Origin of the sequence: Paenibacillus sambharensis, assembly GCF_003233845.1 — a bacterium.
In the GTDB taxonomy this organism is placed as follows: domain Bacteria; phylum Bacillota; class Bacilli; order Paenibacillales; family Paenibacillaceae; genus Paenibacillus_I; species Paenibacillus_I sambharensis.
This window is the reverse complement of the sequence record NZ_QKRB01000036.1, coordinates 173,015-230,685: the sequence shown is the minus strand read 5'-3', so window position 1 is coordinate 230,685 and position 57,671 is coordinate 173,015. Positions and strand designations below refer to the sequence as shown.

Below are 57,671 nucleotides of genomic sequence, written 5' to 3'. Positions count from 1 at the left end.
CCTGCGGGCGACGACGCTGGTCAGCAAAATGCATAAGGAGCTAGGAACTGAGTTCCCGCTACGCGACGTATTCCGCTACTCGACGGTTGAGGAAATGGCCGCGGCTGTGGAGCGGCTGGAGACCGGCTCGTTCACATCTATTCCGCCTGCGGAAGCTAGCGAGTATTATCCGCTCTCTTCCGCACAGAAACGTCTCTATATCTTGAACCAGCTGGAAGGAGCCGAGCTGAGCTACAACATACCGGGAGCTGTGCTGCTCGAAGGGGAGCTCGACCGGCAGCGGTTTGAAGAAGCGTTCCGCGTGCTCGTAGCTCGTCACGAAACGCTGCGTACCGGCTTTGAGATGGTACAAGGCGAAGCGGTTCAGCGGATTTACGAAGCCGCCGCCTTCCAGGTGGAATATATGCAGATCAGCGGGGAGCAGGCGGAAGAAACGGTACGTGAGTTCGTTCGTCCATTTGATCTCGCGAAGCCGCCGCTTCTGCGGGTAGGCCTTGCCGAACTGGCGACGGACCGGCACATTCTGATGTTCGATACGCATCATATCGTATCGGACGGCGTTTCAATTGATGTGCTGATCGAAGAGTTCGTCCGCTTGTACAGCGGGGAGCTGCTGGAGCCGCTCCGCATCCAGTACAAGGATTATGCGGTATGGCAGCAATCGGACGAGCAGAAAGCCCAGCTTGCCAAGCAGGAAGCCTACTGGCTTGACATGTTCCGCGGAGAGCTGCCGGTTTTGGAACTGCCGACGGACTATCCGCGCCCGGCTATGCAGAGCTACGAGGGACGCTCGCTGCAATTGTTTATGAATAGCGAGACAAGCGAGGGTCTGAAACGGCTTGCAGCGGAGAACGGCGCAACGCTTTACATGGTTCTGCTTGCTGGCTATACCATATTGCTGCACAAATATACAGGGCAGGATGATGTGGTCGTCGGTACGCCGATTGCGGGAAGAAATCACAGTGACGTTCAGCCGCTGATCGGGATGTTCGTCAATACTCTGGCCATCCGCAGTTATCCGGCTGCCGGCAAGACGTTCCTTGACTACTTGAAGGAAATCAAGGAAACGACGCTGGGCGCTTTTGAACATCAGAATTATCCGTTCGAGGAACTGGTGGATAAGGTGAACGTGGCACGCGATTTAAGCCGCAATCCGCTGTTTGATACGATGTTTGCTTTGCAGAATACAGAGAATTTGGAAATCCAGCTCCCGGGTCTCCATTTGTCGACGTATGCCAGCGAAGAGATTGTTTCGAAATTTGATCTCAGCCTCGACGTCACAGAGATCGAGGATGGCTTGGAATATTTGTTTGAATACGCCACGGCTCTTTATAAGACCGAAACCGTAGAGAAATTGGCCGCTCACTACTTGCAGCTGCTTGAATCCATTCTTCGCAACCCGTCGGCGACGATTGCCGAGCTGGGCATGTTAACACCGGCGGAACATGAGCAAATTCTCGGCGCGTTTAACCCGGCGCAGCCGGAGGCGGCTCCTGCGGCCGCATTCCACCAGCTGTTCGAGGAACAGGCGGAGCGCACGCCGGAAGCGGCGGCCGTCGTGTATGAGAACGACCGGCTGACGTATGCGGAGCTGAACGAGCGGGCGAATCGCTTGGCGTCTACGCTGCGCTCAAGCGGCATCGGCCGGGAAACGATCGTCGGCATTCTCGCCGAGCGTTCGGTGGACCTGCTGACGGCCGTGCTGGCCGTCTGGAAAGCGGGCGGGGCCTATGTGCCGCTCGACCCGGATTATCCGGCAGACCGCGTGCGGTTCATGCTCGAAGACAGCGGAGCGAAGGTGCTGCTGACGCAAACGCCGCTGCGGAAGCGTGCCGAAGCCTGGCTTGGCGAAGAGGAGCTGGCGCTGGCTGCAGTGCTGTACCTCGACGACGAAGCATCGTACAGCGAGGAGCGGGCGAATGCGCCGATTGGCTCGGGCCTTGTCTCCAGTAGTCTGACGGATGCTGTGAAGTGCGGCGATGAGAGCCATCAGAACGCTGGTAACTTCCATGAAGCCCGTCCAGAGGATCTGGCGTATGTGATCTATACGTCGGGAACGACGGGCAGGCCGAAGGGCGTGATGATCGAGCACCGCAGCCTGGTGAATACAGCAGCGGGTTACCGGCGGGAATACCGGCTGGATCAGTTCCCGGTGCGGCTGCTGCAGCTTGCCAGCTTCTCGTTCGATGTGTTCGTGGGAGATATCGCGCGGACGCTGTATAACGGAGGCACGATGGTGATTGTGCCGAAGGACGACCGGATCGATCCGTCTCGTCTGCACCACTGGATTGAGCGGGAGCGGATCACCATCTTCGAATCGACGCCGGCGCTGATCGTGCCGTTCATGGCGTACGTGTATGAGCAAGGGCTGGATATGAGCTCGATGGAGCTGCTCATCACGAGCTCGGACAGCTGCAGCGTGGCGGATTACCGGATCTTGCAGGAGCGTTTCGGCTCGTTGTTCCGGATTATCAACGCCTACGGCGTGACAGAAGCGGCGATCGACACCAGCTTCTACGATGAGCCGCTGGCGAAGCTGCCGCAGACGGGCCATGTGCCGATCGGCAAAGCGTGGCTGAATGCGAAATTCTACATCGTGGATGCGCACCTGAATCCGGTGCCGGTCGGGGTGCTGGGCGAGCTGGTTATCGGCGGAGCCGGCGTGGCGCGCGGATACTTGAACCGTCCGGAGCTGACGGAAGAGAAGTTCGTAGCCAGCCCGTTCACCGCGGGCGAGCGGCTGTACCGCACAGGAGACATGGCGAGGTGGATGGAGGACGGCAACGTGGACTTCATCGGCCGGATCGACAGCCAGGCGAAAATCCGGGGCTACCGGATCGAGACGGGCGAGATCGAGTCGCAGCTGCTGCGGGTGGAAGGCGTGCGTGAAGCGGTGGTGATGGTTCGAAGTGATGCGGACGGGCAGAAGTCACTGTGCGCGTACTACACAACGGAAGGCCAACTGACAGCGGCGGACTTGAAAAGGGCAATTTCCAGCGAGCTGCCGGGTTACATGATTCCTTCGTACTTCGTCGAGCTGGAGAACCTGCCTCTGACGCCGAACGGAAAGATTGACCGGAAGGCGCTGCCGGCGCCGGAAGAGGGAGCAGGCACAGGCCGCGAATACGTGGCGCCGCGCACCGAACTGGAGGCGAAATTGGCCGCCATCTGGCAGGAAGTGCTCGGGCCGGTCACGATTGGCGTGACGGACAACTTCTTTGATCTCGGCGGGCACTCCCTGCGAGCGACGGCGCTGGTGAGCAAGGTGCACAAGGAGCTGAGCGTGGACTTGCCGCTGCGCGATGTGTTCCGGCACTCGACCATCGAGGCGATGGCCGAAGCGATCAGCCAAATGGAGCGGCGGGAACACCTCTCCATTCCGGTTCTGGACAAGCGGGATTATTATCCGCTTTCCTCCGTGCAAAAACGGCTGTACATCCAGCAGCAGATGGAAGGCGCTGAGCTTGGCTACAACATGTCCGGCATGACGGTTCTCGCCGGGCGCTTGGACAGGAATCAATTCGAGGCGGCGCTCCAAGGATTGATAGCTCGCCACGAGATTTTGCGAACCGGCTTCGAAATGATCGGCGGCGAACCGGTACAGCGGATTTATCCGGAATTGAAGTTTGCCGTCGAGTATACGAAAGCGGCGGAAAGTGAAACGAAGAGCATCGTAGACGGCTTTGTGCGCGTCTTTGATTTGGAGCGGCCGCCGCTGCTGCGTGTGGGCTTAGTCGAATGGGAAGCGGAACGGCATCTGCTCATGCTGGACATTCATCATATCATCACGGATGGCATGTCGATGGGCATCTTCGTCGAAGAGCTGCTGCGTCTGTATAACGGCGAGACGCTGGAACCGCTTCGGATTCAATACAAGGAGTTCGCCGCTTGGCAGCAGTCCGAGCCTGTACAAGAGCGGATGAAACGTCAGGAAGCCTACTGGCTGGACGTGCTGGAAGGCGAGCTGCCGACACTTGAACTGCCTACGGACTTTGTCAGACCTGCCGCTCGCAGCTTCGAGGGAGATGTACTGCCATTCAGCATCGACAAGCAGTTGACCGACAGCTTGCAGCGCATCGCCGATGAGAACGGCGCCACCCTTTATATGGTGGTAATGGCGGCCTATTCGATTCTGCTCAGCAAGTACTCGGGCCAAGAAGACTTCATTGTGGGCACGCCGGTTTCGGGCCGCACACATGCCGACCTGGAGCCGCTCATCGGAATGTTTGTCAACACGTTGGCGATCCGCCATTATCCGTCCGGTGAGAAGACATTCCTCGCTTACTTGAACGAAGTCAAAGAAACGATGCTGGGGGCTTACGACCACCAGGATTATCCGTTCGAGGAGCTTGTGAACAAGCTGCAGGCACCGCGGAATCAAAGCCGCAATCCTGTATTTGATGTCATGTTTGCTCTGGAAACCAAGGAAGATAACGTCCAAAGCTTCGGGGATATCAAGATCGAATCTTATCCGGAAACGCATAAGGTTTCCCCATTTGATCTAACCTTGATTATTTCGCTGCTGGATGAGGGCATGAACGGGCAGTTTGAATATGCCACCAAGCTGTTTACGCGCAATCTGATCGACAATTTCGCTCAAGACCTGCTCGTGATCATCACCCAAATTTGCGAACAGCCTTTGGTGCTGTTGAAGGATATATCCCTGAACGGGCAATCCGAACAGGAGCAGGATGTGCTGGAGGCCATTGAAATTATGTTCTGATTCCTTACCCGGCTTGGGTGTATACCGTATTTCTCCCGGTACGCATCCTGCCGGGTGTTTTTTTTAAAAGAAAGAAAAATCCGCTATAGGTAGGGGGAAGTTCCGAAATGCAAGGGCCGAAATAGGCATGCGGAGAGGAGGAAAGTTAAATGCTGAAGCGGTATAATGCGGTTGGGACAATGTCTAAAGGGAATTCCACTCCCCTGTTACAACCCTGTCACAACCCTGTTACAACAACGAATAAAGAGCGGTTAAAGCATCAATCTCTTTACTTCGAATGACTTCAAGATCTTTAACATACTTCTCAGCCGTAACCACATCGAATTTACCGGATTCCCGATGTTTTAATCGCCTATTCCTTAGGAGCAGACATAGTTGCTCCAATTCCCGATAGGCTTGATGAATTTCTTTAAGGCCTGCAGCGCTCACAATAGAATTTTCAAGCATATACGATAATCTCAACAGCATGATCTGTTTATGCTCATGAAATATATGAAAGGATCTAATATCATCACTTAATCTGCTGTCCATTAATTTTCGTCCGATCTCATTGTAGGTTTCCGCACCTAAACAAGAAGATTTACGAGGAAGATTAGGAAAACTGTTAGAGCTATGAATGAAATCATGAACATATCTTTTGATTAAGGGAAGGTTGAATTCCAGTGAACTATTAGTATACTCTATAGGCGTCTCGGTATTGAGGAATCCAATCCCTGCCCATTCGCTATAATAAAACCCATTTGCAAGATCTGAGAAAGCAATTTCGATCTCGCGGAATATCATTGCGTTATCAAAGCCTACTGCTAAATAGGTTTGTTTATTGAGGTTATAACCATATATAAGGGTGGGATGAACATAGTGGGTGTGTTGGAAGCTTGATTTCACAGGAATGTAATACTCATCCAAGGAGACTTCTACAAACTTATCATTATCGATACACGTAACAATAAAATGTTTAAGATCAATTTGGGCATCAGTAAATAACTTGCGTTCAAACCAATTCATTGTTATTCCGGGAAAGCGTGGATAAGGACCGTCATATGATAAATAATCAACTTTTATTTCCCGTTCATCACTGATTGTATATAGCTGCACAAAGTTGCTGTATACCCAAGGTAGGTATTTATCATGCTTTGCTATAATTGTTGCCTGATGGGCCCAATGTAAATAAGTTTTTATTAACGGACTTCCAATAGGTAAGGATTTACCATCCATAATAATAGCCCCCTTATGATATTTTGAATTATAAACATTTCTGCGGTATAGAAACTAGGCTATCCTTTACTTGAACGACGATGCATCAAAATTTTGGCAGCTTGTGTACCGGCCACAAAATAAGCCGCATAAACTTGCGGAGATAATAGGCCATTACTGTCCCTGCGTTCCATGAGCTGCGGCTATTTTGAATGTAATGATCATTAATGATGAAAGTTCGTGTGGAAGCAGGGCTCTTCAGACCGAGCTCTTCCCACTTCGCTGGATCATTCGAACCGCCGAGCCTTGCAAGCATATTCGCCGTTTCTTGATTTATTTGCGCTGGAATTTGCTCGAAGGCTTGTGTGATTTGCGTATGAAATTCGTCGATCGGATTGCGGCTCGCAAGGCTCTCCAAGTGGATGCCTTCGCGAATGTAAGAAGCATATGCCAGGTGGTCAGCCCAGAACTCATCAATATAAAAAAGCCGTACCCGCTGCTCCGAAGGACTCATTGGCTTCTCGCCCTTCAAAATTCCGAGCCGCTCCTCGTATAGAATTTGCCTCTGATCCTCTACCATATCCGAATAGCTGTTCAGTTCCTTACGGATATGAGAGTTCTGGGCCATAGCAACGCGCTGAATATGCGCGATTTTGTTGTGGAGTCCTGGCTCTTGGAGAGCCTCATTCTGTCTAGGAGCACGAACCAGCTTATCGATGCCGAACCGAAGCAGCAGCTCATCCTCCAAGCTGATGAAAAATATGGAGGCTCCCGGATCGCCTTGGCGGCCGGAACGCCCGCGCAGCTGGTCGTCGATCCTCACGCTTTCGTTCACTTGTGTGCCAATGACATACAGCCCGCCCAGCTTGGCGACAGCTTCTGCTTGTGTGGGGTTCCCTCCGCCGAGCCGAATGTCGACGCCGCGTCCCGCCATATTTGTAGATACGGTCACGGCGCCTATTTCTCCCGCTTTGGCGATAATCGCTGCTTCTTCTGCGTCGTTCTTCGCATTGAGAACATGGCAGGGTACGCTGGCAACCGCCAGTGCATCCGCAAGGATGGCAGATTCCTCAACGCTTGACGTACCAATGAGAATTGGACGCCCGGTCGCATGAACAGATGATATTTCCTGTACTAGCGCCCTAAGCTTGGCTTCCTTATGGGTATAAATCCGGTGTGGATGATCGGTTCGTATGTTTGGCCGGTTCGGCGGGATTTGCACGACGTGGAGGTCATAGATGTCTTCGAAATCCATTGCGGAGGCGTGCGCTGTAGCCGTCATTCCGCAAATCTTCGGATACAGGCTTATGAAGTGCTGAAAGGTAATCGTCCCGAGAATTTTACCGCCGCCTTTTGACTGCAGTCCTTCTTTGGCCGCAAGCGCGGCTTGCAGCCCTTCCGGCAAATACCTGTTCTCCGCTACGCGGCCGGTATATTCGTCAATCAGCTCGATTTTACCGTCCCGGACGATATAATCGATGTCTTTTTTCAATAACGTTTCCGCATGCAGGGCACAATTTAATGAGGTTAACAGATGACTGTTATGACTATCATACAAATTGCCGCATCCCAGCAGCGATTCTGCCTTGGCAGAGCCAGCTTCATTTAAATAGACATTCCGCTTGGACTCGTCAAAGTCGTAATGCTTGTCCTGCTTGAGCTGCCGGGCTATTTCTGCGAAATGAATGCCTTCACTCTTGGAAGAGTCCGGCTCGCCGGCGATGACTAGAGGGACCCGCGCTTCATCGAGAAGCAGCGAATCCGCTTCATCGACGATGGCATAGTGGAAAGGACGATGAACAGTATCGGCTTCGTCAAATGCAATTGTGTCGCGCAAATAATCGAAGCCCGTCTCTTTGGCGGTAACATAGGTTATATCCGCGTTGTACGCTTCCCTTTTTTCGGGCAGGCTCATGCCCGCTTGAACCGACTTTACTGTTAACCCGAGGTAACGATAGACCGGACCCATCCACGCTGCATCCCGATGTGCCAAATAATCGTTGAAAGTCAGCACATGAACGCCTTTGCCGGTTAGCGCATTTAGATAAGCAGGCATAACAGCTGAGAGTGTCTTCCCTTCGCCGGTATGCTGCTCGATCAGCAATCCCTCGTGCAGTGCGATGGCTGCCATGATCTGGACATCGTAGGGCTGTAATCCGAGCGTTCTCTTGGCTGCTTCGCAGACCAAGGCATAAGCATCAACAAGCAGCTCATCCAAAGACGCTCCCGATTTCGCTTCTGCTTGCAGACGGCGCGATTCCGCTTGAAGCTGTCCGCCATCCCACGATTCCAATTTTCTTTTCCGGACGAGAGCTGCTTTGTCCTTATAGACGCTCAGCTGATTCTGAGCTTCGCGGTTTATAATTCTCTGGATCGACCTAATGGCTGCTTTCATCGGAAATTCCCCCTCCCCGGTAAGAATACACAATGTATAGTGGCTAAAGTATAATCAAACTCTATAACAATTGCAATATTTGGAATGTAAGGAGGTTTTCCTTTGCTTCGAGCCGCAGGGGCGCTGTGGCACTCGGTAAGCATGAGCTGAAGGAAAAAAGGGAGAGCAGTAGGCATTTTCTCATAAGGCCAGCGGTTTGGAGAAATACTTTTTACGAAGCAAGATGGGAGGTGAACGATGACGTGAGCACGAAGAAAAGACCGGACAAGAACAATCCCAAGCATAAACTGTCGCGATCTAACCATCCGGACGATCAAGGACTAAGCGGAATACAGAAGCGTTCGAAGTAAAGACAGCAAAAAAGGATTGGAGCAGGGGATAATCCCCTGATCCAACCCATATTTCCTGATCCAACCCCACTTCTTAAGGCTCAATTCCCCATATCAGCTGGCCGTTCATATACCCGGTAACCTGCTCATGATCAGCGAACTGACTGCCGGATGCCTTGAACGAGTAATCGTCAGCCTGGTTGTAGTTGGACCAGTCCGATTTGGAGAAGCGTGTCTGAATTTCTGCGCTCTGGCCGGGATTAAGTGATCCGGCCGAACTTGTAAAGCCAATTTCCAGAGCATAATCGGCTCCTTTAACAGGGGCAGCGAGTTTGATGAATTTGCCGGTAACATTCGCATTTCCGATACTGGCCCAGTCGATCCAGTAGCTCTGCGCTTGCTCCCCGTCAATCGTATAGTAATACCTGAGCTTAACATCGCTAAGCTTAACCGCTGAATCACCGGTGTTGACGACTTTGAACTTGGGTGCAATCCCATTGGTAGAGGCACCCGTATTGCCGTTAAAAGCCTGGATCGTCAAGTCTCCCGCGGGCACGGAAACACTGCTGTCTGCTACATTAACGATTAGAACAGCGTTCTTTCCCCCGCTGAAATGAAAGGTTATCGCATACTGGCCAAGCGGCAGTGTGGAAAGATAGGATTTGCTGAGAACGACCGAATCGCCTGAGGCTGTATAGTCCTGGCCTGACTGAAGCGTATAGTCTCCATTCGTTATGCTGGCAAGCTGGTTTCCATGTAAGGTGAGGGATACAGGAATATTCTGCTGCAGATCTGCCGCCAGATCAAATGACGCATTCACAGGTGAAATCGAAGCGCTTGGAGCTTCGCCGTCTCCATTTAAATCTGGCAGCTCATCAAGTGTGATGACATAATCGCTTTGGTACAGTGTCTTCAAGGTGGCTGGATAATTAAAGGCGGAGCTCATGAGGTGCTCGCCATACCAAGGGCAGAAGTAGAGCCATCCCGCTTTTTCCTCGGTCAGGTTCTGCAGGCTTGGAACAGTGTCGTTTTCCGTCATGGCCACCATTTTGGTGCCGTCCGTCAAATCAACAAGCTGATAGAAGATCGAGGAGATGGCATCCTCATTGGGGACACCGGACAAACCATCATGGCGGTTATAGATCGTGTTGTATTTGTCGTAGCCGACAATATCGACCTGGTCATCGCCGGGGTACCATGCCGGAGAAGTATGGTACGTGTAGCTGTTGTAGGTCCAGATCAGGTTGTGCAGGCCGTATGTCTCCGTAAGCTCGGTATAGAGCAGATCCCAGAGCTGCTTATACACCTCCGCGCCTGCCGATGCCCACCAGAACCACGCGCCTTCCCCATTCAGCCCGCCGTTGCCCTCTGCCTCGTGATAAGGACGGAAAATGACTGGAACCCCGTTATCCTGCAGGATCTGCAGCTGTTCCGCCAAATCCTCAATGGTCATCATCAGGTATTGGTTTTCCTTCGTACCTGGAACCACGGCTTTAGCTGTATTGAAATTGGTTTCCGTCGGCTTGTAGGTGGCTTCCTTCCAATCCACAAATTCCCCTAGCTCATAGGCATTGAAGTCCCGGGGAACATTGATATGCCAGCTGGCTGTCGCAATCCCGCCCCGGTTATTCACCCAGTCGATCATCCGCTCGGTTGTCCCGTCCTCCCATCCGTACAGCGGATTATAGTTCATCAAATCGAAACCGCGGATTGCCGGATATTTACCGGTTAGATTATAAATCCATTCGAACTCCAGTTCGTGATTACCGTCATTCCCGCCACCATAAATCTCCTGCTGGCCGGAGATAATATGATTGCCGTAAACCTCCGTTAAATAATTCATCAACTGCTGTGTTTCCGGTGTAGCCTCAGGATCGGTGAGGACAGGCTGTACATCCAGCGGATCCAGATCAGCATAATCTACGGTGAAGGTGTCAAAATAAGCGAATCCCCAACCGGCCTTCAGTTCGATGGTGTTGCTTCCTTGCCTCAGCTTATGAAAGCCAAAATCGAAATCTGACCACGCGGTCGTGTAGGGCAGCATATAAGCACCCTTGGTAACGCCGTTAACAGCTAGATTTTGAACCCTGCCGTCAGCGCTGAGCTCCTGTATATAGCGGGTGGAGATGGCATACAAGCCGGCTTCCGGAACCGTCACTTCGAAGGTTAAGGTGCCGGAGTTCTGCATCCAGACAAATCCGCTGCCGGAGTACCCGGGCTTCGGCTGCCCGTAAACTTGAGTCACCACTTGAAGATCGGAGCTGAGCTGAGCGTCTTCGCTTTCCATTGTGAAGAGTGCGGTGTCTGCACGGGCGGGCGCTGCCATCAATCCGAGCAGCAGAGTGATTGCCAGCATCATTGCGCTTGCCTTTTTGAACAACATGTTCATCATTTCATCTTCCTTTCCCTATAGAGAGTGATGGAATAGCGCGGTCCCCAAGTTGTGACAGCGCTTTCACAGCCAACATAACATACGTGCTAAATTATGTAAATGAATCCAGCTGTTTTCCTTTGATCTGCCCCGTGTTATTCTTTGTTTTCTCCGCCTCAACTGCTGATTTTGGGCCAATCAAGGCATAAAACGATTATTCCTGGAGAATATAAGTCAATTCCAATTCAAAGGAGCTGACAGTAGCTGGTGACTAAACCCAAACGCAACATCGGCAGCAGGACAAACGGTCTTGAAGTGGATTCAGATGTGAATACGGACCCGAACCGGGAGCAGCAGTTAGATGATTCGTTTGAGGCATGGTATGAGAATATCAGTGATCAGGTAAAGCAGAAGGCTGATCTTGCCAATGTTCCACAAGCCAATGTATTTGACTCGGCCGTTAACCTGGAAGAGGATCCCTCCTGACTTACAAGAACGGATAGGCGCCGCTGATTTGCGGGCTTATCCGTTTTTTTTCTGTGCAGGGAGTACGTTCGACAAGATCAATTCGATACGATTTACGAGCAAGATAAGAAGAGTTGGAATGATTGTATATTGGTATAGTTCAATGGAAGCGCTCATGTATACAGGACATAAATAAAATTCGCGAAGGGGGGATGCCTATGGATGAGCCATTTGATCCAGTATTGATCGGCATAATCAGAGAAAAGTTAAACGACATTGTTCCATTAGACCATACGGTCGGAATCAGCGATGAACTGTCAGCTTGGGGGTTTCACTCTCTTAATATCATGAAATTAATTGTGGAGCTGGAGCTGGAACTGTCTATCGAGTTTGATGACTTTGATCTGCTTCTTGAGAAGTTCTCAACCATTGAGAAAGTATACGGTATGGTCAAGAAGGCACAGCAAAGTGCACAGGAGCTGCACGAGTAGCAGGCTTCTATGAATGTATAAATAGGGGTGGAGTATGTTTCCGGTATCATGGTTGCCATGGTTTTTTAAGGAGAGAAAAGGACGTTATATAGCAGGGCTGCTTGGACTGACCGCTAATACGGTCCTGCAGCTTATTCCTCCATTGTTAATTGGTTTCGTGGTGGACCGCATCCATGAGGAGCGGCTGACGACGGGAGAATTGAATGCCGCGACTATCGGGCTGTTCGCTGTTGCAGTGCTGCTGTATGCAGTCAGCTTTACCTGGTCCTCGGCCATATTCGGCGGGGAGCTGCTGGCCCAGAAGCAATTAAGCGAACGGTTGTTCAACCATCTTAGTACAATGAGAATGCCATTCTTTGAGAAGTATCCGCTCGGCCGGCTGGTGATGCTGTCCACGAACAATATTAACACGGTCTCCCAGGCACTGGGCTTCGGGTTGGTTACTCTCTATACATCCGCAGTCGGACTGGTTATGCTGATCCTCTCCATGAGCACGTTTGTGAATTGGAAGCTTGCTCTCATGGTTTTGCTGCCCATGCCGCTCGTTGTCGTGTGGATCCGGCTGTCAGGCAAGCTTATCGGGAAACGATGGGAAGCGGTAAATGCAGCGAATGGGGGATTAAACAGCAGGTTGTATGAATTGTTCTACGGACTGCGCGTCATTCGTTCATTTGGCCGGGAGCCGGCTTTCATGGAGCTTATTCAAGAGGAACACAAGCAGGTAGCAGCTTCAAATACAAGACTGGCCTTCCTGGATTCGCTGATGCAGCCGGTCATCTCCCTTCTGGTGGGAGCAAGCTATGTTATCTGTATCGCTTACGGAACCTATCTTCTTTCTGTTGGTGAGATAGCCATTGGCCAGCTGGTAACCCTTACCCTTTATATTGGTATGCTGCTGTGGCCCGTTACCGCTACCGGCAACTTCATCAACATCCTGGAACAGGGCCGAACCGCATGGAAGCAGCTGCACGAAGCATTCCAGGAACAAGCAGAGGACCGACACGGGGGTGAGTATGCCGCTGCGGATCAGCTTATGCCGCTTGAATTCCGCAGCTTAACCTTCCGTTATCCGGGAGCCGGACGAAACAGCCTGCGCCATATTGATCTGCGTATTGAGCAAGGGCAAGTGGTAGGTATCGTCGGGAAATCCGGGAGCGGCAAGAGTACACTGCTGATGCAGCTGCTAAGGCAGTATCCCCTGCCTTCCAGTTCCGTTTACTGTGCGGGTGTGCCGATAGAGGCCATTGACCCGGCGCTGCTGACAAGCTGGATCAGCTATGTTCCCCAGCGGGACATGCTTCTTGCGGGGAGTATCCGTGAGAACATCACGCTGGGCAAGCCGGAAGCGACGGATGATGAAGTGCGGCATATTACCAGGCTAACGATGCTTGAAGAGGACATCAAGCGGATGCCAGACGGCTGGGACACCCGTATAGGCGAGGGCGGGATCATGATCTCGGGCGGACAGAAGCAGCGTATTGCGATCGCCAGAGCTTTGCTCACAGACCCGGAGCTGCTGTTGATGGATGATGCCTGCTCATCTCTGGATGCAGAGACGGAAAGCCGCCTGCTGTCCAATATCGCACATGAGAGAAAAGGCAAGCCCATGCTGATTGTGACCCACAAGTTATCGACGATCCGCGAAGCAGACTGGATTATCGTCATGGATAACGGAGGAATAACGGAGCAGGGCAGCTACAAGCAGTTAATAGAGATGGAAGGATGGTTCCGGCGCCAGTACCTGATGCAGCGTCGCGAGAGTGCGAGGAAGGAGGAGGAGATGAGATATGAACTGGACTGACCGCTTTGCTGTTATCCGCCGGCTGTGGACGTATTTAAGGGACTATAAAGGACGCCTCTTCCTCATCTCGATGCTCATCGTGGCAGGTATCGGAGCAGAGCTGTCCGGGCCGTATCTTCTGAAGATCATATTGGATAACCATCTTGCCGTTCTTGGAACGGACGAGGAACATTTATTCGACCCAGACACGTTTTGGATGCTGGTTGGACTTTATGCTGCCAGCTTCGTTACCGCTTCGGGAATGAATGTCTGGAGGAGCTACATTTCGAATACGACGGCCATCAAGTTTATGGAACGATTGCGGATGGAGCTCTTAACACGCAGCCAGCGCATTGGCATGCGATATTTTGACCGCCAGCCGGCAGGAGCCATTGTATCGAGAGTATTCGACGATACCGAGTCGGTCAAGAACGTGCTGCTGCATACGGCCGGCAGCTTCATCATTGATTCATTACGAGTACTGTTTCTTTATGTCGCTATATTCCTCTTAAGTCCCCGCATCGCTCTGCTTAGTCTCCTCATTCTTCCAATGTTCTTCGCCTTCCACTATATTACGGTGAGGTATAACGGCAAATACTTGAAGGTCATCAAGGAGCTCAAGGCCTTGAAGAACACCATTTTCAGCGAGGCTGTCCAAGTTATGCCAGTTCTGCAGCTCTTTCGAGCCGAGAAGGCAGCAGCGGCCCGTTATAATGAGGCTAACGACAAGCTGTTCAAGAACAGTGAGAAGCGGCTCTATATGCTGCATATGACGGATATCAATCTCAATGGACTTATTAACGGACTTCTCGTAGCAAGCCTTGTCTGGGTCGTTGGCAGTCAATCGCTTCACACGGCAGTGACCTTCGGGCTGCTCTATACAGTGATTCAATATATTAATCAGATTTGTCAAACGATCGGCCAGATTGGAATCCGGTTAACCCATACGAACGATTCGTTCGTTTCGGCTGAGAGGATGTTTGCTTTGATGGACGAAGCGGATGAGAACTGGGAGTTGAACCAGACGGAAGAGGAGACAATCGCAAGAATTGCCTTCAAGAATGTTTCATTCGGATACCAACCCGGCCAGCAGGTGCTGAAAAATATATCTTTTGAGGCACGCAGGGGACAAACAGTCGCGATCGTCGGCCTTACCGGTTCAGGGAAAAGCACGATATTAAACCTTCTGCAGGGTCTATATTCGCCAAACGAAGGCAGCATTTACGTGAATGACCGTGAAATACACACCGTCGATACGGCATGGCGGAGAAACCGTACGGCCGTGGTTATGCAGGACTCCTTCCTGCTTAAAGGGAGCATTGCCGATAATGTAGCATTCCTGGATAAGAACATGGCGCGTTCACAAATTCACGAGGCGCTGTCAGCAGTCGGAATGAGCCAGTTCGCAGGACAGAAGGATGTGAAGGGCAGCCAACACGCACTGGGGGAGAGCGGAGGCGCTTTATCGTTTGGCCAAAAACAGCTCGTGGCGTTCGCCAGGGCGTTAGCTCATAACCCCGAGGTGCTCTTGCTGGACGAAGCCACTTCAAAGGTGGACAGCGAGACGGAAGCGCAAATAATGGAGACGCTGAGAAAACGCTGCGAGGAGCGGATTCAGCTTGTTGTTGCCCACCGCCTCTCTACCGTGAAGGAGGCTGACCTTATTCTCGTCCTGCACCGCGGAGAGATTGCAGAGCAGGGTACGCATGAACAGCTGCTGCAGATGAGGGGGAGATATCACCGCCTGTATATGCTGCAGCAGATGGGAAGTGAGGTGGAGGCTGGGTGAATGTGATTTGCGAAGCCTTTCCGGCAAAATTGAGAAGAGCCATAGACAGAGAGTCATATTCATTTATATGAAGCAAGCTTCGCACATTTCCCTGCCTGGCAGCCGGTATACCGGCTGCTGTTTTTTATTGCTATCGTGAAATCGGGTTCGTTATAATTGAAGTATATGGGATATAAAGGCGGGAATGACATTCATGGAGGAATTAAGCCTCGACAAGGAACTGGTTGCCCGCGCGCAGAGCGGAGAACGTGAGGCATTTAATCAGTTAGTAAGCATGCATCGTATGAAAGCACTTTCATGGGCAAACCGGATTACCAAGGATGCCTATCTTGCAGAGGACATTGTTCAGGATGCTTTTGTTCGTTCCTATTTGTACCTGGAAACACTGGAACGGACAGACCGTTTCATTCCCTGGCTGAAAAATATCGTGGTCAACAAGGCCATCGACCATTTGCGCAAAAATCGTCCGGAAAGCTCCAGGGGTGAACTAACGGAACAGCTGTCAGCGGGCGAGACATTCAATCCCGAGGTGCGGTATATCGACAAAGAGACGCTTGAATCGGTGAGAACCATTTCCTCATCGTTAAGCGAGAGAAGCCAAATGATTTTTAATGCTCATTTCTTTCGGAACCTGTCGCCTCAGGAAATTGCCGAGCGTTACCAAACGACGGTCCCCAATATCTATAATGTACTCTCAAGAGCAAAGTCCAAGCTCCGGGAACACATTTATTCCCAGGAAACCGAACGCTACGTGGCGTTAAGAAGGGAATACGGCCGCCCGGGCAGCAGCCTGCTTGCGTTCCCTCAGACGGATATGAAATATGTTTCCTTAGGCAGTGTGATGTACGAGGTGCTTCAATATACATCCTATCGTTCGCTTTCGCTCAGCGAGGTGATGGGGATTTCGGGACAGGCATTTCGGATACAGGTAACAGAGGATGTCGGGTTCAGCAGCAGTATGATCTATAATTGGAAGGCTGTTGTAGAGCGGACGGCCAGCTTGCTCGGCTGCTCTTCACTGGGGGTTGGAGAGCCTGATTGCTCCTTGACCCCTGAGCTGCTCCTGCGTTCGCTTCATACTGTCCACCAGGCGGTCGATCATGGTGTACCGGCTATGGTATGGAATCTGGTGCAGGGCGAGTTCGGATTGATATATGGCTATGATGATAACCGGAGACGCTTCTACTGCCGGGATGCATCAGGGCATCCAAGGGAGATTGCGTACGAGTCGCTTGGCAGATCTGCCAGTGAAACCGATTTGTTTGTGGCCTGTATAGGAATAGGCGGCAACAGGAATAACGGATTGTCTGAGTCATCTTATGCATACGGGCTTGATGCTATCGTAGCTCACGCCTTGGGCGAAGAGCCGGCGGTCCCGGGCTATGTACAGGGCTTAAAGGCTTATGACACATGGATTGAAGCAGTACGCAGCGGAGGAGTGATTCCGGTCTCCCATGCCTATCAAGTTGCCCGGTTAGCTGAGGCAAGGGAGCATGCAGTGTCCTACTTGAAGCTGCTGGCGGCCAAAGAGCCCTTCCGGACTGAATTGAATCTGGGGAGGATGCTGCGCCAGGCAATCGGCCGGTTTGAGGAGGTCGGGAAGCTGTATGTTGATCTCTACCCTTCTTTTCCGTATGGCATGCGGGGATACAAGCTTGAGCTTGGAACGCAAACGATACAGCTTCTGGAGCAGGTAAAGGCGGCTGAAACAGACGGAATCCGTATGCTCGAGCGAATAGTAAATAAAATTTCTACGGATGATGATAGAAAATAGCCGAGACCTCCGTCTAATAAGTAGATCAACAAAACAAGGAGGAATTCCCTATGGAACCAATCGTCTCGAACCGCTCGGAAATAACGGTCGTCGGAAGCTCAATCATGCATGTGAAAAATTTGCGCAAGACAGCTGAATGGTACTCCGAGCTGCTAAGTATGCCGCTGAACAATTTCGATGAGAGCACCCCCTTCTATGAGTTTGATATGAGCAATCATGTCAACCTGATGCTGGACGACCACCGGAATATGCCACAGGAAAAGTACCCGATTTATATGCTGAAGACGAATGATATTGACCGTTCCTACGCCTTCGTGAAGGACGCTGATATTCCGGTTGTGCTGGAGATACAGCGGCCGCATCCGGGTTTGTCATATTTCAATGTCGAAGATTCCGAGGGCAACGTCCTCATGATCACGCAGTCGGACTGGGTTAATCCGTCGCCCGTTGTCCCTTCCAACCCGGATCATCCGGTGAAGAATCATATTCGCAGCATAGTAGTGCCTGTCCAGAACTTAAAGCGTGCTACAGAGTGGTACAGCAATCTGCTTAACCAGCCAATCAAGCCTGAACGGGTGGACGGCGGTCCGATTTACTGGTTTGATATGGAGAACGGAACAGGCATCCTGCTCGACGATAACCGGAATAACACGGATCTCAGCGATTACCCGACCCTGATGCTGAGGGCGGAGAACATCAAGGAGGCTTATCAGTTCCTGGTGGATAAAGGGGCGGATATAGTCCGGGATATCCAATTTGATCATTACTTCATGGTGAAGGACATTGAAGGCAATATGATCATGATCTGCGCCTAATAATAGAGGAATTGCAAGGGAGACGCCATCCATAACCGGATGGCGTCTTTGTATTTTCGTGCGTGCTGCCGGATTTTCGGCAAAATGCAGATAAGAGAAGCAGAGAGACGGCCGCGGTTATGCGCTATGATCAATAGTGGAGGTGATTGTCCTGCAGGATGGATACTATCTTTCCGCCTATCTGCATATTGATCCGCTGGATTACTTGCTGGAGACGATTGTCAGACATGATCAGAATATAGCGCTTTTCTTAAAGAAGGGTTCAAGGGTCCGGTTAGTACGCTATTGGGAAATCGAACGCTGGTCCGGTGAAAAAGGGCACAGCCGTTCCTTCTTCAGCCGCAGCCAGGCTGTTTCCTGTGTGAATGAATTGCTGGCGCCGCTCAGCCTCTGCATTGACGATATGGTAGAGATCTGGGGGACGCCGCTGCTGCAAACAGCAGATGATTATCACACGATGGATGAGTTCCCGGATTTATCGTATCACAGTGTATCCCACCTCTTCTCCTCCATCATGATGGATACGGCTAAGTTCTATGACGAGCAGATCATCGGATTTGCCGTTGACGGCGGGCCCGATGGGGTTGTAGACACGGCAGAGCGGGTTGGCAAGCCCTATTACAGCGGATGTATTGTACGCAAGGGGAAGGTAACGGCGTTTCCCGTGCAATCCCCCGGTTTGTTATGGGGCTGGGCCATGTTCTTCTTCAAACTGCGGGAAGGGACCCTGATGGCACTGGCTTCAGCGAGCCAAAGCGAGTACTATGCGTCCATAGACGAAGTTCCCCCGATCTATGACGGGTCATGGTACTTTGGCAAGGAGAACCTGTTTGAGCAGATGTATGAGGAGATTAATTCGCTTGAGGAAGCGGATGCAGGTGTCCGCTTCAACGGCTTTGATCCGCGGTTTACGGTAGAAGAGAATAAGATCAGCATGCTGATGAAGCATATTCAGCAGGTTTCCTACCGCATAATGGAACAGAATGTGGAAGAAGCGCTCAGGCACTCCGGCTTCAAACCCGAGGACACCTACTTGTCACTGTCCGGCGGGTTTACGCTCAACTGTCCAACGAACCACCACCTGATGAGCAAATACCGCTTCAAGGGATTCATGGCTCCCCCTTGCGTAGGTGATTCCGGCTTGTCGCTGGGAATGGGTCTGTATGCCTTCCACAAGAAAATGGGCAGAGAGCGTCTGCAATTCTCGTTGGAGCATGCTTACTACGGGGGAGTGGAAGACAACCTGGACTGCTGCTTGCAGGACGCAGCATTCGCTCCCTATATTCTGGGGATGGAGGCATTCGATCCTGTCAGGGCTGCCGGGGATCTTGCGAGCGGTCCAATCGTCTGGTTTGACGGTGCTTCGGAAATTGGTCCGCGCGCACTTGGACACCGGTCGGTTTTAGGTGATCCCCGTGGTACGGAGGCCAAGAATGCAATCAATCATATTAAGCGGAGGGAATGGTGGAGACCGGTTGCGCCGATAGTGTTGAAGGATCATGTAAAAGACTGGTTCGTGGACGGTTACGATTCGCCGTTCATGCTCCACACCTTTACCTTGAAGGCAGATAAGGCCGGGCTTGTGCCTTCGGTCGCCCATCTTGACAGCACCGCAAGAGTGCAAACCATTGCCAGGGATGGCGGGAGCCTGTCCCGGCTGATTGGTGCCTTCTATGAGAAGACCGGTGTCCCAATGATCTGTAATTCTTCTTTGAATGACAAGGGAGAACCGATTATTAACCGAATCGTTGAGGCGCTTCATTTTGCGCTTACGAAAGGAATTAAGGTTGCCTATATTAATGGCGTCAGAGTGGAACTCAAGGGACACGCAGGTTACCCGGCAGACGGTCCATACCCCCGGCCGCTGCAGCTGGAGGTTACGGAAGAGGAGCGGCAGCAGGCCTGGGCCGGGTTGAATCCGCATAATGTGCCGCTGCAGGTGCTGCAATTTTACCGGGATCCAATTACCATGCGGTTTCATGAGACGTACGACTTGACCAGGAAAGAGGATGCGGAGCGGCTGATCAAGAGCGCAAGATCCAAGATGCGCCATCAAAGCTATGTGATGCGGGGGTCATCCAATTGAACATACTTGCTTTGGGCGGTTCGATTCATGACTTCTCCGCATGCTTGCTCCAGAATGGGAAGATTACGTACGCTATGGAAGAAGAGCGCCTCACGCGCAGAAAATATGCGGTATATGATCCGGTATCGACCTTCCGCTGCCGTGCCGCGCAATACTGCCTGGAGGCCGCTGGCCTTAAGGCGGACGATATGGATCTGATTATCAGCAACGATGTCGTGGAGAACGACTATTACATGAAGTACAGCGGCCGCGTCCAATTAATGAATCATCACCTGTCCCATGCGGCGAGCGCATATTATCCTTCTCCCTATCCATCTGCAGCGGTGCTGGTTGCTGACGGGCGCGGCAGCTATGCCCCAGGCAGCAGACGGATGCGGGAGACAGTTACGATGTACAAGGCATCCGGTACGTCGATTGTCCCTGTTCACACTATATTCGGTGAGGAAACGGCTGATTTTATGGAAGTGGCCAATTCGGTGACAGGCTTCTACCAGTTAGTGACGGAAGCAGTCGGCTTTAACGGAATGAATGACGCTGGCACATTTGGGATGGCCCATACGGGGAGCGGCACTTATGTGGAGCAGATGGCTCAATATTACACACTGTCCCGGCCGCAGGGCTTCAGCCAGAGCCTGTATCAGGTCAGGGACATGCGGGAATTCCTCCGAATAGAGCTGGCTGGATGCAGCCAAGAAGCAAGCCGGCTTCACAGAGTAAAGGCCGACCTTGCATATGCGGCGCAGTATCATATTGAGCAAATTATGCTCTCACTAAGCCGGCTGCTGTATGAGGTCACGGGGTGCAGGCAGCTGTGCCTGGCGGGAGGCGTCTTTACGAACACCTCCGTTGTTCATACGATTGCGGCGAATGGCCCGTTCGAGAGCGTATATGCAGCGCCTGCGGCGGGAGATGCAGGCACTGCCCTGGGCAGCGCCTGGCATGCCTACTACACTTTATTTGAAGGAAGAAGGGAGCAAGGCGAGCATCCTTTCCATCCTGCTCTGGGAAGGCGTTATCATGACAGTGAAATTGCTGCGGCACTGCAGCGGTTCTCGGAACATATTGCAGCTGAGGAGCCTCAGGATCTGTACGTGACGGCCGCCCGCCGAATCGCAGAAGGATGTGTGCTGGGGTGGTTCTCCGGCTGCTCGGAATTCGGAGGAGGGGTCATGGGACAGCGGGCCATTCTGGCTGATCCTCGCAGCGGGGTAGCCGGGAGTAAGCTTCAGGAGAGGATCAAGAAGCAGGAAACGGCTCGTCCAATCGGCTGCATGACAGCCCAGAGAAGCCTGCAGGATATTTTTGAACTGCCGAAGGCACTGCTGACCGGACGAGTCGTGGCTCCCGTTTCAGAACGTTACCGCAGCCGGCTGCCGGCTTTGTCGAAGTGGAACGAAGTAAGTATCTATGCAGTGACCGAACAGCTGCATCCATCGATGCACCGGCTTCTGAAGGCCTTCGAAGAGATAAGCGGTATTGCGCTGCTGCTCCATTCCTCGTATAACCGGACAGGAGAGACGGCTGCGGAAACCCCTGAAGAAGCGGTCCGGTGGTTCTTGGAATCCGAATTGGACTATCTTGTCATAAATGGGATAATGCTTTCCAGGCGGTAAGGCCCATCCACGACATAAGGCTATCCACGCGGCAGAGCAGCCTGCCATGGCGGATAGCCTTATTTCTATGGATAAACGATCGGATTCAGCAAGCTGGCAGCATGGTCGCCGGGGGTGAGGCCAGGGAAGTAACGATGCATATGGCGCAAGCGGTCCGGATGCTGCCCGGGATCTGTAATGGAGGCATCTGCCGGGTAGTAAGTGATGGTCATCGCCTCGCGAGTGTGTGGGGTGGGATTCGGCGGCGCACAGTGAAAGGTGTAACCGCAGTGGAAGGTAGCGTCGCCAGCAGTCATGGGACCGTATGTTTCCACAGTTAACGATTGTTTAATCAGCTGCTTGAACCCGCTGCCGGGAAGAAGGTGAGAACCGGACAGGAAGGATAGGGATCCGATCTCGGCAGTCAGATCGGTGAGGGGCATCCACATGGTGACCTTCCGGTTGGGAGCAAGATTTAGCATGTAGTCATTGTCTCTATGCCAAGGCGTGGGACCACCGCCGGGTTCCTTGAAGAAGGCCTGGTCAAGATAGAGGCGTACGGCAGTGGTCTCCAGCAGCTGAGCAGCGATTCCTGCATAACGGGAGCACATGACAAAAGGGTACACAGCCTTGCTCAATTCCCACAAGTTAATGGTTTGCAGGAAAGCGCGGCCGATTTCATCACGCTCGGCCATAGGCCGGTTCTCCGTATTGTACTTGTCCACCGCATCGCGTACGGCCGTCCGGAATTCGGCAGCGGCCGCCGGATCGGCGACGCCAGGCAAGAAGAGCTGGCCCTTGGTCCGGTAGGTGTCAAGCTGTGCGCTGGTGAGCCGATAGAAGCCGGATGCTTCGGAAGCATGCAGCGGTGATTTCCCTTTCATAACTTTTCTTCTCCTTCATCCCGGGAATAGACAAGCGGGGTGAACTCGCTCCGTGCAGGGTCCCCCGCCTTACAACCGGGAAAGAGCCGCTTCAGGTGGTAATCCCGAAACTCCTTCGCTTCATTCTCCGCAGGCGCCATAATATGAACCCGGTCCGCGATATAGATGACGGTAAGGACCTCCCTTACCACATCCTTTGTCCGGTTGGGCGGAGCGTAATGAAGCGTTAGGCCGGTATGGAACGTGGCATCACCCGCCTTCATCGGACCATAGCTGACCAGCGGCATCCCCGCACGCGCGGTGTTCAGCACATTGGCGTCCTCCACTTCCTGCGAGCCGGATACGAAGCCCATCGAACCGATGGCATCGGGAATATCGCGCAGTGCCATCCACATCGTAATGGTTAAGTCGGGGTCAATCGGCAGCATATATGCGCTGTCCGTATGCCAGGGAATGGCGTGTCCGCCAGGAGGAAGGAATATACAGGAATCGTGATACAGGCGTATGCCATCTACGCCGGTCAAGTTCGCCGCGATTTCGGCAAACCTTCTAGCAAACGTAAACCGGCGGATAGTCTCATCCCGCTCCCACATATTCATGACAGTGGGGAAAGCCCGTTCGACCCCGTAATAGTGCCTCTCCTCTTCGGGCACATGCTCCAGGTCATGTGTCGAGACATATCGATGGATATGGGGGTAATAGACATCCAGTTCATCGGGCGTTACGACCTGCCGAAGCATGATATGCCCGTCTCTGCGGTACGACGTAAGCTGGTCCTCCGTAAGAGCATAGGTTTCAGATAATGGGGGTAACGCTGCCTGCATCCTGTTTCCTCGCTTTCATCATCTTTGTCATCAGTATAGGGCAAAGAAGGTTTTGTACGATCTGTTTTCGTTGCGGCTTTGGCACGGTTTCAGGGGAAACGGCCGATAAATGCCGAGCGGCGATCTGATGCCAGAGTTACGCTCTATACGCGGTGAAATGTGTTTGGTGCGGGAAGAGAGGGGAGGCCAAGACATGTATAGCGATGAACTGGAGAAGGTGGCATCGTTCCTTGTCCATGACTCTCTGCTGCTTCAGCCGGGAGAGAGAGTCCTGGTGGACAGCTCCGGAGACGAGCCGCTGACACCCATGCTGGTCAGGAAGATTTATGATGCGGGAGCATTTCCTATTGTGAAAACCATGACGACAGCCACGATCAAGGAGATGATCAGGGGCTCCTCACGCGAATCCCTGCTGCTGTGGTCAAGACAGGAGCTGTCCAGGCTGAAATCAATGGATGCCTATATTAACATGACAGCTGACAGGAATATGTATGAGATGGAGGATGTTCCTCCGGACCGGCTGGTCTTATACTACAAGCTGCTCTACCAGCCTATATTGGCAGCAGCAGCCGCCAAACCCAAGTGGCTGCTGCTGCACTATCCGACAGATGCGCTGGCCCAGCTCGCACAGATGAGCCTGGACCAGCTGCAAGCGATGTTTGTCCGTTCATGCGATTATGCCGGAAGGCATCTTCAAACCCGGTATCTTCCTGTAAGCAGGCTGCTGGAGCGTACCAGCCGCGTACGCATTGTGTCGCCTGGCACTGAACTGACATTCTCTATTGAAGGGCAAGCCAGCCGGTTATGCGACGGGTCACACAACTTCCCGGGCGGCGAGATATTTACTGCTCCTCTGCTGGATTCGGTGAATGGTGCCATTACGTTCAATGTCCCCTTCCATGCTTACGGGAGGTGCTTCCGGGACATCCGGCTCGAATTTTGTGAAGGGCGGGTTGTTGACGTAACCTGCAGCGACACACGAGCATTCCTTGCCTTAATGGGCAAGGATGACGGCGCCTCGCGAGTCGGCGAGTTTGGAATCGGGCTCAATCCCGCGATAACCTCTCCAATCGGTACGCCCGCGTATGATGAGAAGATGGCCGGCAGCATTCATTTGGCTCTGGGAAACTCTTATTCGGAGGCGGGCAATGGAAATGTGTCCACCGTCCATATGGATTTGGTTCTATCCCAGCTCACGCAGCATGGTGGCGGTGCTCTATATTTTGACGAAACGCTTGTCCGCCATAACGGAATATTCACTCTGCCTGAGCTTCAGCATCTCAATGAGGAGTTGGAGGAGGGGGATGCATCATGACGGACTCCCGGATAAAGCGGGCTTGTCATCTCGCTCCATGGGGCAGGCAGCACCTCCAGGGACTAACTGCTGTGTCAGAGGCTGGCTTCCGGTTCTGCGAGGCGGGAAGCCAGCTGCTGCTCGCCTATGCGGACAGGCTGCCGCTGCTGAAGGAACAGCTGGCCTATTGTCAGATCAAGCTGTCGGCCGTTTACGAGCTGGGACACTTCGAGAATTGGGCACGTCGAAGGGAACTGTACCTTTATCACCAGAAGCTCGCACGTACCTTGTCCATTATGGATACGGGGCTAGTCATTCTCTCCCCAGGCTTCAGTTTTACGCAGCGGTGGTCCATTGATGCAGCTAGCCGGATGCTCGAACTGATCGGGGAGATGGCACGCAGATACCGTCATGAAGGCATTTCCGTCGGAATCCACCCGCATTTAGGCTCCTTGTTCTTTACTGAACAGCAGATAGATTATTTCATGGAGCGGCTGCCTGCCGGAATCGGACTTGCCCCTGACTTTGGCCATTTGGCGGAAGCCCAGATTGACATTCCCGCTTTCCTTAGAAAGTATGGCTGCAAAATACGGTCCATCCACCTTAAAGACGCTGTATATGTGAATGCCAACCGGTCTGCTGAGGCTCGGTCCACACCGCGTCGAATCCGGAAGACGCGTTTCTGCTGGCCTGGAAAGGGAGAGCTTGACCTTAATGCGGCGATTGAAGCTCTGAGCGAGATCGGGTATCAGGAGTGGCTGACGGTTGAGCTGGAGCCATTCGGGGAGCGGCTGCAGGAAGGCGCATTGGAGGCTTCCCGCTATCTCGAATGCCGTGTTCCGTAACATAACCCGAGCAACATCTGGGCAGTCCTCTATATACTTACAGCAGATTTAACATAGGGGGAGACGTATGGATATATCTCAAGCGGTTCGCCTGCTTCTTAGTAATCAGGGATGTGGATTGCTTCCGGTCGAGGAGATTCAAGATGGAAGCTTGTTATACGAAATAGGGTTCGATTCGCTTCGGTATATGGAGCTGGTCGTACTGCTCGAAGAGCAGTTTGCTTTTGAGTTTCAGGATGACCAGCTGGAAATCTCGGAAGCAACATCCGTATCCGACATCATTAAGACGGTGCAGGGGAGTGTTCAGGCTTGAGTCCAAGCCAGCTTCCCGCAGCCCACATAGGAACTGACGGGCAATGAAATCCCAAGCGGAAGGAAGAATGTGAAATGACGAATTCGGCAGAACATTGGACCCAATTTTTCCAGCATGACTATGTAGCTTTCTCTGAAACCATTCTGCATGCGGAGAGAACCGCATACGAGATAGAAAAAATCACCGAGATCCTGGATTTGCCGCCGGGAGCGGCAGTTCTGGACCTTGGCTGCGGGCAGGGCCGGATTTCGATCCCGCTGGCGCTCCGCGGGTATAAGGTAACTGGATACGACAGCTCCGCTGCCCTGCTGGAGGTGGCCGCGCAGCGGGCATCATCAGCAGGTGCAGATATTCGCTGGATTCATGGCGATATGCGAGACCTCTCGTTCTTGGGGGAATTTGATGCCATTATCAATGTCGGCACCGCTTTTGGCTATGTCAGGGAAGAGAAGGAGGACGCTGATATTTTGTGCAGAGTCCATGCGGCCCTGCGCAGCGGAGGGGTGTTTCTTCAAGACTTGGAGAACCGGGAACGGAAGCTGCGCAAGCTCGCTGCACGTACGTGGGAGGAGATGGGCCAGCAGCCTGTGTGGTCCAGGCGGGAGTTTGACTGTATAACAGGACGCTGGACCGAAACCATTTCCTGGATGAAGGACGGGGAGCTTGAGACCAGGATACTTGATCTGCGGTTGTATGCAGCGACGGAAATTATCCGGCTGACAGATGCCGCCGGGCTGACCGTCCGAGGGGTGTACGGGGGGCTGGACCGCTCTGCGTTAAGCCCGGACAGCCTGCGGATGGTCATCGTGTCGGAACGATAAGACGGAGGGTACTGGCCAATTGGATGTGAGACAAATTCTACAATTGCTTCCCCATAAGCCTCCCTTCCGACTGGTCGATGAAGTGTCTTTATATATCCCCGGAAATAAGCTGGAGGCCCGGTTTAATCCGGCCGATTACCGTGATGCATTCGGCGGCCTAGATTATGTGCCCATCGCGATACTGCTCGAAGGATTGGCGCAGACCGGTGTACTGCTTACCCAGCTGGAGACGGCCCCCCTTGAAGAACATGAGTTTCCGATGCTTGGTACAGTACGGGCAGATATCCACCGGCCGGTCATGTGGCCGGAGACGCTTGTATTCATGGTTAAACCGTATCGGTTACTGACCAAGAGCGCTGTCCTGCATGGGACCATTCAGGGGAGCGGAGGATCGCCAATCGCTGAGGCTCAGCTTTCGGTTGCCGTCGCCAAGGCTGAATTGGAAGGAGAATAAGGGGATGAGACCCGATTTGCTGCGAGAGCTGCCCTACAAGAAGCCCTGGATATTCGTAGACAGGATTATCTCCTGCATTCCGTCTCAGCAGATCAGTACGCTGAAGAACATTACGAGCAGCGACTTTTTCCTTCGGGGCCACTTTCCGTCTTACAGTGTATTTCCCGGGATGCTGCTGCTCGAGGGAATAAAGCAGTCCTGTGAGCTGCTCGTGAAGCTGTCCGGTTATGAGCCGGAGCCTGAATTTCTTCAAGCCGCACAGCTTCAGATACGCTTGCTGAAGCCTTCTCTTCCGGGTGATACGGTCGTTTATTCCGTGAAATGGACAGCGGAAGAGGATGGAAGAATGCTTTTCTCGGCTGAGGGTAAGATCGAAGGCGTCCCCAGTGTGCGCTGCACCTTCCGGCTGGCGGCAGACGCAGTGAGGCATTCGGGAAGAAAGGAGGGAACCAGATGACAGAAGAGCGTCTGGTGGAAATATTTGACCAGGGATGGCTCGCAGGGGTCCTTCACCTTCCTGAGCAGAGCACATGGCCCTGTCCGCTTGTGATCTATTGTCCGGGTAAGAACGGCGAACGGTACGAGGTGCACCGCCTTGCAATCAAATTCGCGAGGATGCTTGCTGGCATGGGTATCGCTTTCCTGCGCTTTGACTATTACGGCTTGGGGTTAAGCGATGGCAAATATCATCATATGACGACCTCAACGAAGGTGTCCAACATAATTGCGGCACATCGGTATGCGGCAACATTAAGGGCGGTCGACAAGAGCCGAATGGCTTATCTGGGCTTCAGTGATGGCGCTCGCATTGCCTTGATGGCATCGCAAAGAACTACTGTGAAGGACCTGGTGCTGTGGAGCCCGCTGTTTTGTGAGATCGGCGGCAACTTTCCGAATAAGAAGCATCCCCGTTTCACCCGGCACTCGCGCGACCGGGACAGCCTGGTTATGCCTTGGGCGGGGTTATGGGTAGGCATGGAATTTTACCGGGATCTGCAGAGCATTGACATCAACCGGGAGCTGTCGGACTTTCAGGGGCGTTCGATTATGGTTTATGGCAATGACGACCTGCTGATCAAGGAGGAAATGGAGCAGCTGGCAACCGACCGGTATGCCGTCTACCGTGGCGACGGGCGCAATACAGTGTGCAGGGTAGATAAGGCAGGACACCTGTTCACCTCCGTTCCGCTCGAACGGGAGTTAATGAAGCTGTCATCCGATTGGCTTGTGCGTTTGTGGGACAGATAGCAGTCAGGGAATGGAGGGCTGGGATTTGTGGCATCAATTCAGATTCGGAACGGGAATGCGGCTAGCAGCGGTTGAGGAATACACCTCTGCCGAGCGAACTGAACAGCCGCTGATTATCACCTTGGCTGGGCTTGGACAGGCGATGAGCGAGAAGAATTATCTGTTCTCAAATCTTAGGAAAAGGCTTGCCGAACATAATCAGTGGGTTGTCCAGTTTGACTATATGGGGCATGGAGACAGTGCGGGCCTGCTGGAGGAAGCTACGATTGCTTCTATGATTGACGATACACTTGCCGCACTTAAGACGTTCACAGCGAAGCGGAAGCCGGGCAGGATCTATATGATCGGACACGCATTAGGCGCAGTTGTCGCGCAATCGGCGGCGTTAGCCTGGGAACAGCAAACCGGCCAGACCTGCATACCGGTCCTGCTGTCTCCTCTGATCGGTCCAATTCCTGCTGCGAAGGATGTATTGGACCCTGGTGCGCTTGCATTGTTCGACAGGGAAGAGGCAGTAGATACACGTCTGCTGTTCCCGGGCTCCGATTATTACACACTGAGCGATTTCAATGAAGAGCAGTACCGGTATATGCAGCGCCTCGGCGCCCACCCGCTGTATTTGCACGGCCAATGTCTGGGACGAGCCCTGCTGTCAGAGCTGGATCAGCTTGTGCCGGAAGAGCTGTACAGCCGGAACAGGCACGGGCTCCATGTGATATGCGGACAGCGCGACAGCATGACGGCCAGCCTAGCCGCGCGGCTTCCAAGATCGACGCTTCATCTGCTGAAGGATGTGCACTATTACCACCAGCATCCGGCCAGTATGGATGAGGCAATTGATATCATACAGACCATTACGATGCCGACCCTGACGGAGTCTTCCCCGGGAAGGGGGACTTCAGTTGACGGGTGACATTGCCAGTGTGTTGGGAGAGACGGAGAAAATTCGGGTATATGACCTGAACTATCTGGACTGCTCCAAGGGCCAGTATGTCAGTTATCTCAAGTGGCGGGGTTATCACGTTGAAGCCCTTTACTACAATGCGCTGGAGAAGACGAGCACGCTCTATGACGAGTTCTTCGTAAAGAAGAAGGAACGATGGCAGTTTGATGAAGAAGGCTTTCAAGAGTCTGACTGGCCGTTAATCGGCGTCGTGCAGAATACCCGTTATGCGGAAAGCTTCCGTGAGGTGGAGGATGAAATCATTCGGCGGCTGCAAAATTGCACCATTGTATTCCTGTCAGTGGATACGTATTATCTGCATACCCGCCCGCATGTCTACGGGAAGCATCATGAGCCCCACTCCCTCGCCCTGATCGGAAGAAAGGATGGCGATTGGCTGGTATTGGATGAAAGGTCGTCTCACCTGCTTGTCTACGCGTACACGCATGAAGCAATTTGCCGCGCATTCGACTCTCCGTACGGCTTAAAGCAGGTAACCTGCTTTGAGCCCTCGCCCACGCAAGGCCCCCCTCAAGTTTCTACTGAAGGAATTATTTCCCGGTACAAAACATGGCTGGCCGGATTTGAAGACGATCTCAGCCTGTACGAGCTCATCATTCAATGGATGGAAGAATCCAAAGACGGGGCATTGCAGGAAGGGCTTCTGCGGTCAATAAGCGCAGCCTTCACATTATTGAACGGCTCACGGGATAAATTTGCCGCCTTCACCGCCTATATGGGCTTTGATCCCGCTATCCCCCGAATGCTGGCGGATTGCGCCAGAACAGCGGATTCACTGCGCAATAGTGTCAATAGAGCAATCCTGTCCGGCAAGCTTCCGGCTTCCTCTATTATCGACAAATGCAGTCTGCTTCGGGAACAGGAGCGGGAGATGATCGATACACTGAAAGAAAGGGGGACAAGGTGATGAATTATGGCGATGTAAAACGGCTCGCACAAACCATAGTTATGCGTTCGTTAGCCGTAACGGCGGGACAGAAGGTGCTGGTTGATCTTTCGGGAGAGGTACAGCCGCTTGGGTCTGCGATCGTTAACGAGCTGTGCCGCAGGGGAGCGGTTGTGCAGCTCAGGGAGACCTCTGCCGCCTACCTCAAAGCGCTCATATCCGGCAGTTCAGAAGAGCAGCTCAGTGCATGGGCGGAAGCGGAGCTGTCGCGAATGGACGGAGTGGACGCTTACATAGGCCTGCGGGCAGATCAAAACCAGTATGAGTTTAGCGATATTCAGGAAGCCCGCTATGCAGCCTACATGAAGCGCTTTCTGGTTCCCTGGCATCACCGGATGGCCATGCTTCCAAGCTGGCTGCTGCTCAAGTATCCGACGCATGGAATGGCTCAGCTCGCAAGAATGGGCAGGGAACAGCTGGATGCTATCTTCGTGCGTTCATGTCTGCTTGATTATGACAGGCTGGCTGAGCGTGCCCGGCCGCTCGGGGAGAGACTGATGTCGACGCGTGAGGTTCGGATTGTCTCACCAGGGACGGACTTAACATTTGATATTACGGGGATGTCCCACTATATGTGTGACGGGAGATACAACCTGCCCGATGGCGAAATTTTTACCGCGCCGCTTGTAGAATCGGCTGAAGGCATTATAACGTTCAATGTTCCGACCTCGTTCCTTGGGATGACCTTCGAGCAGGTGGGGCTTGAATTCCGCAAAGGCAAGGCAGCACCCCTCCCGGGCTCAAGCAGCCGGCTTGCCGAGCTGCTGGCTGCGGATGAAGGCGCTTCGCGGATTGGCGAATTCGGCATCGGACTGAACAATTGCATACCCCGGCCAATGAACCAGCTGCTCTTCGATGAGAAGATGGCGGGCAGTATTCATATCGCATTAGGGCAGGCGTTCCCTATGGCCGATAACGGCAATGTATCGGACATCCACTGGGACCTGGTGCTGCACCAGGCGGAAGAATATGGCGGAGGCGAGTTGTACTTTGACGGCAGGCTTGTCCGACGTAATGGATTGTTCATAGACGATGAGCTGAAGCCGCTCAACACGTACGCCGAAGAATAAGTGAATGAGGAGGTTGTATCTGATTGAAAACGATAAGTCTTCCAATAAGGCCATCCTTGATAACCTGCGACCCGCAGCATGCCTTCCCTCTAAGTGTGCTGGAATCAAGTGATATTGACTATAAGCCATGGCTCTTCTCTAATTATATCGATATGTATGGAAATCCCCTTACAGGAGAGATCGGCTTCTGTTCTCCCGCTCCGGATGCAGGGCTGCTGCATACACAGACGGTAGACCGGCGGACGATGCTCGAGCGTCCAGCCAATATTTCTACCTTGCTGAAACAAAGTCTGGAGGGCGGTTATTACGTATGGGCTTCCGTCAGCCAGTACTATCTGCAGTACCGGGCGGTATATACGGGCTCACGCGTGATGAAGGACATATTGGTATATGGCTATGATTCTTCTCAGGACTTGTTCTCCTACTGCGCGATCAGCAAGAATGGCGTGTTTGAACAACGCCAGCTGCCGGCCATTCATATGGAGCAGGCATTCTGGAGTGCCAGTCCGCCTGATCCGAAGCGGCATCCGGTTAGGCTGCTCCGGGCATCTGACCGGGAAGGCGCTGACTTTCGGACTGGCCAGGTCCAGACATTGCTGAGGGAATATTTGAACGGCGGCGTACAGCTTCCGCACATATTAATTGAGCAGCTTGAAGCCGTGGAGCGGCGGGAGAGAGAAGTAAAGCTGGTTTACTTCACTTTATGGCTGGAGCACAAGATGATTATGCAGCAGCGGCTCGCGTATATGCGAAAGACGGGAGCACTGACGGATGACAGCTGCGAGCAGGCTTATGATCCCATATATCGTCACGCTGAGATTATCCGCAAGTCTGCGATCCGCTATATGTGGACGAGAGAGACTAAATATAAGGAGAGGGCATGCCGTTTGCTTGATGGCATGATGGAGGAGGAGCGTAAGTGTCTGAGCGACATCCTGTGCCGGCTGGCTTAATTGAACATTTGTAAAGGGGGGAGCGCATTGAATATACTGGGCCTCGGCGGATCGACCCATGACTTCTCGGCTTGCGTAACACGTGGCGGTCTACTAGAGAGCTATATTGAGGAGGAACGGGTTACACGGGCAAAGCACTCCCTCCATCTTGGAGTGAGCATGCGTCACTGCAGAGCGGCAGGCTACTGCCTTGATGCCAGCGGTCTTACGATAGATGACATGGATGAAATCATTGGCAGTGATATTATCGAACCGGCTTACTACTCCAAATACGCAGGGCGCATTACCTTGATGAACCATCATCTTGCCCATGCTGCCAGTGCTTATTATCCGTCTTCCTTTGAGGAAGCGGCCGTTCTTGTAGCGGATGGCCGCGGGAGCCAAGAGGAGGGCGGAAGCCGCAAGGAAACGTTCTCGTTCTACTACGGCAGAGGAAAAGAACTCGTGCTGCTGGACAGAATTTACGGCGAAGAAGCCGATAGCGATATTGCCAATTCGCTTGGGAAATTCTACGAGGAGGCAACAGCGGCGATCGGATTCGGATTCCTGGAGGATGGCAAGACGATGGGCCTCGCACCTTACGGCACCGGCCGGTATGTGGCAGCATTCTCGCAATTGTATGAACTGGACAGTCTGGGACGCTTCCGTCAAACCCCGGCCCAGCTTGCACACATGCGGTCCTTCATTGCAGAAGTATGCGGCCGGGAAGGAGAGGGCGATCAGGCCCGAAGGGATGTGGCCTATGCGGTACAGTATCATACCGAGCAGGCCTGGATTGCTGCATGCAGGTATCTGCACCGCTTAACGGGAGCAGAGAACCTGTGTCTGGCTGGAGGCGTGGCACTAAACAGTGTAGCTAATGAGAAGCTGCTGCGGTTTACGCCATTCAAGAGAATCTTCGTTCAACCGGCTTCAGGTGATGCGGGCACTGCCATTGGCAGCGCCCTCTACGCACATTACAGGCATAAGGATAACATCCGCACCGCGGACCCGCGTCCGTTCTCCCCTTACCTAGGCAGAACATACAGCACAGATGAGTGTACAAGGGCGCTTGCGGCCCATGCTACCCGGCTTAATATTACGAAGCCTGCAAATATATACGACACGGCTGCCAGGCTGTTGTCGGAAGGCAGTATCATCGGGTGGTTCAGCGGGCGTTCCGAGATCGGACCGCGCGCACTCGGCAATCGCAGTATTCTCGCGGACCCGCGCCAGGCGGACATGAAGGATATATTAAACCGCCGGGTGAAGCATCGCGAACCGTTCCGTCCATTTGCCCCGATCGTACTGGAGGAGCGGCAGGAGGAATACTTCGCTCTGCGCCATCCCTCGTATTACATGCTGCTCGTGCCGGAGATTATTCCTTCCCGGCAAAGTGATATTCCTTCCGTCACCCATTACGACGGGACAGGCAGGGTCCAGACCGTCAATTCATCATTGAACCCGCAGCTGTATCAGCTGGTCAAGGCATTTGATGCCTTGACGGGGACTCCGGTGCTGCTGAATACCTCATTCAATGATAACGGGGAGCCAATCGTGGAGTCACCGGAAGATGCGGTTGCCTGCTTCTTGCGAATTGATTTGGATTATCTTGTTATCGGTGACTACCTGGTTCAAAAAAGCAGACAAATAGGACTGTCCGAAGGGCGCTGATAGCCCGGGGGACAGTCCTCCTTTATTTAGCGGAGCAGTGGTTTATGAGCCAGGGTCAGGGTCAGGCCGATGCCGTTCAAACAGCTTGTCTGACAGGATGGAGGAAGATGCCGCCTTGCTGCTGCCCAGGCAGCGGATTTCGCAGCCGATGCGCATTCCGGTCTCCCGTTCAGGGAAATCTCGATCCCGGTAATCGACCCCTTTCACGAAGAGCGAGGGACGCAGGAGCTCGAGCGAGGTACACAGGTTATCTTCGCCGAAAATAAATACATAATCGACGGCGTGCAGGGCTGCCACAATGCGGCATCGTTCGAATGCCGGAAACAAAGGCGCCCTCTGCTTCACTCTGATGACAGATTCATCAGAGTTGATACCGACAATGAGCGGTCTGCCCAGGGCAGCGGCCTCTTCCAGATAGTCCAGATGCCCGACATGGAATAGATCGAAGCATCCTCCGGCGAGTACCATTTCCCCGGCATTAACCGAACCGTTCGATAACCGCTGTACCAGCTCGGAGCGTTCAACGATCTTATTCCTCATAGCGCTTCCTCCTCTGTTGCGAATTTGTTGATCAGGTAAGCAACTAACGGAGCATAGCTGCTGCTGTGGCGTTCGGCCGCAAATACATAGCAGAAAGGCGAGAACTGCAGGCTGACGAACCGGTGTCCGAAATTAACAATGCGGTCGTCAATGACCAGAGCCGTTATCTTCACGGGTACCGGCCATAGGGAGTTGGCACTGCGGTATGAATGCCTGTCCGACAAAATAGTAGAATCAGCCAGAACAATCCCTAAGCTGCGGCGGCCATGGCAACTGCTGCCGTATTCATGTTCCTCCCACAACCGCACGTCAGGCTGTGCTGCCTCTTCGCCGTAGCGGGCTACCGTGTATCCATTTCGCCGCCATTCCTCCGCTAGTGCCTTCATTGCAGCAGCAGCGCCCTTTCGCTGCGATGTGCGGTCATAGAGCACAAGGTGTCTGGTCATGATTTCACCCACTCGATATGGAATCCATTCAATGTATCCTCAATTGTTATCCGGCTCTGCTTCAGGGGGAGATGCCCGTCCAGCATCTCAATGAGACGCTGAAACACGTGATCTGGCGTGATATCCTCGCTCCGATTGCTCTCGGGAACCATACTGTAATTCATATACAGCGGGCGGAAGCTGAGGAAGGAGAAGGAAGAGGGGCTGTTCTTCTGCAGATGGGGTACATTCTTCCCCCAGATTGTAAGATTGGGAATACCGGCAAGAGCGGCAGCATGCCCGAACACGCTGTCAATGCCGACAACGGCATCAAGCAGAGGGACAGCGCTTAGTGCGCGGTCCAGCGGCAGCCGGCTCCAATCTGTTGCGCATGGCAGGGGGTGAGCTGTGGGGGAAAGCGGAATGAGTCCGATACCCGCTTCCATGCAATGCTGTGCGAAATGCTCGGCATGGCGCTGCGGCCAGCAGCGTGCCGCTTCTCCAGTATGATGCTGAAAGCCGATAAGGGCTTTATACTGCTGCCGGAGCCGGACTGCCTCCTCCGCTAATAAGGAGTCGGCTGGTGATACCGCTGTGCCTGTGCGGGCATAACGGTTCAACAGCTGGGGATCGCCGAGCGCCTGGGCCCATAATTCCACAACATGATGCAGCTTTGGTGCAGTCAATCGAAGGGAAAGTAATATAACATCCACGTAACGGTCGGATTTGGTGATGGCCTCGTACATGTGATAGCTGTCCATGAATCCCAGAACAGAGCAGTGGTTCAGCCGCTTACGAAGGAACGGAACAGTCTTTTCCCTGGCAAGCACATGAACCGGCTCTCCCCGGCTTCTTCGGCGGTCGATACTGTCCTGCAGAAGGGGAATCGCCATTAAGGAGTCGCCATATCCGAAGAACCAGTCTGCCACGATTGCTGTTGTACGGCTGCCTTTACCTAATGGACGGCGGGGCAAGACGTCGGTGAACAGGGGGAAATATAGAGAGGCGTCGCCCTTAACGACACCGTTCAACAGGAAATGCCGGGGAACACACTGGATGAGCATATCATTGACGAGAAAAGCTTCGGCCTTGTCGTTCAGCTCGGCGAGAAATCCCCACAATGGTTCATGGGCTGACGGAGACGCTGGAGCCTGTTGTTCCGGTTCTGCTCCCGCAAACCAGCTGTCCAGCACGGCCAGCGAGGCGCCGTCTCCAACGCAAACGGTGTGGAAGCCTTGTTCCGCCAGGTACCCGGCGTCTATGCTCGCGCCAGATGCCATGTGTATGGCGACAATAGAACGCGTCTGTCCGGCAAGCCGGTTTAAGACGTCGGATCCCATGGGGAGAGGGGCAGCAATAAACAACCGTCTCCCCTTGTTTCTGGCATAGAGCCGGTTTTGCTTCAGCTTTGCGCTGAATAAGTCCATTCCTTGTCTCCTCCTCTCCGTGTGAAAATTAAATTCTGAATATGCCGCTGCTGAGACAGCGCTGCAATGTCCTCCGGGGTTACCGTGGCAGTGAATGGCTTCGATACCGCGACCCCTGCAGCAAGAGCGCCAGCAAGGAGGGCATCTGCGGAAGATGCGCCAATGGAGGCATACACGGCAAAGGCTGCGATAAGAGAATCGCCTGCGCCTACTACAGACAGGGGATTGCGGCATAACGCAGGAAGACAATAACAGCGGTCGGCTTCAATCAGGCAGCAGCCGCGGCCTGCATCCTTCAGTACAAGCATCTGGATGTCATATTCATCCATTAGCTTCCGGGCCGCCATAATAGCGTCGACAGCGCTTCCGAACGAAGAGGAGGTTAACTGGTTAAATTCATTCAGATTCGGGAAGATTGCCGTGGCACCCCGGTACCGGCCAGGGTCATTCCCGGAAGGATCTATGTATACAGGTATCCCGCAGCTTCTCGCAGTTGTAATGAATGTCTGGATCAGCTCTGCATCAAATAGGCCCTTCCCCAGGTCCGAGAGGATGAATCCATTAACGCCAGGTGCCAGGGAGCGCCACATTTTCGCCAGCGTTTGCTTCACATCCGGGTCCAGGGGACTCCGGTCCTCACGGTCGATACGCAAGCGGGTTGCCGACTGCTGCTGCAGCCTTGTCTTTAATGTCGTTCCCCTTAGAGGGGTTCTCGCTACAGCAGATGTATCCAGCTTGGGATGCAGGTTAGCAAGCAGCAGATCTCCCTCATAATCTGTTCCAATTACGCCCAGTACCTGCCCGGCAGCCCCTAGCGAGCAGACATTGTTTCCCACATTCGCCGCATTTCCGGGAAAATATCGTGTGCTGTAAATATTCCACAGGTCAACCTGTTCGTTATCGGAGTATCCGTCCTCGCATTCACTGTACTGGTCTAGGAGCAGATCGCCCGCAATGGCAATGCGCCCCAGAGGGTGGCTAGTATCTTTTTGGGATCCATTCATTCCTTCACCTCGTTTCAAGCTCTATTCCTATCATACAAAACTGGCAACCGTAAGAATCTGGTTTTCCGTTTAAGGATGCTTAATGAAAGCCGAGAACAGCATGGAGCATCTCTTTTAGTATGAGAGTATACGCACAGGAAAGGGCGGTTGAGATGATCAACGAGCAGGCAGAGCTTGAAGCATTCGAACGAGATGGCTATGTAGTCATAAGAGGCGTATACAGTCCGGAAGAGGTTCAGTCACTGAACCGGGAATACGAGAAGGTATGGATGGCAAGGATTGCGGAAGCGAAAATTCAGCATAACCCTGAGGAGCCGCTGAACAGCCTGTTCCCAAGGTTAAAGGACTGTCACTGGGATAGCGAAACGATCCGCCGCTTAGCCTTTCTTCCGGCAGCGGCCGGCCGTCTGGAGCGCTGGACCGGCGAGGAAATGCTGCTGGTCTCGACCAATTATTACTTTAAGCCGCCAGGGATGGACGGAATCCCGTGCCATCAGGATAACTATGGCCTCGGTGTGAATCCGGGCACGTGTTATGCCATCTGGATCAGCTTGGATGAAGCGGATGGCGAGACAGGCGGAATGCGTTTCTTCCCGGCCACCCACAAGCTGGACATTATGACACCGGAAAAAATCGTGGACGAGAAGGCAGACACATTCGGCGGTTACGTTCAGGTGCTGCATGCGCCTGATGGGTACGAAGCTGTTCAGGTGACCACTGAGCCGGGGGATATCGTGATCTATCACGGCCATATCATGCATGATTCCCCTGGTAATGCAACCGCGGACCGCTTCCGCCGCTCGCTGATCGCCCACTTTGCCGGAACAGGGACGGAGCGGCTCCTCCTGAACTTTAACCAGTTGATGGATAGGGAAGGCAATCGTGTCCGCAGACGCTTGAATGCAAGAAGCAGAACATCATAAGGGGAGGGATAAGGATGCCTGAATGGATTGGCGAGGCGGAGAGGAAAGCATTCAGAGAACAGGGCTATGTGAAGATTCCGGGGGTGTACAGCAGGGAACAAATTGATCAGGTCAAGTCGGCTTACGAACAGTACTGGCTTAAGCTGGTAGCCGCTGGCGAAATTATCGCAAAGGGAAAGAGGCCGCTTGAGCGGCTGTTCCCCCGGATGAGGGATTACCACCGGAAGAATGAGGCAATTGCCCGCTTCGTTCTTGACCCGGCATCCTTTGATATCGTGGAAAGCCTGATTGGCGAGGAAGCCTATATTATCTCTACCAGCTATTACTTTAAAAGTCCTACTACACGGGCGCTGCCGCTGCATCAAGATAACTATGCGTTCGGGGTTGAACCGGGCACGACCTATGCTTTCTGGGTTAGTCTGGATTCCTCGGATGAAGAAAACGGGGGGCTGCAGTTCGTCCCTGGTACCCATCACCTTGAACTGATGCTCCCCGAGACGAATCCGGGAGATGTCCGGCATTACTTCTCGGACGAGGGGCAGCGGATTGATGTACCGGAGGATGCCGGGCTCATCCACGTGGACACGGAGCCTGGAGACATCGTTGTCTTTGACGGCAATATTATTCACGGCTCGTCCGCCAATGTCTCCTGTGACCGCTACCGGCGGTCGCTGCTTACCCACTTCTGCGCTGCCAGTGTCGAGAAGCTGGCATTGAATTTCAATAACCTTCTGGATAAGCACGGCCAGCGGGTGCGTAAACGGCTAAACACCCATACGAAAATAACGGAAACCCCCGGCTCCGTATTTGCTATTAAGGAAGCCAATTATTTTGATTCCTGGAAGTAAAGGAGAAGTGCTGTATTCATGCATGATTCACCCTTGTCAGATCCATTTCCGCTCGGGACAGAACAAGTGTCAGACTACCAGGAGCAGGGGCATCTGTACGTGCCGGGGGTCATCTCAGCGGAAGCCGTGAGAACATTTCGCAGCCGGATATACGCATTGGTGGAACGGCTGGGAAGAGGAGTCTTGCACAGCTATATAAGAGACGATTTCGGAGGGAAGTTCCTGGAGCTGACGAACGTATGGAGGCTGGATCCCGAGCTCCGGGAGCTGACCTTTGCCCGCCGCTTCGCTAGGATGGCAGCCGAGCTGCTGCAGGTGCCCTCCGTCCGGCTCCATTACGACTGCATCTTGTTCAAGGAAGAGGGTGGCGGACCGACGCCCTGGCATCAAGATCAGTTAGCGTGGCCGCTGGATACGGAGCATACCATTACCATGTGGATGCCGCTGTCCGATATTCCTTCTGAAATTGGTTCCTTGTCATTCCTAACAGGCTCCCACCGTCTGGGGAAGGCAAGCATGCTGGATGCCGTGCGGCAGAATCTGCCGGAGGTGAGCTATGGCGCAATGAAAGCCGGAGACGCCACCTTCCATAGCGGCTGGACCTTTCATGCCGCCAAAGGCAACCCGATGAAGCGTACCCGGGATGTATTTGCTATTGTCTATTATGCCGATGGCGCGGTGCTGACAGCTCCCGGTACGGAAGCATACCGCCAGGAGCATCTGAATAAATTCTTCCCCGGGCAGAAGCCCGGGGAAGCGGCAGCAAGCGAGTTGAATCCCTTGTTATGGGACAATCAGCCATGATGAAGGCATCTGTCAGGGCCTGATGGAAAAGCAGCGGATAGCGTTTCCATCCGGATCGCTGCACAGAAAGGCAAGCTCATCCTTGCTGTGTACCAGTTCACTTGGCTTCAAACCGGCCAGGACAAGCTGATCCCGGAAGGCTTCCACTCCCTCTATCTGCAGTTGAATGAGCGGACACTCGGCAGGTTTGGCCTGCGGAATCCTTTCACAATGCAGAAGCCACAGGACCGTATTGCTCCCCGCCAGTCCGAGCACGATCCGTTCCTTTTCCACCATATACACATCGAAGCCAAAGTGCTTCACATACCACTGCATGGAGGAAACGGGTTCCGCTGCCGGCAGGCTCACTCCATGCAGCTGCGGACCAAGTTGAGTTTGCATGACAATCATCCTTTCGTTATTCATAGATACGACAATACTATAAGCGATTATGCCGCCCGAAACTCGGCTTCTTGATAGACATAAGCGCCGAGTTCCAGGGCAGAACACGGTCTTATAATAGGAAGGTGGAAGGAGGGGGTGCATTGAACCAAAGGCAGTTACCGGTCCATCTTAACCCGGGATTATCGACGGAATGCTATCACAATTATCGTCTCAGTATTCTGCTTGCCTTCCCTGGAGGTGAGAGCTGGGCACACAGCCATTTCGTAAACCTCACCGTTCGCGGTCAAGGGGATGGATATTTCCCAATGGTCCGGTTCGAGGAGCATCTGGATATCTATGACGGGATGCTTGAGGAACAGACAGTGGAGTGCGGAGCGGGCTGGCTGGATGCCGTAAGGCAGGCGGTCGATGAGGAAGCGTATATGCTGGTGTATGTGAACTGGAGGCATATTCCGGGTTCCCGCTATCATGGGGTCCGCGATATGGTGCATGAGGCATTAGTTTATGGCTATGACGACGAGCGGCAATGTCTTAACGTTATCGGGTTTGATATGCATGGGAAGATGTACAGCCCGTTCCAGCTGGATTACACGCTGTTCGAAGCGGAGCTGGAGAGAGTTCTGCAGCACGAGCTTCATCAACAAAGGTGGTTCGCTTACTATGGCTTCCCGCTTGTACGGATCCGGCGCCTGCTCCCTTGGCGGGATGCCTTCAATGCCCAGGCTGTCTTCTTTGCCCTCGACCGGGGGAGCATCAGGTCAGAACAGGCATCCGAATCGGCATATGCTGCGGGCTGCTATGTCAATGAGTATCTGGGGGGTTATTTTCTGCGGATGCACCAGGAGGGTCCGATCGGACAGGGGGAGTTCGGGCTGTGGAATATTCTGATGCATAAGATGGCTCAGCATAAACGGCTCATGCTGCAGCGAATTGATTATATGAGGCAGCAAGGGGGCACAAGGGAGCAGGAGCTGTTGAGAATCCGCGACTTTTATACGAAGTCCAATGCCTGCTTATCCAAGGCAAGGTCAATGTCTCTGCAGTATCAGCGTTCCTGTGACAGAGAGCTCATGCCGCTCATAAGCGAGATGTTCCGGAAGATGTTTGAACTGGAGAAACGGGCGGTACCGATGCTTAAAGAATATTTGGTCAGGCAGCGGCTCGAAGCGTTTGGTTAACGGGCGGCAACTACTATTTTGATGGGGTGACTCGTATGGAGAATCAAGCAGCAATAGAAGATAAGATCCTGCAAAGCTTGCGCAATGTCGTCAATCATGTTGAGTTTGATAAGAGCAGTCCGCTGCTCGAGCTGGGCATTGATTCCATGACCTTCATTCGCCTTGTAGTGGAAATTGAAGAGGAGTTCAGCATCGAGATTCAGGATGAAGATATCGTATTGGATAATTTCAGCTATGTGGAGAACATTACGAATCTTGTCATCCGGTATCTATCAGTCCCGAAAGCGGAGTAGGGGATGGGAATCGGAGATCAGACGCAGGGGAAGTCCCTGCTTCTAACATTAACGGAACCGTCCAGGATGGATTGGCGGTTTAAGGACCGCTTCGGTTTGAGTGAAAAAACGCTGGATTGCCGTCAGCTTGCCGTTAATGAGGTGCTGAAATGGAAGGGGGAAACGGAACCGCTGCGCGTGTTTCTTAATGCCTTTGACTGCACGCATAGCGGATTGAAGCTCCGGCGATCAGCGCCTGAATTGGGTGCCGGCTGGCAGCTTGATATGCAACAGGAGCTGGATGCCGAGCGGATACGGCGGAAGATTATTGAGACATTCTGCAGGGAAGGGTACTGCCTGATTTACTATCAAGCGTATCATGCTTCCTTTTTGAAATACTGGCATGCTCACGATGTTGAGCATTGGTCGCTTGTCATCGGCTGTGACGAAGGGGGTATCACCCTGGCTGACGAGGCGGGGGCACCTGATTTCTTTCGGGGACATATCGGCTTCGTGCCATGGGCGGTTATCTTCGATTCCTGGCAGCTGATGAGTGCAGGCGGGATCGCTACTGTCACGGGGGGTTCTGACCGCGGAGACTGGGATATAGAGTTCCTCAGCCTGGTTAGGCAATCTGTTAATCACATGAGGGGTGGAGGGCTGGCCTGCCTGCACAGTTTTGTCCAAGCGGTCTCAGGGGCGCCTCTTGACGAACTGATCCCTTCATTGGAGCAGCTGGAGTTTGATATCCATTATTTCCGCAAGCTCCGCGAGCTGTGGCAGCTTGCCGTCCAGCAATCGGTGGTCCCCGGCAGATTTATGCAGCCGGAATGGGTGGAGGAACTGTTTTACGTGTGCAAGTGCTGGTCGTTAATTATGGGGGTTGTGATGAAATGGAAGCGCCAACCAGAGAGGGACTACAGGCTGAAGCTGGTGGATTACCTTCATCAAACCTGGCGCAATGAGCAGCGGCTGTTCGAATCAATGGCCTCACTTCCCGGATTATAAGAGTTGCTGCTGCCAAGAAGAGAGGAGGGGGTTTGGTGGCCAATATTGTAATTGTCAGCCAGCGGCTGCTTGGACATGTCATCCCCATACTTGGCGTGGGTGCCGAGCTGGTAAAACGCGGGCATAGCGTCAGGATGCTGGGTCATGCAATGAATAAGGAGCTGGTAGTAGAGGCGGGGCTGCAGTTCTCTCCGATCGGATGGGATAAAGTGCCGAATCTCTATATGGAATACATGCTGAATGATCTGCTTCGTGCGCTCGAGCGCAGCCCCGATTTAATTATAGCGGACTCAGCGCAATGCGCCCCCGCCTACGCGGCAGAGCTGCTCGGCATTCCCTGGGTGAGCTTTCAGACAACGGTGCCTCTCCCGGATGAGCATCTTCCAGGGGGAGCAGCGGCGAATGAGCGTATGCGCCAGAAGTACGGGGAGCAGCTGAATGCAATCCGTTCCAAGCATGGATTGCCGCCACTCGAGCATCCCATTCGAACGAGGGGGGACTTTGCGGGACTGTCGCCCTTCCTGCATTTGCTCATGGTTCTGCCCGAGCTTGCCGGCAGCCCGGAGGCATACCCGCCGTCGTTCTGCCTTGTGGGCGGCAGCTCCGCCGATTGGCGTCCGGGATTGCCTGAGCTGAAGTTTCATACGACGGACCGGCTGCGCCTTGTTGTGAGCACCTCCTCAGTTCCTCGCATTGAGTACCGGGAGGTCATGAACCGGTATGTGGAAGCCGCGATTGATGTCTACGGGCGGGAGAGACCGGAAGAGGCGGAAGTGTGGATTTGCGAGACGGAGCCGTATCAGGCAGCGGAACCGCTGCCCGCAGCCGTGCATTGGACCTCTCAGCATCCGGTTCACCATGTGCTGCTGCCGGAAGCGCATGCAGCGATTGTACATGGGGGATGCGGAACGCTGCAGCAGTGCATCCGGTTCGGTGTTCCCATGGTCATTATTCCGCTGGGTGCGGATCATCCGGTCCTGGCGAAGCGCTGCGAAGAGCTCGGTGTCGCAGTTGTCTGTCCTCCGGACCGGATTGACGGGAATGAGCTGAAGGAAAAGGTCGGTACCCTGCTGACGGGAGGATACCGGGACAGGGCTGAAATGCTGGCCCGGAAGGTGAGCAGGTATACGCCAAACGAGACAAGCGCAGACGGAGTTGAAATGGTGCTGGAAAACAAATGCTACCACAAAGATGAGGGATGGATAGATGCTGACAGAAACCGTTTTTTTTGATACTGTGCGCCAGGTGTGCGGCCGGGATGATATCGGGATGTCAACGGCTTTTACAGACCTGGATATCGATTCGACGCAGGTTATCGAACTGCTGATTGAATTTGAAATTGTCCTTAACATTGATGTGCTCGATGACCGGTTGAATCTGGACGAAATGCGGACGTTCCAGGACGTTTACGATTATTTGGCACATTTGATGTCAAATTAGAGGACGAGCTAATGAAAACTCCTTATCTATCAGAAGAGCTGCTGTCGGAGTACCGCCAGGAAGGCTATGCCGTTGTACGAGGCGTCTACGACAAGGAAGAGATGGAGGCGCTGAAGCACGACTACCACCGGTTATGGCTGCAGCGGGTCGCCTCCGGCAGGATTAGACAGGACCCGAACCTGCCAATGGAAAGCCTGTATCCGACGATGCATGAGGTCAATCGGGAAGATGAAGCGATGCGCCGTTTCATGCTGGACCCCAGGCAGTTCGCTATTGCGGAAGCCGTATTGGGGGAGGAGGCGCTTGTCATTGGCACGACCTGCTTCTTTAAGGCGCCAAGGACCAAAGCACTGCCGTTTCATCAGGACAATATAGATAACGGCTGTGTTCCGGCCAGGAATGTCGCCTTGTGGACAAGCATTGATGCCGCCGATGAAGAGAATGGAGGCTTATGCTTTATTCCCCGGTCACATTCATTAGGGTTACTCTCCATTAATGCCCCTTCTCATCCCCGATACGGACTGTTGTCTCTCCCGGTGCCCGGCAGCGGCCATGCTGCTCGTGTTCCTCAGCCTTACCGCATTGTACATGTTACTGCCCAGCCTGGTGATGTCATTATCTTCGATGGCCATACCATCCATGGTTCAACAGCCAACAGTACTGCTGACCGTTTCCGCCGCTCCTTCGCTGCCCATTTTACAACGGCTTCCGTTACGAAGGTATTTGCGAACTTCTACTCGCTCTTCAACAAGCATGGGGAGACCGTTCCCAAAGCCGTGAACAAGCAGCACGGGAAAATCAGGCCGCTGCTGCTGCCCGAAGCGAAGATGGCTGAGGGGGAGAAAATATATTGACGGTGGTGGTTAGCGAGAATGTCTGCTCTGTTCAGCGAACTTATTGAATATTTCAGGGAATGGGAACGAAAGAAGCTGTCGGGACAGGCAGCTGATCCTGATGAATTAATCCAGCATTTGCTGCAGCGCCGGTTTCACTGCTGGACCCTTCCTGCATCCCGGAGCAGCTCACCGCTGAGCTGTATGGAATATATGGAGATGATCAGCGGGCTGTCGGGCTATTGCCCGTCCGCTGTACTGAGTATGGCGATGCATCTCTACACCGTGTGGGGATTGAGTCTTGGCGCCAATCAGACGAAGGTGAAGAATTATCTGGATCAAGTAGAAGGTCAGGATATATTATTTGCATCGCCGAACGAACCGGGGCTTTATCTCATGGCGCCGGGTCAGATGCGGGATGAGGATTATCGCATACATGCAGTGCCCTGCGAGGGCGGTTACCGGGTGAGCGGCATCAAGAAGTTCGTATCGCTTGAGCCCTATCTGCGCTACTTGCCGACGTATTGCAAGGTTCAGGGATATCAAGGAAGCTATCACGGCATTATCATGCTCCTGCTGGATAAGCAGGCACCGGGTGTTTCCGTGGATTCGGATTGGAATGTCGTATCCATGGCGGCTACCAGCAGCAATGGCGTCCGTTTCGACGATGTGTTTGTGCCCCAGGAGGCGGTCGTATTTGAAGTGGACCGGGTTCCGGCGGATACCGAGCTGCTCGGATACTTGTTCCGGCTTACCGTGGCCTCCGTTTATTATGGCATTGCCTGCCGCGCGGTGTCTTATATCGAAGGCAAGTGCAAGACCAGGCGGATTCCCCATTACACCAAGCCTCTGTCATTCTTCCCCGGTGTTCAATATACACTAGCCGAGATGCTTATCCTGCTGGAAACATCACGTTCCCAGCTGGAACGTTTGTGCCGCACGCTGGACCTGTATCTGAAGGGCAGCCGCACAGCGGGCTCTCAGAAGGAACTGAAGCGGATCAGTCTGATTACCAAGGACTATGTGGTCAAGGCGGCAGAAGAGACGGTGAATAAGGCCATGAAGATTGAAGGAATCGAAAGCATATCCGAACGAAGTCCCCTGTCTGTGCTATATCAGGAAGTCAAGGCGGGGATGTTCCATCCTCCCCAAAGGGATGTCACCTATGAAATTATTGCCAAAGACCAGTTCGGCATCATCCCTCTGCGGAACAGGTGGTGATTACGGGATGACAATTGTGCTTGGACTTGGAGGCTCAGGCCATAGTTATGCTGCTTGTCTTGTGAAGGACGGCATCGTTAAGGCAGCAATTGAAGAAGAGCGCCTGTCCAAAGTAAGGCACTGCCTGTTCGTTCCCGGTACAGAGAACATCCGGCTGGCCAGAAGCAGGGCGGTCCTCTACTGTCTTGAGGCAGCGGGTGTGGGACCGGATGAAGTCGATTTAGTCATCTCAAATGATATTATGCATCCGCTCTACTGTGCCAAATATAACGGGGATGCTATCGCGATCAATCATCACCTGGCCCATGCTGCTGCTTCCTATTATACTTCCCCCTTCCGCAGTGCGGCCGTCTGGATTGCGGACGGAAGCGGAAGCTTTCTTGAAGACGGAGCCTACGAGACGGCTTCATACTATGAGGCTGATGAAGACGGGCTCAGACTGCTTCAGCGAACGGCTGGACGGTCTGAGCGAAGGATGATAACGGACCATGACGACCTCAATCATTCGATCGGCGGATTTTACAGATGGGTGACGGAGGCGATCGGCTTCGGATTCCTGCAGGATGGGAAGACAATGGGGCTGGCTCCTTATGGAACGCCGAGATATGTGGAGCAGTTTGCGGAGTATTACACGTTTACAGAGGATGGTCACTTTATCCAGACCAAAGAGCAGGTTCAGCGGTTCTGCAGGTGGCTTACCTTATCCCTGCAAGAAGTCTCAGGAGAGCGGGAGCAGTTCGAGCGAAGGGCCGACCTTGCATTCGCTGCTCAGCACCATCTTGAGCAGGTTGTCATTCAATCCTGCCGTTATCTATTTGAAAGGACCGGCAGGAAGCAGCTTTGTCTCGGGGGAGGCATAGCGTTCAACAGTACGGCGAATGGGAAAATTTTACGCGATACCCGCTTCGAAGAACTGTACCTGTTCCCCGCTGCGGGTGATGCCGGTACGGCTGCAGGCAGCGCGCTGTACGGATACCACGTGCTCAAGGCAGAGAGTCGCAGTCCGGCAGGCAGACCCTTCTCTCCATTCCTCGGGAAGGCGTATGCCGACTCCGATATCTTGAAGGCTTGTGCACGCTATAAGGACAGAATTACAGTGACAAGACCGGAGAAGCTGACCGATACCGCTGCGCAGTGGCTCTCATCCGGCAGGATCATCGGATGGTATCAGGGAAGATCCGAATTCGGGCCAAGAGCACTGGGGAACCGCAGTCTGCTTGCGGATGCCAGAAATCCGGGGATGAGAGATACGATCAATCTGACAGTAAAACACAGGGAGAGCTTCCGCCCGTTTGGAGCGGTGGTGCTTGAGGACGAACGGGAAGCCTACTTCGAGGGGCAAGACGAGTCTCACTACATGATGAAGGTATACAAGGTAAAGCGGGATAAAGCCGCGGTAATACCCGCTGTCGTCCACACAGACGGGACATGCCGCTTGCAGACGGCAACCGAGCAGACAGCCCCGCTGCTGCATGAGCTGCTGCTTGCGTTTGCGGCAATTACAGGGGTGCCTGTACTTCTGAACACCTCACTTAACGACCATGGCATGCCAATGGCCGAAAGCCCGGATGATGCACTCGATACCTTCATGAACACCGCTGTGGATGCACTCGCAATAGGCCCCTATTGGGTTACGAAAACAGGGAGGGAAAAAGATGGAGCAGCCAATTACCGGCGTACAGAATAATATCAGTACCGTATTCATCCACTTTGACAATTTGGAAGCGGCCTGTGAGTGGTATCAACAATATCTGGGACTTTCCATCCGTAAGAAGGATCTGGTCAAAGGGTTCGTGGAGATGAACATGGAGGGTGTGAACCTGAGTCTGCTCACCTGGAGAACGGACAATAAGGTGCAGCCGGAGCATCCGACCTTCTGTTTCTATACATCGGACATTGAGCAATCCTATAAGGACCTGAAGCATAAAGGGGTCGAAGTATACGACATCGATAATGCGGGCTCCGTATCCTGCTTCCGCTTTAAAGACCTGGAAGGGAATATGCTCCTTGTTTGCACCTAGGCAGCGGCAGCGGTTCGTACCGGAGCTCATTCTATCCCAGGCGGGAAACACGCCGGACGCCACTGCGGTCGTTTGCGGGGACGAAGTCTGGTCTTACCGAAGGCTGGAGGAGCGGTCAAACCAGATTGCCCGGCAGCTGCTGCGCGCAGGCGTCAAGGAGGGGGCGGCTGTAGCCCTCCTGATCCGGCGCTCGCCGGATTTGCTAGCGGCTATGATTGCCGTAATGCGTACAGGGGGATATTACATTCCTGTCGATCCGCATTACCCGGATGAGCGCATACGCCATATGATCGAGGACAGTCAGGCAGTGTATATACTGGCTGATGAGGCAGGCAGGCATCCGCGAATGAGCGGCATTGAAACGATCGTTACCGGTCTGCCCGGTTCCAGTCCGGACGAGGGCCATATACCGGCTCCCGTTACAGCCGCTGAGGATCTGGCGTATGTCATTTATACCTCGGGATCTACGGGGATGCCCAAGGGGGTTATGATCGGCCATGGTGCGCTGCTTAATTTTCTCGAAGGCATTGTTCCCGTTCTGGGCTTCGCGCAAGGGAAGTCTATTGTATCGCTTACAACGGTCTCCTTCGATATTTTTGTTCTCGAAACGCTGGTCGCATTATGCTGCGGCATGAAGGTGATTATGGCAACGGAGGAGGAACAGAATAACCCGAGACTGCTGCGCAGGCTCCTGGCGACATGCGGGGCTGACATGCTGCAGACAACGCCATCCCGGCTGCATATGATGATGAGCGACAGACAGAGCGTGGATATGCTGCAGGGACTGCAGCGTGTATTCATTGGAGGGGAGATGCTTCAAGAGAAGCTTGTCCGCAGGTTCCGCAGTATGTCCGGGGCACGGCTCTATAACTTATATGGTCCGACAGAGGCCACTGTTTGGTGTGCTGTGAAAGAGATTACGGACAGCGGGGAGATCAATATAGGGCAGCCGCTTCGCAATATGGTGATGACCGTCCGTGACGAACGGCATAAGGCGCTGCCAAGAGGATCAGTCGGTGAGCTGTATGTAGCAGGTGCTGGCTTGTCCAGCGGTTATTGGAACCGGCCAGAGCTGACAGAAGAGCGTTTCGTATGCTGCGAAGGCAGCGACGGCCGGCAGATGCGATTTTACCGGACGGGTGATCTCGCCCTGCAGCATGATAACGATGAGTTTGAAGTGCTTGGCAGAATGGACGACCAGGTCAAGATAAGGGGCAATCGTGTAGAGCTTGGGGAAGTGGAAGCGGCCCTGCTGCAGCATCCACAGATTGTGCAGGCGGCGGCCGCCATTGAGGCAATTGATGAGTTCTCCCGCAAGCTTGTCGTGTTCTACGTTTCCGGGGTGGAGCTTGCGGCGGATGAGTTGAAGAGTCTGCTCTATCGAAGCCTGCCCGATTACATGGTTCCCGCGTCATACCGCCGTGTTAAGCGGATGCCGCTAACACCGAACGGGAAGCTGGATCGCCGGGCCTTGGTGCGGGGTGACTGGGATGGGTGAGCACCTACTAACTGGAATGAAGCCGTTTCGGGAGATTTATTATAAGGACTGCTACTACAATGCGCTCTTTCCCGTGCTGACCTATTTCAACAGACCGCTCACGCCGTTTTTGCTAAATGATATCTTCATTTATCGTTATACGCCCTCATCCTGTGTGATTAAGCACGACATCGTTCCGATTCAGGGGGAAAAGCGTATTCTTGACCGGCTGGGACTGTGGAAGAAGGAGCGGCGTTACAGTAATGATATGCTTCAGCTGGCGATGGCAGCCCTGCGCCTTAACAGGCCTGTTATCGTGTTTGTTGATTGCTACTATCTGCCGCTTCGATTGGATGCTTACCGCAAGCTGCATTTTCCCCATTTCCTTCTTCTGTTTGGCTGCAGCAGCAGAAATCGTACTTTCCGGGCTATGGAGCATAAATACCGGGACAGCTTCGATTATGCCGAAGAAGACATATCGATTGAGGATTTGCATGCGGCATACAGTGGTGCATTCAGGGAGTTTCAACCTCCGCCGGAGCTGAGCACATACTCGGAATATGGCATCCTTAACGAATCTTCTGGGGCGCAAGGCTCTGAACAGGAATATCTATGGACCTACAGGCAGGCTATGCTGGAGCGGGAAGAGGAAATCCGTGCAGGCTTGTCACAGCTTAGGCAGTTCCAGTGCGATATGAGTGCCGTCATGTCGGATCAGGAGGCCATATATCGTGAGGCCGGCAGGCTGCTGGATGTTTCGGCCGTTATTTTCAACAACCTCCGTCTTGAACAGTACCGGCTTACACGGGTATTTGGCCCCAATCCAGAGTGGGAACAGCTTGGCGGTGTGCTGGATAACTGGAATTTCATCCGTGGTATATTGAAGAAATTTATGCTGACGAACGTTTATCAGGAGAAATCCTTTGCGAGGGCACAAGAGAGGCTGGAGCAGATCGTAACGTCAGAGGAGCGTATGTATGAAGGCCTGTTTGCGCTGCTGCACGCTATGGTACGGCCTTAGAGGAAGATTAATAGAGATGCAGAATGCCGCAGCGCTCTTATAAAGAGCCTCTGCGGCATTCTGTATTACCCGAAGATTGCCCGCTCTACGTGCTCGCAGAGCGTGTGGTACATCTTGATATGGCATTCCTGGACATCCCTCGTTGCCTCATGCGGCGCGCGGACCAGGATATCACAATAGCTATCCATGGTGCTTGGCCGGCTCCCGGTAAAACCGATCGTCGTTATCTCCAAGGCGCGGGCAACTTGCAGCGCCATTAGGACATTAATTGATTCGCCGGATGTGCTGATGGCGAGCAGGCTATCATTAGCCCTGCCATAGCCGTATACCTGCTGGGCAAAGATGTAATGGCCGGAGATATCATTGCCGATTGCCGTAAGCAGAGCGCTATTGGAGGACAAGGAAATCGCAGGAAGCGCTCCCTGCAGACAGTTAGCCATGTTCAGCCCGTGTTCTCCATACAGCTCACTCATACGTTTGCGGGCCGGTTCCGGCAGGGGGCGCCTGGAGAGAAAGCCTTTCATCAGTTCAGCGGCAATATGATCGCAATCAGCAGAGCTGCCGCCATTCCCGCAAAGCAGCAGTTTTCCGCCGTCTTTAAAGGTACGAATCAGAGCAGCCGCTGCCAGATCAAGCTCACTGGGACAGCTATTAGGCTCCGTATGGTCGAAGTTCAACAAGATGCTCCTCCTCACAACTTTTGAGTCAACCATACCATGGCCTGGTTGAGCGGGTATCGGCGGGTATTGCGGTGGATTCGTCGGTTGTATGGATACTGCCGGCCGATCGGGATTAATTCCGCTGAGGAAACAACAATGCACGAGAGCCGACCGCACGGCTTGTGTACAATTAAGTTATGAGGATGATCCGCACCTTGGGCTGCAGTTATACACAATAAGAAGGGGGGAGCAATCATGGACCCTGCCGATGTTGTTTCTCTGCCGATGACGAAGCCGTTCATTGATGTCAATTCGTATCATGCCTATGGTCTTTCTATTATTCAGACAAGCCCGGAGAACTCATTAGCCTGGATTATGATGAATTATATCCAGCTCTACGGTGTTCCGGACAGTACAAACGGCGATTTTATTCATTTCACGACATCCTCGCACTTTAGTGATATTCCCCGCTCTTATGTATCCAGGCTGCACATTGATGATGTGTACAAGTTTTTTCCTAATATCGTGGATTTTGTTATGGATAGAATCCGTGACGGCCATTATGTCAACACCATCCTGGATGAGTATTACATTCCCGGAACCCGCGCCTATGGTAAATATCCCTTTACCCATAATATCCTAATCCATGGCTTTGACAGGAAGAAGGGCGTGTTTCAAGCAGCTGGTTACTGGAATAAACCGGCTGTGTATGCTTTTGGCAGGAATATTCCCTTTAAGGCGTTTGAACAAGCGTTCCGCAATATTGCTCCTATTAGCCAATACATGAACCAGACCTTTGAGATGATCCGATATCCGTATGATTCCAATCGGTATATTGATGCGGCATTTAACATTGATGTCATCAAAGCCTTTTTGCTGGATTATCTGGAGGGCAAGCCCCACATTGAACGGGATCCCAAGCGGATCCGGTTCGTATATGGAACGAAGGTGTACGGGCTGTTGACAGATATGCTGGTAAAACAGCTGAATGCTCCAGAGGGGTGTCATCTCATTCACCTGAAGACGCTGCAAACGATCGTCAATCATAAGCAGATGATGGCCCAGCGGGTCAATTATCTGCTTCGGGAGGGCTGGATAAGACGGAAGTCCAGTACTGCCGGGTGTGCAGGAGTTCAGGATTCAGCTGAAAATATTCACAACATATTTGCCAAATATATATGGAACAAAGATAAAGCACTTCTGGAGAGAATGATTGTGCGAACCAATGACCTGGTCCAAAAGGAAAGGGCTTTCATAGAGGCGCTGCTGGAAGATATCACCACGGGCGGGGTTCATCGCGCGAGATTCCGATGACTTGCTCTGGCCCGTCAGGAAAGAAGGAACACGATGATCTTTGGGATAGGGCTCGATATACAATCTATTGCACAGATTGATGCCTCGATAAGAAAACAAGGGGAGTATTTCCTAAGAAGGATTTATACCGGACAGGAAATTGACTATTGCTCCAGCAAGGAAAATGCGTCACAGCATTTCGCGGCCAGGTGGGCAGTCAAGGAGGCATTCTCCAAGGCGGCAGGAACAGGCATCGCCCGGGGACTCTGTTTTCGCGACGTGGAGACTGTTCACCTCAAGACGGGACAGCCTCATATTGTCCTGTACGGCAAGGCGCTTGACTTATGCGAGCAGCATGATCTGCGGGTGCTGGTCAGCATCACGCACTCGGAAGAGTATGCGGCAGCACAGATTATTCTATGCTCAAGATTAGAAGATGAATGATGAGCCTACACGATCGGCAATACGAGCTAATTTCATATAAAAAGGAGCCTGCCGGAATGAAACATCTATTACCGATTAATCAAGACCCTCCCCTCAAATCGTATTCCTCTCATGCGTTTACTACAGCAATCATGTCGCAAAACCAGCAGAGCGATGCGGTTCCCGATGCTGTATTCGATCATGTCAGCGTCAGCGGTGCTGCGCAAGCCGGGTGGTCCTCTGCAGACGTAGGAGCTCATGGCAATGGCGGCGCCGGACCATTTGAACCGGACAATGGCTGTTTTTCCGTTCACGGCATCCAGGGGGACATTACATCGACTGCGGATACCTTTCGGTTCGTTCATACCGTCTTATATGGAGATGGCACAATCACTGCAAGGCTTGCCGGGCATAAGCCTGTTCATGTCTGGTCCAAGGCAGGCCTGATGATTAGGGAGTCTTTAGAGCCAGGATCTAAATTTGTTATGACTGCTGCAACTCCTTCAACCAATGGAAAGTGGTCTTTATGCCGCGGCACAGCGGACGGAGAATGCTCCGGTCAGCAAATCGGCCACGACTACAGGGAAGTATGGCTGAGACTCATTCGGGCAGGAGCAGACATACAGGTATATGCCTCTGCCTGTGGTGAAGTATGGCGGCTGGCGGCCAGCTACACATGTGAGATGAAGGGTGTATTGTACATTGGACTGGCCGTCACAACGGGCGCGTGCAGCTGGTCCAAATGGTATTACAGCAATTATATTCAATTACGCTGCTTCAAGGATTTTCAATCCAACTACGATGTGCCGTTCGACTTTTACATGGGAATAAGACGCGACCGCAATTATTATTACTTGAATCCCTATCTTCAGGCGCACAGCCTTAGTCACCGTTTTCTCGCCAGGGCATTTCCCGACCTCGTTTCCTTCTTGATTCAGTGTTTAAACAGCGGGCTTTACATTGATCTGATGCTGGATGAGTACTTTATACCGGAAAGAAGGGCTTACAAGCAGACCAAGTATGACCATGCCAATCTGATCTACGGGTATGATACCGGTTCGGAGCAGTTTCTGCTGCTAGGACATTCGCCGGGCGGGGTCTTTAAAGCTTCAGCGGCATCGTTCCAGGCAGTACGGGAAGCATATGGGGAAGGCCATCCTCATTGTGACGTGCAGTTGTACAGTCCCTCTCCGATCGGCAATGAGTATGAATTCGATATTCGGACGGTTACTGCAGCTTTACGCGAGTATGCGGAATCCGTAAATCCCCACCTGCCTGTCCGTGGATTCCGCAACGAGGTGCAGGATGTGTACGGAATGGAAGTCTACCGCAGCCTGGCCTCAAATTTACCGGACCATTGGCGGGATATAAGACCGTTCGTCGTTCTTCATGAGCATAAGAAGCTGATGATCGAACGGGTCGGGTACATGCACCAACAGGGATATCTAAGTCACGATGAGCAGCTGGAATTTCAGAGCCGGTTCCTTCAGTTGATGAGCAGGCTCGAAACCTTGCGCAATCTAATCATTATGGCGCAGGTAAAGGGGACTGCTTCGATTGTCCACGACATCCGGAAGGGCTTGGAGAACGCTGCTGGGGTTGATGCAGAGATCACGAGGGATCTCATTGGCGTACTATCCCGGTGGGACAAAGAGCTATAGGAAAAAAGGGGCTGTCTCAACAAGCTGATTAAATAGGAGCTTGAGCCCCGTCATCTGTTTAACAGTAAGAATGGCGCCGCAGGGTCTGATCCCAGTGGCGCCATTCTCTGTTCTGGTCAACTGCGGCCATTACCTGTGAAAATAGACGTTCAGCCGAAAAAACGCTAACGAACTTCACACACGCTATTAGCCTCCAAAAGGCGGTTTCTGATCTGTAACGAACCTGAGCGTCGTTAATGCACGAATAACCCCTATAATTGGACGAATATATCCTAATAGCGTTTCTGAGATTCATTACAGCCCAGCAAGCTTGGAATTTGCTGGTTTAGCGTGTGTGAAATTCGTTAGCCGTGCCGTGTCGAGCTCTCCCGCCTGGCAAGCGGACTTGCTTTTGAGACGACCCCTTTGTATGCGTCTGACACATGGTGCTCCAGACCGTGTTAATGCCGGAGGATTAAGGGAGTCTAGTGAGACGGATTGCTGCCATCGGGCTTGAGTCTTAACAGCTTTCCAGAAGCTGTCTTGGGCAAATCCGGGTGAATTTCTACGATATCAGGCCATAGGCGGGCGTGGGCTCCCGACTGCATGATAAAGCGATGAATGTCAGTGACAGCGATTGTCTGTGAACACGTTACCCAAGCATGGATTTGTTCGCCGCGGATAGGGTGAGGGAGACTGAAGACCATTGCTTCACAGATATGAGGATGGCTCATCAGCAGGGATTCGATCTCTTCGGGATATATGTTATTCCCGGCACGAATCATCATATGATCGGCCCGTCCGGCAATTGTGATCCTTCCCTGCTCTATGAACGCCATATCGCCTGTAAACAGCCATCCATTCTTCACTTTGCATCTCGTCAGCGGCTCATCATTGTAATAGCCCTTCATTATATTAGGACCTGACACGATAAGCTGGCCTACTGCCCCTTCGGGCATTTCGGCCCCATCCCCGTCCACGATCATGGTGTGGACATGAGGAAGCGGATAACCAACACAGGCCGCAGGGAACCTTCCGGAGCTGAGCTTCAGGCAGCTAATTCTTGGCGAGGCTTCTGAAAGTCCGTATGCGTTCCATATGGCAGCTTGCGGGAAGGCTTCCTGAATGAGCTGCAGCTGTGTATCGGTTAAGCGCTCCCCGCTGAGAATGATCCTATGCAGGCTGGAGAGATTATTTTTCCGGGCTTGTGGTGCAAGCATGGCTAACAGTGCAGGTGTTGCACCGATTGTAGTGATGGCATGGCCCTGAATCAGGGGGATCAAGCTTAAAGGAGTTCGGCCTAGAGGCTTCAGCAGGACCGAGCAGCCGGAGAGGAGTCCGGCCAGAAGCTCCCCGGTAAAGGCGGAAATGTACGATAGCGGGCGTTGAATCAGTATGCGTTCACTTCGCTCCAGCTGCAATGTTTCCGCAATGTCTGCAGCGTTGGAGAGAATGTTGCTGTAAGTCAGCATAACGGATTTTGGCCGTCCCGAAGTGCCTGATGTTTGGACGATTACCGCTACATCCTCCAACCGGGGAACAGCCGCCGGCACCCTTGGAACGTCCGGGGGCTGTTGAATATAGCCTTCCATATTGACGTTCGAAGCTTGGATATGAATAGCATGAGGAAACTCCCTGTCTATGTGGCTGCTGGCGTTCTGACTGTCTCTCTCCTTGTCGACCAAGAGCATAGTCATACGCAGCTGAAGAGCTGCCAATATAACGGGGACAGCCCGCCATGACATTGTTAAATCGATGGCTATTACGGAGGCATGCGGCTGAACGTCAGATAGCGACAGGGCATTCTCCAGCACCTGGATGTTGTGAGTGGCACATGCTAACAATTGTTTATAGGAGATTCCTGTGTCTGGGCCGACAAGGATCGCGGTTTCCTCGTTATAGCTGCGCAGCCTTTGCAGCAAGTAATCGACTGTCCACATTTTGCTCACATTACGACTCCTCCTGCTCTGTATTCTCCGGCTATCTTACTTGATCTAGAGGCGTACGCACTCGGCTTAACGCAGATAAACATTGCGAATATGCTCAAAACGCAAAGTAATTAGGGGATTTGACCAATAAACTGGTATAGAGATTCTTTGCAGCTAGAAGGAGGAAGAAGTATGGACAAGCTCAACATCGAGGGGAAGAAGGTATTTAAGGGTTACAATAGCCGGTTCCCACATGCCTGGACGATATCATTGCTACTGTATCGCTTTGGGGGAAGAGAGATTATGAGCTCATGTATGCAGATAACTGGTGCTTCAGCTATGAAAGCAAGAGGGGATCTTCACCATTCATGACCTTATTTGAAAGTATGCAGTATGAGAACAGTATGCTGGTAAACCTCGGCAGCTATCACGGTACGAAGCTGGAGATAATCACCGACAGCAGCACATACAACCTGTACGAGAAGGTTGAAGAGAAGCTGAGCTCGGGTGTGCCACTAATGATTGGGGGTGAATGAGGCTGTTTCTTTCGATCTGCTGGATAAACAGAGTATTCGCAGTTTAGGAGCATGAAATGTTTCGCTGATGATGAACCGGAGGATGGAAAGGCTTGTTCTTCCGCAGATCCCTAACTACCATATACTCGCTATTACATTGTTAGCAGGGAATCCATCCGATAACTCTGACAGATAAGCTGTCAGGGTTGCTGCGTTATACTACGGGTGATTAGAGCATAAAGGAGGCAGGGCAAATGAACATTCCAAGCGAAATGAAGGCTGTTGTTATCGAACGGTTCGGAGGAGTGGAAGAG

Annotated in this window: 52 protein-coding genes (2 of these 52 running past the window's edge); 40 read left to right on the top strand and 12 right to left on the bottom strand. The window is 52.9% G+C overall.

Going from position 1 to position 57,671, the window contains the following annotated elements:
- Positions 1-4,723, top strand: the 3' portion of a protein-coding gene (locus DNH61_RS06535) for a non-ribosomal peptide synthetase (protein ID WP_111145861.1). Its footprint begins 14,210 nt before the window's first position; the window shows 4,723 of its 18,933 coding nt (coding positions 14,211-18,933); its start codon lies beyond the left edge, outside the window; its stop codon occupies positions 4,721-4,723.
- A 228-nt stretch (positions 4,724-4,951) separates the two neighbouring features.
- Here DNH61_RS06535 and DNH61_RS06530 read toward each other — a convergent pair whose 3' ends face one another.
- The 3 genes from DNH61_RS06530 to DNH61_RS06515 all read right to left on the bottom strand — a co-directional run bounded on the left by DNH61_RS06530 (position 4,952) and on the right by DNH61_RS06515 (position 11,030).
- On the bottom strand, positions 4,952-5,938 hold the full coding sequence (locus tag DNH61_RS06530; protein ID WP_111145860.1) for a cysteine peptidase family C39 domain-containing protein: 987 nt from the start codon (positions 5,936-5,938) through the stop codon (positions 4,952-4,954).
- A gap of 85 nt (positions 5,939-6,023) precedes the next feature.
- Positions 6,024-8,312 carry a preprotein translocase subunit SecA gene (locus DNH61_RS06525; RefSeq protein ID WP_111145859.1) on the bottom strand — a complete coding sequence of 763 codons (2,289 nt, stop codon included), beginning with the start codon at positions 8,310-8,312 and terminating at the stop codon, positions 6,024-6,026.
- Positions 8,313-8,735: 423 nt separating this feature from the next.
- Positions 8,736-11,030, bottom strand: coding sequence for a glycosyl hydrolase (locus tag DNH61_RS06515; RefSeq protein WP_111145857.1), 2,295 nt, complete (start codon positions 11,028-11,030; stop codon positions 8,736-8,738).
- A 249-nt stretch (positions 11,031-11,279) separates the two neighbouring features.
- On the opposite strand from DNH61_RS06515, the gene DNH61_RS06510 reads away from it, so the two are divergent.
- The 8 genes from DNH61_RS06510 (at position 11,280) to DNH61_RS06475 (ending at position 21,825) form a co-directional block, all read left to right on the top strand.
- Positions 11,280-11,498 carry a hypothetical protein gene (locus DNH61_RS06510; RefSeq protein WP_111145856.1) on the top strand — a complete coding sequence of 73 codons (219 nt, stop codon included), beginning with the start codon at positions 11,280-11,282 and terminating at the stop codon, positions 11,496-11,498.
- Positions 11,499-11,695: 197 nt separating this feature from the next.
- Positions 11,696-11,968: an acyl carrier protein gene (locus DNH61_RS06505; protein WP_181438606.1), complete on the top strand. Its 273-nt coding sequence runs from the start codon at positions 11,696-11,698 to the stop codon at positions 11,966-11,968.
- Positions 11,969-12,002: 34 nt separating this feature from the next.
- A complete protein-coding gene (locus DNH61_RS06500; RefSeq protein ID WP_111145854.1) occupies positions 12,003-13,769 on the top strand; it encodes an ABC transporter ATP-binding protein in 1,767 nt (588 codons plus the stop codon).
- Positions 13,756-15,537: an ABC transporter ATP-binding protein gene (locus DNH61_RS06495; protein ID WP_111145853.1), complete on the top strand. Its 1,782-nt coding sequence runs from the start codon at positions 13,756-13,758 to the stop codon at positions 15,535-15,537. The genes DNH61_RS06500 and DNH61_RS06495 overlap by 14 nt, the downstream gene beginning before the upstream one ends.
- A 193-nt stretch (positions 15,538-15,730) precedes the next feature.
- Positions 15,731-17,311: an RNA polymerase sigma factor gene (locus DNH61_RS06490; RefSeq protein WP_181438605.1), complete on the top strand. Its 1,581-nt coding sequence runs from the start codon at positions 15,731-15,733 to the stop codon at positions 17,309-17,311.
- Between the two features lie 50 nt (positions 17,312-17,361).
- Complete coding sequence (locus DNH61_RS06485; RefSeq protein WP_111145851.1) at positions 17,362-18,126, top strand: VOC family protein; 765 nt, start codon at positions 17,362-17,364, stop codon at positions 18,124-18,126.
- A 136-nt stretch (positions 18,127-18,262) separates the two neighbouring features.
- Positions 18,263-20,212: a carbamoyltransferase C-terminal domain-containing protein gene (locus DNH61_RS06480; RefSeq protein WP_245947972.1), complete on the top strand. Its 1,950-nt coding sequence runs from the start codon at positions 18,263-18,265 to the stop codon at positions 20,210-20,212.
- Positions 20,209-21,825, top strand: coding sequence for a carbamoyltransferase N-terminal domain-containing protein (locus DNH61_RS06475; protein ID WP_111145850.1), 1,617 nt, complete (start codon positions 20,209-20,211; stop codon positions 21,823-21,825). The genes DNH61_RS06480 and DNH61_RS06475 overlap by 4 nt, the downstream gene beginning before the upstream one ends.
- A 65-nt stretch (positions 21,826-21,890) precedes the next feature.
- On the opposite strand, the gene DNH61_RS06470 is transcribed toward DNH61_RS06475, so the two are convergent.
- Positions 21,891-22,688 (bottom strand): phytanoyl-CoA dioxygenase family protein, encoded by a 798-nt coding sequence (locus DNH61_RS06470; RefSeq protein WP_111145849.1) that lies wholly within the window; start codon positions 22,686-22,688, stop codon positions 21,891-21,893.
- A complete protein-coding gene (locus tag DNH61_RS06465; RefSeq protein ID WP_111145848.1) occupies positions 22,685-23,512 on the bottom strand; it encodes a phytanoyl-CoA dioxygenase family protein in 828 nt (275 codons plus the stop codon). Before DNH61_RS06465 ends, DNH61_RS06470 begins: the two co-directional genes overlap by 4 nt.
- 193 nt (positions 23,513-23,705) lie before the next feature.
- Here DNH61_RS06465 and DNH61_RS06460 point away from each other — a divergent pair, with 193 nt between their 5' ends.
- The 12 genes from DNH61_RS06460 (at position 23,706) to DNH61_RS06405 (ending at position 34,073) form a co-directional block, all read left to right on the top strand.
- Complete coding sequence (locus tag DNH61_RS06460; RefSeq protein ID WP_181438604.1) at positions 23,706-24,827, top strand: aminopeptidase; 1,122 nt, start codon at positions 23,706-23,708, stop codon at positions 24,825-24,827.
- Positions 24,824-25,651 (top strand): sugar phosphate isomerase/epimerase family protein, encoded by an 828-nt coding sequence (locus tag DNH61_RS06455; protein ID WP_111145846.1) that lies wholly within the window; start codon positions 24,824-24,826, stop codon positions 25,649-25,651. The genes DNH61_RS06460 and DNH61_RS06455 overlap by 4 nt, the downstream gene beginning before the upstream one ends.
- A 67-nt stretch (positions 25,652-25,718) precedes the next feature.
- On the top strand, positions 25,719-25,964 hold the full coding sequence (locus tag DNH61_RS06450) for a phosphopantetheine-binding protein (RefSeq protein ID WP_111145845.1): 246 nt from the start codon (positions 25,719-25,721) through the stop codon (positions 25,962-25,964).
- A gap of 74 nt (positions 25,965-26,038) precedes the next feature.
- On the top strand, positions 26,039-26,785 hold the full coding sequence (locus DNH61_RS06445; RefSeq protein WP_111145844.1) for a class I SAM-dependent methyltransferase: 747 nt from the start codon (positions 26,039-26,041) through the stop codon (positions 26,783-26,785).
- 19 nt (positions 26,786-26,804) lie between these two features.
- Entirely contained in the window at positions 26,805-27,239 is a 435-nt protein-coding gene (locus tag DNH61_RS06440; protein WP_111145843.1) for a hotdog family protein, read from the top strand.
- A 4-nt stretch (positions 27,240-27,243) separates the two neighbouring features.
- The gene (locus DNH61_RS06435; protein ID WP_181438603.1) at positions 27,244-27,696 is read left to right on the top strand and encodes a 3-hydroxyacyl-ACP dehydratase FabZ family protein; all 453 of its coding nucleotides are present in this window, start codon (positions 27,244-27,246) and stop codon (positions 27,694-27,696) included.
- Positions 27,693-28,487 (top strand): alpha/beta hydrolase family protein, encoded by a 795-nt coding sequence (locus tag DNH61_RS06430; protein WP_111145841.1) that lies wholly within the window; start codon positions 27,693-27,695, stop codon positions 28,485-28,487. The genes DNH61_RS06435 and DNH61_RS06430 overlap by 4 nt, the downstream gene beginning before the upstream one ends.
- Positions 28,488-28,512: 25 nt before the next feature.
- On the top strand, positions 28,513-29,400 hold the full coding sequence (locus tag DNH61_RS06425; RefSeq protein ID WP_181438602.1) for an alpha/beta hydrolase: 888 nt from the start codon (positions 28,513-28,515) through the stop codon (positions 29,398-29,400).
- Entirely contained in the window at positions 29,390-30,358 is a 969-nt protein-coding gene (locus tag DNH61_RS06420) for a hypothetical protein (protein ID WP_111145839.1), read from the top strand. Before DNH61_RS06425 ends, DNH61_RS06420 begins: the two co-directional genes overlap by 11 nt.
- Positions 30,358-31,467 carry an aminopeptidase gene (locus DNH61_RS06415; RefSeq protein ID WP_181438601.1) on the top strand — a complete coding sequence of 370 codons (1,110 nt, stop codon included), beginning with the start codon at positions 30,358-30,360 and terminating at the stop codon, positions 31,465-31,467. Before DNH61_RS06420 ends, DNH61_RS06415 begins: the two co-directional genes overlap by 1 nt.
- Positions 31,468-31,490: 23 nt before the next feature.
- Complete coding sequence (locus tag DNH61_RS06410) at positions 31,491-32,420, top strand: DEAD/DEAH box helicase family protein (RefSeq protein WP_111145837.1); 930 nt, start codon at positions 31,491-31,493, stop codon at positions 32,418-32,420.
- Positions 32,421-32,447: 27 nt separating this feature from the next.
- On the top strand, positions 32,448-34,073 hold the full coding sequence (locus DNH61_RS06405) for a carbamoyltransferase family protein (RefSeq protein ID WP_111145836.1): 1,626 nt from the start codon (positions 32,448-32,450) through the stop codon (positions 34,071-34,073).
- Positions 34,074-34,115: 42 nt separating this feature from the next.
- Here the strand turns inward: DNH61_RS06405 and DNH61_RS06400 are convergent, their stop codons facing one another.
- Genes DNH61_RS06400 through DNH61_RS06385 form a run of 4 tightly spaced genes read right to left on the bottom strand, consistent with a single transcriptional unit; the run spans position 34,116 to position 37,469 of the window.
- On the bottom strand, positions 34,116-34,613 hold the full coding sequence (locus DNH61_RS06400; protein WP_111145835.1) for an adenylyltransferase/cytidyltransferase family protein: 498 nt from the start codon (positions 34,611-34,613) through the stop codon (positions 34,116-34,118).
- The gene (locus DNH61_RS06395) at positions 34,610-35,059 is read right to left on the bottom strand and encodes a hypothetical protein (RefSeq protein WP_111145834.1); all 450 of its coding nucleotides are present in this window, start codon (positions 35,057-35,059) and stop codon (positions 34,610-34,612) included. The genes DNH61_RS06400 and DNH61_RS06395 overlap by 4 nt, the downstream gene beginning before the upstream one ends.
- On the bottom strand, positions 35,056-36,465 hold the full coding sequence (locus DNH61_RS06390) for a glycosyltransferase family 9 protein (RefSeq protein WP_111145833.1): 1,410 nt from the start codon (positions 36,463-36,465) through the stop codon (positions 35,056-35,058). Before DNH61_RS06390 ends, DNH61_RS06395 begins: the two co-directional genes overlap by 4 nt.
- Complete coding sequence (locus tag DNH61_RS06385) at positions 36,441-37,469, bottom strand: bifunctional heptose 7-phosphate kinase/heptose 1-phosphate adenyltransferase (protein ID WP_111145832.1); 1,029 nt, start codon at positions 37,467-37,469, stop codon at positions 36,441-36,443. Before DNH61_RS06385 ends, DNH61_RS06390 begins: the two co-directional genes overlap by 25 nt.
- Before the next feature lie 119 nt (positions 37,470-37,588).
- Between DNH61_RS06385 and DNH61_RS06380 the strand changes: the two genes are divergently transcribed.
- The 3 genes from DNH61_RS06380 to DNH61_RS06370 are packed head-to-tail and all read left to right on the top strand — an operon-like array spanning position 37,589 to position 40,044.
- The gene (locus tag DNH61_RS06380) at positions 37,589-38,392 is read left to right on the top strand and encodes a phytanoyl-CoA dioxygenase family protein (RefSeq protein ID WP_245947970.1); all 804 of its coding nucleotides are present in this window, start codon (positions 37,589-37,591) and stop codon (positions 38,390-38,392) included.
- A 14-nt stretch (positions 38,393-38,406) separates the two neighbouring features.
- Positions 38,407-39,240, top strand: a complete 834-nt coding sequence (locus DNH61_RS06375; protein WP_111145831.1) for a phytanoyl-CoA dioxygenase family protein — start codon at positions 38,407-38,409, stop codon at positions 39,238-39,240.
- 18 nt (positions 39,241-39,258) lie between these two features.
- A complete protein-coding gene (locus DNH61_RS06370; RefSeq protein ID WP_111145830.1) occupies positions 39,259-40,044 on the top strand; it encodes a phytanoyl-CoA dioxygenase family protein in 786 nt (261 codons plus the stop codon).
- Between the two features lie 12 nt (positions 40,045-40,056).
- Here the strand turns inward: DNH61_RS06370 and DNH61_RS06365 are convergent, their stop codons facing one another.
- Positions 40,057-40,425 (bottom strand): VOC family protein, encoded by a 369-nt coding sequence (locus DNH61_RS06365; RefSeq protein WP_111145829.1) that lies wholly within the window; start codon positions 40,423-40,425, stop codon positions 40,057-40,059.
- Positions 40,426-40,568: 143 nt separating this feature from the next.
- Here DNH61_RS06365 and DNH61_RS06360 point away from each other — a divergent pair, with 143 nt between their 5' ends.
- The 11 genes from DNH61_RS06360 to DNH61_RS06310 are packed head-to-tail and all read left to right on the top strand — an operon-like array spanning position 40,569 to position 50,899.
- Positions 40,569-41,606 carry a hypothetical protein gene (locus DNH61_RS06360; protein WP_111145828.1) on the top strand — a complete coding sequence of 346 codons (1,038 nt, stop codon included), beginning with the start codon at positions 40,569-40,571 and terminating at the stop codon, positions 41,604-41,606.
- Positions 41,607-41,641: 35 nt separating this feature from the next.
- Complete coding sequence (locus DNH61_RS06355; RefSeq protein WP_111145827.1) at positions 41,642-41,899, top strand: phosphopantetheine-binding protein; 258 nt, start codon at positions 41,642-41,644, stop codon at positions 41,897-41,899.
- Positions 41,900-41,902: 3 nt separating this feature from the next.
- Entirely contained in the window at positions 41,903-42,886 is a 984-nt protein-coding gene (locus DNH61_RS06350; RefSeq protein WP_111145826.1) for a hypothetical protein, read from the top strand.
- Positions 42,887-42,921: 35 nt separating this feature from the next.
- Positions 42,922-44,118, top strand: coding sequence for a glycosyltransferase (locus DNH61_RS06345; protein WP_146240957.1), 1,197 nt, complete (start codon positions 42,922-42,924; stop codon positions 44,116-44,118).
- Positions 44,093-44,326 (top strand): phosphopantetheine-binding protein, encoded by a 234-nt coding sequence (locus DNH61_RS06340; protein ID WP_111145824.1) that lies wholly within the window; start codon positions 44,093-44,095, stop codon positions 44,324-44,326. The genes DNH61_RS06345 and DNH61_RS06340 overlap by 26 nt, the downstream gene beginning before the upstream one ends.
- Positions 44,327-44,337: 11 nt before the next feature.
- Positions 44,338-45,180 (top strand): phytanoyl-CoA dioxygenase family protein, encoded by an 843-nt coding sequence (locus DNH61_RS06335; protein WP_111145823.1) that lies wholly within the window; start codon positions 44,338-44,340, stop codon positions 45,178-45,180.
- A gap of 18 nt (positions 45,181-45,198) precedes the next feature.
- On the top strand, positions 45,199-46,380 hold the full coding sequence (locus DNH61_RS06330) for an acyl-CoA dehydrogenase family protein (RefSeq protein WP_111145822.1): 1,182 nt from the start codon (positions 45,199-45,201) through the stop codon (positions 46,378-46,380).
- Positions 46,325-48,067, top strand: a complete 1,743-nt coding sequence (locus tag DNH61_RS06325) for a carbamoyltransferase family protein (protein WP_181438600.1) — start codon at positions 46,325-46,327, stop codon at positions 48,065-48,067. Before DNH61_RS06330 ends, DNH61_RS06325 begins: the two co-directional genes overlap by 56 nt.
- A complete protein-coding gene (locus DNH61_RS06320) occupies positions 48,036-48,401 on the top strand; it encodes a VOC family protein (protein WP_111145820.1) in 366 nt (121 codons plus the stop codon). The genes DNH61_RS06325 and DNH61_RS06320 overlap by 32 nt, the downstream gene beginning before the upstream one ends.
- Positions 48,388-49,899, top strand: a complete 1,512-nt coding sequence (locus DNH61_RS06315) for an amino acid adenylation domain-containing protein (protein ID WP_181438599.1) — start codon at positions 48,388-48,390, stop codon at positions 49,897-49,899. The genes DNH61_RS06320 and DNH61_RS06315 overlap by 14 nt, the downstream gene beginning before the upstream one ends.
- Entirely contained in the window at positions 49,892-50,899 is a 1,008-nt protein-coding gene (locus DNH61_RS06310) for a cysteine peptidase family C39 domain-containing protein (RefSeq protein WP_146240956.1), read from the top strand. Before DNH61_RS06315 ends, DNH61_RS06310 begins: the two co-directional genes overlap by 8 nt.
- 65 nt (positions 50,900-50,964) lie before the next feature.
- Here DNH61_RS06310 and DNH61_RS06305 read toward each other — a convergent pair whose 3' ends face one another.
- Positions 50,965-51,579 carry a D-sedoheptulose-7-phosphate isomerase gene (locus DNH61_RS06305; RefSeq protein WP_181438598.1) on the bottom strand — a complete coding sequence of 205 codons (615 nt, stop codon included), beginning with the start codon at positions 51,577-51,579 and terminating at the stop codon, positions 50,965-50,967.
- Between the two features lie 234 nt (positions 51,580-51,813).
- Between DNH61_RS06305 and DNH61_RS06300 the strand changes: the two genes are divergently transcribed.
- The 3 genes from DNH61_RS06300 to DNH61_RS06290 are packed head-to-tail and all read left to right on the top strand — an operon-like array spanning position 51,814 to position 54,935.
- Entirely contained in the window at positions 51,814-52,872 is a 1,059-nt protein-coding gene (locus DNH61_RS06300) for a cysteine peptidase family C39 domain-containing protein (RefSeq protein WP_111145816.1), read from the top strand.
- Positions 52,873-52,905: 33 nt separating this feature from the next.
- Positions 52,906-53,295, top strand: coding sequence for a holo-ACP synthase (gene acpS / locus DNH61_RS06295; RefSeq protein WP_111145815.1), 390 nt, complete (start codon positions 52,906-52,908; stop codon positions 53,293-53,295).
- Between the two features lie 56 nt (positions 53,296-53,351).
- Positions 53,352-54,935, top strand: coding sequence for a DUF1349 domain-containing protein (locus tag DNH61_RS06290; RefSeq protein ID WP_111145814.1), 1,584 nt, complete (start codon positions 53,352-53,354; stop codon positions 54,933-54,935).
- 464 nt (positions 54,936-55,399) lie between these two features.
- Here DNH61_RS06290 and DNH61_RS06285 read toward each other — a convergent pair whose 3' ends face one another.
- Positions 55,400-56,854, bottom strand: a complete 1,455-nt coding sequence (locus DNH61_RS06285; RefSeq protein WP_245947974.1) for a class I adenylate-forming enzyme family protein — start codon at positions 56,852-56,854, stop codon at positions 55,400-55,402.
- Between the two features lie 356 nt (positions 56,855-57,210).
- On the opposite strand from DNH61_RS06285, the gene DNH61_RS26255 reads away from it, so the two are divergent.
- Both DNH61_RS26255 and DNH61_RS06275 read left to right on the top strand, forming a co-directional pair.
- Positions 57,211-57,378, top strand: coding sequence for a hypothetical protein (locus DNH61_RS26255; protein ID WP_181438597.1), 168 nt, complete (start codon positions 57,211-57,213; stop codon positions 57,376-57,378).
- Positions 57,379-57,611: 233 nt separating this feature from the next.
- On the top strand, positions 57,612-57,671 hold the start of the coding sequence (locus tag DNH61_RS06275; protein WP_111145811.1) for a quinone oxidoreductase family protein. 906 nt of this gene lie beyond the right edge of the window; the window shows 60 of its 966 coding nt (coding positions 1-60); the start codon lies at positions 57,612-57,614; its stop codon lies off the right edge, out of view.

Coding starts and splice junctions, on each gene's coding strand:
- DNH61_RS06530 (WP_111145860.1), bottom strand. CDS start 5,938: ATGGATGGTAAATCCTTACCTATTGGAAGTCCGTTAATAAAAACTTAT.
- DNH61_RS06525 (WP_111145859.1), bottom strand. CDS start 8,312: ATGAAAGCAGCCATTAGGTCGATCCAGAGAATTATAAACCGCGAAGCT.
- DNH61_RS06515 (WP_111145857.1), bottom strand. CDS start 11,030: ATGAACATGTTGTTCAAAAAGGCAAGCGCAATGATGCTGGCAATCACT.
- DNH61_RS06505 (WP_181438606.1), top strand. CDS start 11,696: ATGGATGAGCCATTTGATCCAGTATTGATCGGCATAATCAGAGAAAAG.
- DNH61_RS06500 (WP_111145854.1), top strand. CDS start 12,003: ATGTTTCCGGTATCATGGTTGCCATGGTTTTTTAAGGAGAGAAAAGGA.
- DNH61_RS06495 (WP_111145853.1), top strand. CDS start 13,756: ATGAACTGGACTGACCGCTTTGCTGTTATCCGCCGGCTGTGGACGTAT.
- DNH61_RS06490 (WP_181438605.1), top strand. CDS start 15,731: ATGGAGGAATTAAGCCTCGACAAGGAACTGGTTGCCCGCGCGCAGAGC.
- DNH61_RS06485 (WP_111145851.1), top strand. CDS start 17,362: ATGGAACCAATCGTCTCGAACCGCTCGGAAATAACGGTCGTCGGAAGC.
- DNH61_RS06470 (WP_111145849.1), bottom strand. CDS start 22,688: ATGAAAGGGAAATCACCGCTGCATGCTTCCGAAGCATCCGGCTTCTAT.
- DNH61_RS06465 (WP_111145848.1), bottom strand. CDS start 23,512: ATGCAGGCAGCGTTACCCCCATTATCTGAAACCTATGCTCTTACGGAG.
- DNH61_RS06460 (WP_181438604.1), top strand. CDS start 23,706: ATGTATAGCGATGAACTGGAGAAGGTGGCATCGTTCCTTGTCCATGAC.
- DNH61_RS06455 (WP_111145846.1), top strand. CDS start 24,824: ATGACGGACTCCCGGATAAAGCGGGCTTGTCATCTCGCTCCATGGGGC.
- DNH61_RS06450 (WP_111145845.1), top strand. CDS start 25,719: ATGGATATATCTCAAGCGGTTCGCCTGCTTCTTAGTAATCAGGGATGT.
- DNH61_RS06445 (WP_111145844.1), top strand. CDS start 26,039: ATGACGAATTCGGCAGAACATTGGACCCAATTTTTCCAGCATGACTAT.
- DNH61_RS06435 (WP_181438603.1), top strand. CDS start 27,244: ATGAGACCCGATTTGCTGCGAGAGCTGCCCTACAAGAAGCCCTGGATA.
- DNH61_RS06430 (WP_111145841.1), top strand. CDS start 27,693: ATGACAGAAGAGCGTCTGGTGGAAATATTTGACCAGGGATGGCTCGCA.
- DNH61_RS06415 (WP_181438601.1), top strand. CDS start 30,358: ATGAATTATGGCGATGTAAAACGGCTCGCACAAACCATAGTTATGCGT.
- DNH61_RS06400 (WP_111145835.1), bottom strand. CDS start 34,613: ATGAGGAATAAGATCGTTGAACGCTCCGAGCTGGTACAGCGGTTATCG.
- DNH61_RS06395 (WP_111145834.1), bottom strand. CDS start 35,059: ATGACCAGACACCTTGTGCTCTATGACCGCACATCGCAGCGAAAGGGC.
- DNH61_RS06390 (WP_111145833.1), bottom strand. CDS start 36,465: ATGGACTTATTCAGCGCAAAGCTGAAGCAAAACCGGCTCTATGCCAGA.
- DNH61_RS06385 (WP_111145832.1), bottom strand. CDS start 37,469: ATGAATGGATCCCAAAAAGATACTAGCCACCCTCTGGGGCGCATTGCC.
- DNH61_RS06380 (WP_245947970.1), top strand. CDS start 37,589: ATGAGAGTATACGCACAGGAAAGGGCGGTTGAGATGATCAACGAGCAG.
- DNH61_RS06375 (WP_111145831.1), top strand. CDS start 38,407: ATGCCTGAATGGATTGGCGAGGCGGAGAGGAAAGCATTCAGAGAACAG.
- DNH61_RS06370 (WP_111145830.1), top strand. CDS start 39,259: ATGCATGATTCACCCTTGTCAGATCCATTTCCGCTCGGGACAGAACAA.
- DNH61_RS06365 (WP_111145829.1), bottom strand. CDS start 40,425: ATGCAAACTCAACTTGGTCCGCAGCTGCATGGAGTGAGCCTGCCGGCA.
- DNH61_RS06355 (WP_111145827.1), top strand. CDS start 41,642: ATGGAGAATCAAGCAGCAATAGAAGATAAGATCCTGCAAAGCTTGCGC.
- DNH61_RS06350 (WP_111145826.1), top strand. CDS start 41,903: ATGGGAATCGGAGATCAGACGCAGGGGAAGTCCCTGCTTCTAACATTA.
- DNH61_RS06340 (WP_111145824.1), top strand. CDS start 44,093: ATGCTGACAGAAACCGTTTTTTTTGATACTGTGCGCCAGGTGTGCGGC.
- DNH61_RS06335 (WP_111145823.1), top strand. CDS start 44,338: ATGAAAACTCCTTATCTATCAGAAGAGCTGCTGTCGGAGTACCGCCAG.
- DNH61_RS06330 (WP_111145822.1), top strand. CDS start 45,199: ATGTCTGCTCTGTTCAGCGAACTTATTGAATATTTCAGGGAATGGGAA.
- DNH61_RS06325 (WP_181438600.1), top strand. CDS start 46,325: ATGAAATTATTGCCAAAGACCAGTTCGGCATCATCCCTCTGCGGAACA.
- DNH61_RS06320 (WP_111145820.1), top strand. CDS start 48,036: ATGGAGCAGCCAATTACCGGCGTACAGAATAATATCAGTACCGTATTC.
- DNH61_RS06310 (WP_146240956.1), top strand. CDS start 49,892: ATGGGTGAGCACCTACTAACTGGAATGAAGCCGTTTCGGGAGATTTAT.
- DNH61_RS06300 (WP_111145816.1), top strand. CDS start 51,814: ATGGACCCTGCCGATGTTGTTTCTCTGCCGATGACGAAGCCGTTCATT.
- acpS (WP_111145815.1), top strand. CDS start 52,906: ATGATCTTTGGGATAGGGCTCGATATACAATCTATTGCACAGATTGAT.
- DNH61_RS06290 (WP_111145814.1), top strand. CDS start 53,352: ATGAAACATCTATTACCGATTAATCAAGACCCTCCCCTCAAATCGTAT.
- DNH61_RS06285 (WP_245947974.1), bottom strand. CDS start 56,854: ATGTGGACAGTCGATTACTTGCTGCAAAGGCTGCGCAGCTATAACGAG.
- DNH61_RS26255 (WP_181438597.1), top strand. CDS start 57,211: ATGACCTTATTTGAAAGTATGCAGTATGAGAACAGTATGCTGGTAAAC.